Raw genomic sequence first — 57,671 nt, forward strand, 5'->3', positions numbered from 1 at the left:
TTGATCGGAGTCGAAGAACTCCATATTGAGTTGCTGAGCTAACTGACGGCCAATAGTGCTTTTGCCGGCACCCATAGGCCCAACCAGAAAGATATTGCGTTTCTCTGCCATGTTTTTGGTATTACTAAGACTATTCGTTAATGTTAACCCGCCCCGCCAATCAAATCAGCGGCGGGACCTAAACTGAAACCTCATGAGCGATAGTGCGAGATCAGACGGAAAATTATCTCAACACTCTTGGTAGTTTGGCAACCGAATAAATCGCAATCCACGCCGCAGGAGGGAAACCATACGTTTTTAACGGCGTCTTGGCGTTAACAAAAAACCTCGGTGCTCAATTCGGTAACCCTTGTAAGCTAAATCGGCCGCAGCGTCAAACGCAGATGCCCCCAAGGTGAGAAAAAAGTGCATCTGCTCATCAACTTTAGGCGATTTTCACCGAACCGGACAGCCTGCTGCTCATGCCTTAATCAATGTTGGAGTAATGAATATCACCAGCTCGCGTCGTTTATGCTGTTTGGTGCTCTGTTTGAACAAGGAACCCAGCAATGGAACATCACCGAGGCCCGGTACCTTGTCCGCTCCCTGGGCGCTCTGACGCTGAAATACGCCACCCAATACAATGGTTTCACCGTCTTTCACCGTCACCTGGGTTTTAATCTCCTGCTTATCGATCGCCAGTGCCTCGCCGGCCGCCCGGGTGATGGAGCGCCCGGGCATGTTCTGGCTGATTTGCAACGTCAGAGTAATGCGGCCATTCGGCAAAATTTTCGGCGTCACCTCCATGCCCAGCACCGCCTCCTTAAACTCCATCGATGTCGCCCCGCTGCTGCCGCTACTCACCTCATAGGGAATTTCCGTGCCCTGTTTAATGCTGGCGGTTTGCTGATGCGCGGTCAGCAAGCGCGGGCTGGCGATGATTTCTACCCGGTTCTCCTGCTCCAGCGCCATTAGCTCCAGATCCAGCAGCCGTCCGCCGATGCGCGCCAGATGGAAGCCGGCGCTGATCGCACTGCGCTCCAGCGGCAGCCCGACGTTAAAACCGCCCATCCGCCATGGCTTTACTGCACCTTCATCCGGGGCCAAGCCCCAGCGCACGCCGAGTTCGCGCAAACTTTCACTGTTAATGGTGACAATATGCGCCGCCAGCTGAACCTGCGCCAACGGTGCATCCATTTCCGCGATGCGCTTGGTCAATAATGCCACTATGGGAGCAGTATCGCGGATCAGCAGCGCGTTGGTGCGTTTATCCGCCACCACGCTGCCGCGTTCGCTCAGCAAAATACTGCCCTGGGCATTCAGATTTTCGGCAATCTCAACCGCATCGGCATGGTTTAACGTCAGCGTCACGCTTTCCAACGGTTGCTTTTGTGCCAAAGCCAACTGTTGCCGCTGTTTCTCCTGTTCATCCGGCTCGGGGAACACCATCATGACGTTGCCTTCCAGCGTCATCGACAGTTTCCCCATACGCAAGATCACCGCCAGCGCTTGCTGCCAAGGCACATTATCCAACCGCAATGTCAGATTGCCGCCCACACCTGCGGCGGTAACCACATTAAGCTGTTGATAATCCGCCAACGCCTGCAATACCAAAGTTACCGGGGCGTCCTGAAACGCCAGCGATATCGGTTCCTTGTCCGGTGCTGCAATACCGGTGGCGGCAATACCCCATAACACCGCGCCCAGCCAAGTGCATCCTTTCATGTTTTTTCTTCCTTATGGTTTCCCAATGTCAGCACCACCGCGTTGTCAGCCTCCGGGCAAGCCGGATCTTCCGGGCCCGCTTTCAATACCAACCGCCCCTCAAGCACCTGTTCCACCTGCCAGCGCCCGCCCAGCAGGCTTTGCCTGGGCTCTAAACGCAACCACTGCCCTGTGGGCGTGACCACCCAGGCATGGCGCGACGCTGCCTGCCCGACGGTCCCCTTCAAAAGCCAATTTGCCGGCGATTCCCTCTGCGACGGGCAATCAGCCACGGCTGGCGGCATAAAGGGATTGCGCGGTTGCGCCATCAATGCGCACGGCAGCAACAGCCACCAAGCCCCGTAACCTTTATTCATCCTCATTTACCCGCGTAGCGTCTGCCGACGCGTCGTGTAAAACGAAGTGCGCCATCAGATCTTCAGCCCGTGCTTCAAGGGTTATTTGATCGATGCGTAATGAGGAAGGCAACGCCTCCAGTAGCCGCAAGACACCGTCGTAATGGATATTCAGGCTGAGGGTTTGACGCTGCGGTTTCTCCTGCTGCTGCCAGCGTTGCAATGCGGCGCCCGTCCGTTGCAGCACTTGCGTAAGATCATCATGAACGGCGGGTCTGGACGCGTTCTGCTGCAGTCGAAGATTAATCTCGTCCAACGTTGGCATCTGAGCCAATTGCTGTTTTAACGGCTCAATCTGCTCAATCAGACGCTGTTGCTCCGCCAGCGTCCGCTCCCGCTGTTGCCCTTTACCGTGCAACAACAGCATGCCAAACAGCAAAGCCAGGCAGCCCAACACCGACCACTGCGCGGCCAGCGCCTTCCAACCCGGCAAATCCAACCAGCGCTTTGTCCAGAGTGGCAACGGCTTATCCATTCAGCCCCCATTGCGCCATCAGCGTGAATGAAAACAGACCATCTTTGCGCTGCACCACCTCAGCCAGCCGACAGTGCTGCAATAGCGGCAAAGCCGCCAACTCCCGCTCAAACCGGATGACCGCCCCATAACGGCGGCTGAGACCCCGCAGCGTGATTTTTTGTGCGTCGCTTTCCAGTACGGTAAGCCACAGCGGCGCGGGAAGAATGGTTGAGAACTGTTGTAACAGCTGCAGGTAACGCCGGTTATGTGCCCGGTTCTTCTCCTGCCTGTCCGCCAGTTCGGTCAAGCGCGCCAAACGCGCCATCGCCTGCCGGGTTTGCTGGTAGCGCTCTGCCAACCCTGCCTGTTGACGGGACAGCGTCAACAGAACTTCATGCCGTTGCGTCTGTTGGTGACTCATCAGGCCAAAAACAGCGGCCATCGCTGCCAGCATCAACGCCAGTTGCAACACGAAAAGGCGTAACCAGAAAGCACAGCGGCGACGCTGGGCCAGCCTACGCCAGGGCAGAAGGTTAACCTGATACATCAGTTGTCCCCACTGCGCAGCGCCAACCCACCGGCCAACACAAATGCCCCCGGCAAACGGGGTAACGGGGGCCGCAGTTGGTTGAATGCGCTGAACGGCGACCATGGCAGACACCCCGGCGGAGGCAGCTCATCCACCACGCTGCTGTAATAAACCTGATGTTCACCGAGTGAGGGGCAAGCTGCATGCATCGCCGCCAGCGCCTGGCTTGCCTCGCTCTCCGGTAAAATGCCATAGGAAAAGGCCGTACGGCGTGGAGCTGCCCACAGCCACTCCCGCTCGAGGCGGTGCAACAAACCCGCTTCGGCCGGTACGCCTGCGGCAAACGCCATTATGTGCAAGGCACAGGGAGTGATATCGACCACCTGCGGCCGTAAATTGGCCTGGCGTAAACAATGCAGCCACTGCTGCAACTCTTGCTGGCGTGCGGCGGTGAGCAACAGAGCGGCAGAGTCAGGCGGAGAGGGACGGTAGTCCAGCGCCAATGTCTGGCTGTCCAGCGGGAACTGCTTCAGGCCCTGGCTGGTGATATAATCGCCGCGCGCCGGCTCTTTCAGCCGGGCATCCGGCATCGGCATCTGATGCTGCAAAACCCGCTGGGCAGGCAAAGCAATGCGTAAGCAAATATGTCTTGGCAACTGGACCCGCCATTGTCGCAACGCGCGAACCAGCACCTCCGGCTGCTCGAGACACCCTTCGCGCAGTACCGCTTGCGGCAGCCTTTGCTGCCACCAATGACGCAGTTGCCAACCGTTGCGCCGGCGCTGTGCCGCCAGGGCGCAGATGCGGTTACTTTGTATATCCAGCCCCACCTGCCATGCTTGAGAGAACATATTTCGCCCGACCTCCATATCGTCAGATGATAAAAGAACATATCCATGTTGCAGGCTTGCCTTTATACTACCGCGCGGTTGTTTATAAACTGCCCAAATGACATGAAAATGGGAAATCTCAGGTGAAGTTCGTAAAGTATTTACTAATCCTTGCAGTGTGTTGCATCGTGTTGGGGGCAGCCTCGATTTTTGGCTTGTACAAATATGTCGAGCCACAGCTGCCTGACGTTGCAACGCTGAAAGACGTACGGCTGCAGATACCGATGCAGGTTTACAGCGCCGATGGCGAACTGATCGCCCAATACGGTGAAAAACGTCGTATTCCGCTGAAACTTAACCAAATTCCGCCGGTCATGGTGCATGCGTTTATCGCCACCGAAGACAGCCGTTTCTATGAACATCACGGCGTCGATCCGGTCGGCATCTTCCGTGCCGCCTCTATTGCACTGGTCTCCGGCCATGCATCCCAGGGGGCGAGTACCATTACCCAACAGCTGGCGAGAAACTTCTTTTTAAGCCCGGAACGCACCCTGATGCGCAAGATCAAGGAAGCCTTCCTGGCGGTACGCATCGAACAGATGCTGACCAAAGACGAAATCCTCGAGCTGTATCTGAACAAAATCTACCTGGGTTACCGCGCCTACGGCGTGGGTGCTGCAGCGCAGGTGTATTTCGGCAAAGACGTCAGCCAGCTGACCTTGAGTGAAATGGCGACCATCGCCGGCTTGCCTAAAGCGCCGTCAACCTTCAACCCGCTTTACTCGCACGATCGCGCCGTGGCTCGCCGTAATGTGGTGCTGTCGCGCATGCTGGACGAGCATTACATCACTCAGGCCCAGTACGATCAGGCCCGTGGCGAAGATCTGGTGGCTAACTACCATGCGCCGGAGATTAACTTCTCTGCACCCTATCTCTCCGAGATGGTGCGTCAGGAGATGATCAAGCGTTACGGTGAAAATGCCTATACGGACGGTTACAAGGTCTATACCACCGTCACCAAAAAATTGCAGTTGGCGGCTCAGGAGTCGGTACGCAACAACGTGCTGGCGTATGACATGCGTCACGGCTACCGTGGCCCGTCCAACGTGCTGTGGAAAGTGGGTGAGGCGGCCTGGGATCAAAAACAGATCGTCGACTCACTGAAAAACTTGCCGAATTATGGCCCGCTGGCGCCTGCGGTGATCACCCGGGCGACTGCCGAAGAAGCAACGGCCATGCTGTCCGATGGCAGCAATATTGCCTTGCCAATGGCCGCCATGCGCTGGGCACGTCCGTACAAATCCGACACGCAACAGGGCCCAACGCCAAAACGCGTGACCGACGTGGTGCAGGCCGGCCAGCAGGTGTGGGTGCGCAAGGTGAATGAAAGCTGGTGGCTGTCACAGGTGCCGGACGTCAACTCGGCCCTGGTGTCGATCAACCCGAACGATGGCGCCGTTAAAGCGCTGGTCGGCGGGTTCGACTTCAACCAGAGCAAGTTCAACCGCGTTACCCAGGCGCTGCGTCAGGTCGGCTCCAACATCAAGCCGTTCCTGTACACAGCGGCGATGGATAAAGGCCTGACTCTGGCCACTATCCTGAACGATCTGCCGGTCACACGTTGGGATGCCGGTGCCGGTACTGACTGGCGGCCGAAGAACTCGCCGCCAACCTACGACGGCCCTATTCGCCTGCGTCAGGGGCTGGGACAATCGAAGAACGTCGTGATGGTGCGCGCCATGCGTGCAATGGGCGTCGACTACGCGGCGGAATATCTGCAGCGTTTCGGCTTCCCGGCGCAAAACATCGTGCACACCGAATCTCTGGCGCTGGGTTCGGCTTCGTTCACGCCGATGCAACTGGTGCGCGGCTATGCGGTATTGGCAAACGGCGGTTATCTGGTCGACCCGTATTTCATCACCAAAATCGAAGATGAAACCGGCAATACTGTGTTTGAAACCAAACCCAAAGTCGTTTGCGACAGCTGTAATCTGCCGGTGATTTATGGCGATACCCACCGTTCTGCCGTGCTTTCCGACGACAACGTCGAAAACGTCGCGACGTCGCAGGAAGGCGGTAACGGTAACGTGCCGATGCCGCAGTTGGAACAGGTCACGCCGGCTCAGGTACTGCAGGATGGCGATCTGCAATATGCGCCGCATGTGATCAGTACCCAGTTGGCGTTCCTGATGCACGATGCATTGAACAGCAACATCTTTGGTGAACCGGGTTGGATGGGCACCGCATGGCGCGCCGGGCGCGATTTGAAACGGCGTGATATCGGCGGCAAAACCGGTACCACCAACAGTTCAAAAGACGCCTGGTTCTCCGGCTATGGCCCGGATACCGTCACTTCAGTCTGGATTGGCTTCGACGATCATCGCCGCGACCTCGGCCGCGCAACGGCTTCCGGTGCCATCGAAGATCAGATCTCCGGCGGCGAAGGCGGTGCGAAGAGCGCGCAACCGGCATGGGATGATTTTATGAAGGTCGCACTGGAAGGCATTCCTGAGCAGAAAGTCACCCCACCGCCGGGCATTATCAGCGTCACCATCGACAAAAGCAGCGGCAAGCTTTCCGGCGGCGGCGGCGGTAGTCGCTCTGAATACTTTATCGAAGGTACTCAGCCGACAAGCTACCCGACGCGGGATACCGGCACTACGTTGACGGACCCCGGCGGCGAAAGCCACGAGCTGTTCTGATAGAAAAGGGCCAGAGAAATCTGGCCCTTTTTTTATCTACGGAAGTAGGAGAAGCTCTGTCTAACGCGAGCCGCGCAGAAAGGCCTCGGTGAGAAACAGCGCGCTGACATTGCGCGCCTCGCGGAAATCCGGCTCCGCCAGCAATGTCATCATGTCGGCTATCGGCCAACGCACCTGCGGCAAGGGTTCAGGCTCGTCGCCCTCCAGACTCTGCGGATAGAGATCGTGCGCCAGCACAATATTCATTTTGCTGGAAAAATAGGATGGCGCCATGGTCAGCTTGCTGAGAAAATCGAAACGTTTGGCGCCAAAACCCACCTCTTCCATCAGTTCGCGGTTAGCCGCTTCCAGCACGCCTTCACCTGGATCGATCAAGCCTTTGGGGAAACCCAGCTCGTAAGATTCGGTGCCCACCGCATATTCGCGGATCAGCAGCAAGTCGTCGCCAATCACCGGGACAATCATCACCGCCTCCCTGTCTGAGGGCCGCATCCGCTCATACACCCGCCGTACACCATTACTGAACTCCAGATCGACCGACTCAACGTTAAATAAACGCGAACGAGCGACCGTTTCCACTTTCAGAATTTTAGGTTTTTGCAGGTGTTTATCCATGATTGCCTCAAATGAGTTATCCGGCGGTGCGCCACAGCATCAGAGGTGATGACGCGGATAACCAGAATAATGATTGGCGTGGCGTATATGCGCTCAAACGCTGACCAAATTCGATCTTGATCACATTGTGCGTTAATGAGAACCTTTGTCGCAACGAGCACAAGCAGTAATTTACTTTTTTTTAACAAGCGTAGCCAGCACCCGCCGATTTTCTGTACCCATTCAGTAAAAAGAGAGCATTAAAATAGGATAATGCCGATATCGACCCCCATGGTCGGTTGCTATCATCGCGTAGAGAATGTACGGCAACTGAGCAGATATATTTCATAGGTAATGAGGCCGCGACGGGAAATCTGTTCCCTCCCTCATTGTTCTGAGTGCCTGTTAGCCTTTTACTCCGTATAATATTCAACGTTTCATCAGGTTGGTGAGGTTCACGGGTGCAAGAGGGGGATAGCATGAGCATAATAGCGTTGATTTTGGCCTTAGTGCTCGCCTGCCTGATTGCCGCCGGTCTGTATCTTTGGTTTAAAGCCCGCAATCAGCCGATGCTGACGCGTGCCCTGCCCTTTATCAAACCTACGCATCGCAAACTGTCCGGCGAAGAACGCGCGGCCGTTGAGCACTACCTCAATCTGCAAAACAAGCTAAGCAACAAATTGCTGCCTGGCAGCAGCGCGTCGCTGCCTACCGCCAAGCTGGCGCTGACCCCGCACAGCGACAACGTTTATCCCGTCACCCACGCCATTACCCGCTACGGTCTGGCCAGCGATGAACCCAATAAATGGCGCTACTATCTTGATGCCGAAGAAGTGCATCTGCCGCCGTTTTGGGAACAATACATCAGCGCCGATAACCACGTCGAAGTGATAAAAACCCAGACGCTGCCGCTGGTCATTTCACTCAATGGGCATTCGCTGAAAGATCATATCCACGATCGGCCGCAACCGCCGGTCGTAACGGCTACACCAACCAAAAACGCCTCTATCCGCAAGGAAGAGAGCGAGCACGTCGAGTTGGTGAACATCCGCAAGGAAACCCTTGAAGAACATGCGCTGAACCGCCCGAACGGCATCAAGGACGCCGGTATCATTTCTGCCGCCCTGCTGTTGCTGTTTTTCAGCCTGATAAGCCCGGTACTGGTCATCCCCTGGATGATTTTCGTCGCCGTGCTGACCATCGCCTGGGGCTGCTGGAACCTGTTCCGCCGGCCGACCGAGCGTGAGCTGAAGGAAGTGCACTGCCTGCGGGGCACGCCAAAACGCTGGGGGCTGTTTGGCGAATCCAATCAGGGGCAGATAAGCAACATCTCGCTCGGCATCATCGATCTGATTTACCCTCCGCACTGGCAGCCTTACATTACCCAGGATCTGGGGAAAACCACCGACGTGGATATCTATCTTAATCGTCAGGTGGTGCGTCAGGGGCGGTTCCTTTCGTTGCACGATGAGGTGAAAAACTTCCCGCTGCAGCAATGGGGCAAAAACGCGGTGCTGATGGCCAGTTCGTTGCTGGTGTTGGTGCTATTGCTGACCTATATCCCGCTGAGCCTACCGCTGAAGCTAAGCATGGCCTGGCTGCAAGGTGCGCAAAAAATCGAGGTGACCAATGTGCAGGCGCTGGAAGGCGCGACCTTGCGCATTGGGGACCAGTTGAGAGCCCGAGGTAACGGTATGTGTTATGTTCCGCCGCAGACCAGCGGTACCAACGCCTCCAACTTTATGCCTTTCGACTGCTCGGGGATTTACTGGAACACCGCCGCGCCGCTGCCACAGCCGGAGTCGGAAGTCATCGACAAAGCCTCGGCGCTGTTGGCGACGGTAAATACCCAGTTGCACCCTGAAGGCACCGAACAAAAGCTCAACCCGCAACTGGCCAGCGCAATTGAAAAATCCGGCATGATACTGCTGGATGATTTTTCCGATATCGTCCTGAAAACGCGGGATTTGTGCCAGGCGGAAAATGACTGCGTCCGGCTCAAGAACGCGCTGGTGAATCTGGGTAACGTCAAAAACTGGAATACCCTGGTGAAACGCGCCAAATCAGGATCGCTGCAAGGGATAAACGTATTGCTGCGCCCGGTGAGCGCCGAATCGCTGGAAAGCCTGACCAAAGTTGCCGCCTCCTCGTTCGTGTACAACGAAACCCGGCAGGCCGCAGCGGCGCTTAACAGCCCGCCTCCGGGCGGCTTCCTGATCAGCAGCGATGAAGGCAAACAGCTGGTGAATCACCCGCAGCCGGCAGTGCCGTTAAACGAATACAATGCGCTTGAGCAATGGAATGAACTGCAGCGCCTTGCCGGCATGTTGCTGCATACGCCGTTCGAAGCACAGGGCGTCATCACCAGTATCAGCATCGATGCCAACGGCACCCGCCACATCGCGCTGCATAGCGAACCGGACATGATCACCTTGTGGCGTTATCTGGGCACCAGCCTGCTGTTGCTGGCGGTCACGGTCATTTTGGGTTACAACGCCTGGCGGTTGGTGCAGCGCCATCGCCTCAACCGGCGCCGCATCGCCGATATCCAACGCTACTACGAAAGCTGCTTTAACCCGCAGTTCACCCCGATGTCATTGCGGCCGATGGCCTGAGTTACTCGCCGATTTCGGCCCTGTCATCCGCTTATGCTACGCTAACGCTATTATCCTTATCCTGCGGACCGCCGACGGTTCGCCTATGGAGTTTTCATGGTTCCCGAGTTTGACTGGCATGAGATCGACACCGTGCTGCTGGATATGGACGGCACCCTGCTCGATCTGGAGTTCGACAGCCACTTTTGGCTGCGCCTGGTGCCGCAGGCAGTGAGCGAGCAACGCGCGATCCCGTTCGAAGAAGCGCGCCAGATTATTCATCAGGAATATTTGGCGGTGCAGCACACCATGAACTGGTACTGCTTCGATTACTGGAGCGAGCGGCTCGATCTGGACATTTATCGCATGACCAGCGACGTGGGCAACCGCGCCCGTCTGCGCGAGGATACCGAACCCTTTTTACAGGCCTTGCGCGCGGCCGGCCATCAGACTATTTTGCTGACCAACGCCCATCCGCACAGCCTGGCGGTGAAAATTGAGCATACCGGTTTGGATCGGCACCTTGATTTATTGCTTTCCACCCACACATTTGGTTATCCGAAAGAAGATCAGCGTTTGTGGCAGGCCGTTCAGCAGCACACCGGTTTTGATCCGCAGCGCACGCTGTTTGTCGATGACGGCGAACCTATTTTGGACGCCGCCCGCAGTTTTGGCATTCGCTACTGTCTGGGCGTGCAGAACCCGGACTCCAGCATGGCGGAGAAAACCTTCCGGCACCATCCGTCGATGCGCGACTACCGCCTGTTGATACCGGCGCTGGAAAAGGGCGAACGATGAAAGAAAAAACAACGCGGGACGACGCGGTCCGGCTGGATAAATGGCTGTGGGCAGCTCGTTTCTACAAGACCCGCGCGCTGGCGCGGGACATGATCGACGGCGGCAAGGTGCACTACAACGGACAGCGCGGCAAGCCGAGCAAAATTGTCGAGATCAATGCCGAGATCAAACTGCGTCAGGGCAATGAAGAACGCACGGTGATCGTGCGGGCCCTCACCGGCCAGCGGCGCGGTGCCGACGAGGCGCAGCAAATGTATCAGGAAACCGAGGCCAGTATCCTCAACCGAGAGAAAATGGCGATCGCGCGCAAGATGAATGCGCTGACCATGCCGCACCCGGACCGCCGTCCGGACAAGAAAGAGCGGCGCGACCTGATTAAATTTAAATTTGGTGAGCAGGAATAATCCCTCACCGCAATGAGAGAAAACTATGTCTAACCATGACCAATTGCACCGTTACCTGTTTGAAAACTACGCGGTGCGCGGTGAGCTGGTTACCGTCAGCGAAACCTATCAGCAGGTTCTGAACAATCACGACTATCCGGCACCGGTACAAAAGCTGCTGGGTGAACTGCTGGTTGCCACCAGCCTGCTGACGGCAACCCTGAAGTTCGACGGCGACATCACCGTGCAATTGCAGGGCGACGGTCCGCTGAAGCTGGCGGTGATTAACGGCAACAACCGCCAGGAAATGCGGGGCGTGGCGCGCGTACAGAGCGACATTGCCGACGACAGCACGCTGCATCAGATGATTGGCAACGGCGTCATGGTGATCACCATCGCGCCTACCGAAGGCGAACGCTATCAGGGCGTGGTCGCTCTGGAAGGCGAAACCCTGGCCGAGTGCCTTGAAGCCTACTTCCGTCAGTCCGAACAGTTGCCAACCCGCTTGTTCATTCGCACCGGCGAGTCGGAAGGCAAAGCGGCTGCGGGCGGCATGCTGTTGCAAGTACTGCCGGCGCAAGACGGCAATGCCGATGATTTCGATCATCTGGTGCAATTGACCAACACGGTGAAAAGTGAAGAGCTGTTCGGCCTGCCGGCCAATGAGGTGCTGTATCGCCTGTACCATCAGGAAGAAGTCACCCTCTACGAACCGCAGGACGTGATCTTCCGTTGCACCTGCTCGCGCCAGCGTTGCGCCGATGCCCTGATCACACTGCCGGCCGAAGAAGTGGCGCAGATGCTGGAGCAAGACGGCAATATCGATATGCACTGTGACTACTGCGGCAACCACTATGTCTTTGACGCCGTGGATGTGGCGGCGCTGTACACCGGTAACACCGGCGAAAGCGAACAGTTGCACTAAGTAACACCCCACATCGGCGGGTGCACCCTGCACCTGCCGGTTTTCCCCGTTTGCACGCTTGCTTTTTTCCGTGGGCTATCTCTCAGATCGTAACGAAAAACCGCTTAAAACGTTAAATATTTGATACCTATCGCGGTTACGCGCTGCTGGATCCCTACAATTGGCGCCAGAAATTCTGTGACCAAGGAGTAGTGACATGCGTGTTAAAGGTATAACCCCTCAGGAGCTGGCCGCTTATGGCATTCATAACGTCGGCGAAATCGTTCACAACCCAAGTTATGAGCTGCTGTTCAAGGAAGAAACCGACCCGTCTCTGGAGGGTTTTGAACGAGGGGTAGTGACCAAGCTGGGTGCCGTATCCGTCGACACCGGTATTTTTACCGGCCGTTCCCCGAAAGATAAATACATCGTCCGTGACGACATCACCCGCGACACCGTCTGGTGGGCCGATCAGGGTAAAGGCAAAAACGACAACAAACCCCTCAGCCCGGAAATCTGGGCAGACCTGAAACAGCTGGTCACCACGCAACTCTCCGGCAAACGCCTGTTTATAGTAGACACGTTCTGCGGCGCCAACGCCGACTCCCGCCTGAAAGTGCGCTTTATCACTGAAGTAGCCTGGCAGGCACACTTCGTGAAAAACATGTTCATTCGCCCGTCTGACGAAGAGTTGCAGGATTTCGAGCCGGACTTCGTGGTGATGAACGGCGCCAAATGCACCAACCCGAACTGGCAGCAACAGGGCCTGAACTCGGAAAACTTCGTCGCTTTCAACCTGACTGAACGTATGCAGCTGATTGGCGGCACCTGGTACGGCGGCGAAATGAAAAAGGGTATGTTCTCGATAATGAACTACCTGCTGCCGCTGAAAGGCATCGCCTCCATGCACTGCTCGGCCAACGTGGGCGAGAAAGGCGACGTGGCCGTGTTCTTCGGCCTGTCCGGTACCGGCAAAACCACCCTGTCTACCGATCCAAAACGCCAGTTGATTGGCGATGACGAACACGGCTGGGATGACGACGGCGTATTTAACTTCGAAGGGGGTTGTTACGCCAAAACCATCAAGCTGTCTGAAGAAGCCGAACCGGAAATCTATCACGCCATCAAGCGCGATGCGTTGCTGGAAAACGTTGCCGTGCTGGCGGATGGCACCATCGACTTCAACGACGGTTCAAAAACCGAGAATACCCGCGTTTCCTACCCGATCTACCACATCCAAAACATCGTCAAGCCGGTTTCCAAAGCGGGTCATGCCACCAAGGTAATCTTCCTGACCGCGGACGCCTTCGGCGTGTTGCCACCGGTATCCCGCCTGACCGCGAACCAGACTCAGTACCACTTCCTGTCCGGTTTTACCGCCAAGCTGGCCGGTACCGAACGCGGCGTGACCGAGCCAACCCCGACCTTCTCCTCCTGCTTCGGCGCGGCCTTCCTGACGCTGCACCCAACGCAGTACGCTGAAGTGCTGGTAAAACGCATGCTGGCCGCCGGCGCGCAAGCCTACCTGGTGAACACCGGCTGGAACGGCACCGGCAAACGCATCTCCATCAAGGATACCCGCGGCATTATTGACGCGATCCTCAACGGTGAAATCGATAAGGCGGAAACCATCACTCTGCCAATCTTCGATCTGGCGATGCCAACCTCACTGCCGGGCGTCAACCCGGCTATCCTGGATCCACGCGCTACCTACGCCAACCCTGAGCAGTGGCAGGAAAAAGCGCAGGATCTGGCCGAGCGGTTTATCACCAACTTCGACAAATATACCGATACGCCTGCGGGCGCAGCGCTGGTCAGCGCCGGCCCAAAACTGTAACCTTCTCTTTTTGCAGCTTCAGCTAAGGCGTGGATTCCACGCCTTTTTTCATTTTTAACGATTGTTTTTTAGCCAGGTAAGCGAGATGATAATGCAGTGCAATCATTGACAGCAAAGGAGATTCCAATGGCTACCATAACCGTCAGAAATCTGGACGATGACATAAAGGAATTGCTGCGTATTTCGGCAGCGAAAAACGGCCACTCCATGGAGGAGGAAGCACGCATGATTTTGAAGCAGGCTCTGGTGAAAAAACCGCCGCGCTATGGCTTGGGCACATGGATGCACCAACATTTCGCCGAATTCGGCGGCGTTGAGCTGGAGATCCCACCGCGCGATAAAACACCGGCGCGCATTGTCACCTTTGACGATGATGATGACCAACCATGATCATTCTCGACACTAACGTGATTTCGGAGACACTGCGTCCCGGCCCACATTACAACGTGATCAAATGGCTGAATGAAAAAGACAACGACGAGCTTTATCTGAGTGCAATTGTCGTTGCCGAGCTGTTCAGCGGCGTTGCCTGTATGCCGGAAGGGAGACAGCAGCTTGAGTTAATACATAAACTGACCGAAGCAATGCAGATAAGATTTGACGAGCAAATTCTGCCATTTGATGCGCTTTGCGCCATGCAATATGCAGACTTGATGGGAAAAAACCAACGGCTGGGAAGAGCAATGAGCACGCCTGATACGCAAATAGCCGCCACCTGCCTGCATTACGGCGCTACCCTTGCCACGCGTAATACCAAGGACTTCATCCATTGCGGAATTGAATTGATTGATCCTTGGCAGGCCAGCGCTGGCCGTCGCCTACACGAAGAAGCGGCGGAATACTACGTGATGAGCAGAAAACCCTGACGGGGCCACCGCGAGGCGGCCCTCTGTCAGCCGGTATCACAGGTTCTCTTTCACCGCCTGATGCCCATTGGTCGGCTCTTTTTTCTCCATCGGCAACGGAATATAAGCCCTGATCAACAGCCCGCCGCGTTCGCTGGTGCCGATATCCAACGCGCCGTGATGGCCGTCGATAATACGCTGCACTATCGCCAGCCCAAGCCCGGTTCCGCTGGTGCTGCGCGCGCTGTCGCCGCGGACGAACGGCTGCAGCAGATGTTTCAGTTCTTCAGGCTTGATGCCCGGACCATCGTCCTCCACCTGGAACCAGCCGCGTTGCAGTTCACGCCCGCTGCTGACCTTGATCCAGCCGTTACCGTAACGCGCCGCATTCACCACCATGTTCACCGCCGCACGCTTAATCGATAGCGGATGCACATTCATCATCAGCTCACCCGGCGCCATGGCAGTTTCGATCACGCGCTCATAGCCGCTCTCGGCCGCCACGACTTCGCCCAGAATCGAGTTCAGATCGCTGAGCTCGGTTTGCATCTCCTGGCCGGTGCGCAAATAGTCAATAAACTGCTCGATGATGGCGTTGCACTCTTCGATGTCTTTATTGATCGACTCCGCCAGATAACCATCGTCGGTGCTCATCATCTCGGTCGCCAGACGGATGCGCGTCAAGGGTGTGCGAAGATCGTGGCTAACCCCGGCCATCAACAGCGTGCGATCGTCCGCCAGTTGCTTGACGCCCGATGCCATCTGATTGAAGGCCCGCGTCACCGAACGCACTTCCGAAGCGCCGTACTCGCGCAGCGGCGGCGGGATAATGCCTTTGCCCACCTGCAAAGCCGCGTGCTCCAGCTCCACCAGCGGGCGGTTCTGGATGCGGATAAACAGCCAGGCACCGCCGATGGCCAGCAGCATAATCGCCAGGGTATAGCGGAACAGCGGCGAGAAATCGCCCTGGTGAATTTCAGTCAGCGGAACCCGTACCCAGATATCAGGTTGCAGCCAGGTTTTCAGCCACACCACCGGGGAGTTCTTGTTCACTTCCACCCGCACGTCGGTCGGCCCGCCGAGCTGCTGCGCCATCTGTTGGCTGAGGAATTGATAGTGCTGCGCCCAGCGCAGCCCGCTCTCCTCCGCCGCCGAGTTGGTGTACAGGGAAATCCCCAACTCACGGTAAATTTCACGGCGAAACGCCGGCGGCACTTCCAGCAACGTGCCATCTTCCAACTGCAACCGATCGGTCATCAGCATACGCACTTCGTAGGCCAATACCTTGTTGAACTGCTGCAAACTGGGCAGGATGGCGAAGTTCAGCACCACCAGATAGGTCGTCACCAGGCTGACGAACAGCAAGGTGACGATCAACAGCAGGGTTCGGGCAAACGAGCTACGCGGTGAGAAGCGCAATCGTCTCATGCCTTGCTGCCGTCCGGGACGAAGACGTAGCCAAGACCCCAAACGGTCTGGATATAGCGTGGATGTGCCGGATCTTCTTCAACCATGCGGCGAAGACGGGAAATTTGCACGTCGATGGAGCGTTCCATCGCGCTGTATTCACGGCCGCGCGCCAGGTTCATCAGCTTGTCGCGCGAAAGCGGTTCACGCGGATGGCTCACCAACGCCTTAAGTACCGCAAACTCACCGCTGGTCAATGGCATAGGCTCATCTTCGCGGAACATTTCACGGGTGCCCAGATTCAGTTTGAATTTGCCGAAGGCAATCACCGCCTCTTCCTGCGAAGGCGCGCCTGGCAGTTCGTTGGCCTGACGGCGCAATACCGCACGGATGCGGGCCAGCAGTTCACGCGGGTTGAAAGGTTTTGGGATGTAATCATCGGCACCGATCTCCAGCCCAACGATACGGTCGACTTCTTCGCCTTTGGCGGTCACCATGATGATCGGCATCGGGTTGCTCTGGCTGCGCAGACGGCGGCAGATGGACAGCCCATCTTCACCCGGCAACATCAGGTCCAGCACCATCAGGTGGAAAGATTCACGCGTCAGCAAGCGGTCCATTTGCTCAGCGTTGGCGACGCTGCGAACCTGAAAACCCTGTTCGGTTAAATAACGCTCTAAAAGCGCACGCAGGCGCATATCGTCATCGACGACCAGAATCTTATGATTCTCTTGCATTGTATTACTCCCAAAGGCTTTATTGCCTGACGTGAATATTGTTAAAAAACCCTGTCATTTCGGACAGCGTTTAATGGTATATATTCTAGACGAAATTGTTACAAAGCTTATTCTTTTGCCCATTTATCAACAATTTTCATCAAAATTCCGGCGACGGTTCGTCAAAACCCCGATATTTTTAGATTAAATTTGGGATAACCTCGTTATTCGACCCAGGGCGATCCCCCATGAATGTCGAGTTGCGGCCGGGCGGCCGGTTCGGCAGTGTAACTCAGGCGAGGCGATAAAAAACGTCAGCGATCGGCAATTTTGCGAGCCGATGCTTTATTGAGCGCTTATTGCCTTCGGTAACGCCAAGCCAAAGCACCGTCATGCAACCTTTGATATCCCCATAAAGGCAGAAAACAATGAGAACGCAGCTGATAACCCGCGAGGGTTACGACAAACTCAAACAGGAGCTGGACTTTCTCTGGCGTGAAGAACGACCGGAAGTCACCAAAAAAGTGACCTGGGCCGCCAGCCTCGGCGACAGAAGTGAAAATGCCGATTACCAGTACAACAAAAAACGGCTGCGGGAAATCGATCGCCGCGTCCGCTACCTGACCAAATGTCTCGAGCAGTTGAAGATTGTCGACTATTCGCCGCAACAGGAAGGCAAGGTGTTCTTCGGCGCCTGGGTGGAAGTGGAAAATGAGAATGGCGAGTGTAAGCGCTTCCGCATCGTGGGCTACGACGAAATTTTTGGCCGCCGGGACTACATCTCCATCGATTCGCCGATGGCCCGCGCCCTGCTTAAAAAAGAGGTGGGGGATGCCGCCACCGTCAACACCCCGGTGGGCGATGCGCTGTGGTATGTGAATGAGATCGAGTATGTGAAGTAAGATTCGGTTTTTTCCGAGCGGCCGCGCAGGTGGCCGCTGTCCCGCGGAGCTTGCGGCAACGGCCCCCCGCGTAACCTCGGCACATCGGGCAAAGACGGGCCGCGCCACTGGCATTTTTGCCGATCAATCCGTATAACTGTCCCCCTGTTTCCTAACCGTTTTCAACAGATACCCGACCTATGAATGACCCACTGAGCCGCATTATTGCAACAGAACTGCAGGCCCGGCCGGAGCAAGTTGACTCCGCCATCCGTCTGCTGGATGAAGGTAATACCGTGCCTTTTATCGCACGCTATCGTAAGGAAGTCACCGGGGGCCTGGACGACACCCAACTGCGCCAGCTGGAAACCCGCCTGGGTTATCTGCGTGAACTGGAAGACCGCCGTCAGACCATCCTCAAATCGATCGACGAACAGGGCAAACTGACCGAACAGCTGGCGGGGGCGATTAACGCCACGCAAAGCAAAACCGAACTCGAAGACCTCTACCTGCCGTACAAACCCAAACGTCGTACCCGTGGCCAAATCGCTATCGAAGCCGGTCTGGAGCCGCTGGCCGACACCCTGTGGCAGGATCCGCAGCAACAGCCGGAACAGCTGGCCGAAAGCTACGTTGATGCCGACAAGGGCGTGGCGGATGTCAAAGCCGCCCTCGACGGCGCGCGTTACATTCTGATGGAGCGCTTCGCCGAAGACGCCGCGCTGCTGGCCAAGGTGCGTAACTACCTGTGGAAGCATGCCCACCTGGTGTCCAAAGTGGTGGAAGGCAAAGAAGAAGACGGCGCCAAGTTCCGCGACTATTTTGATCACCATGAGCCTATTGCCCAGGTGCCTTCGCACCGTGCATTGGCAATGTTCCGTGGCCGCAACGAAGGCGTGCTGCAGTTGGCGCTGAACGCCGATCCGCAGTTTGAAGAAGCCCCGCGCGAAAGCCAGGCGGAGCAAATCATCATCAGCCACCTCGACCTGCGCCTGAATAACGCCCCGGCCGACGCCTGGCGCAAAGCGGTGGTCAACTGGACCTGGCGCATCAAGGTGCTGTTGCATCTGGAAACCGAATTAATGGGTACGGTGCGCGAACGCGCGGAAGACGAAGCCATCAACGTTTTCGCCCGTAACATGCAGGATCTGCTGATGGCCGCACCGGCCGGCATGCGCGCCACCATGGGCCTGGATCCCGGTCTGCGCACCGGGGTAAAAGTGGCGGTGGTGGATTCTACCGGCAAGCTGGTGGCCACCGATACCGTCTACCCGCACACCGGCCAGGCCGCGAAAGCCGCCGCTATCGTCGCCGCGCTGTGCATCAAACATAAAGTGGAACTGGTCGCTATCGGCAACGGCACCGCATCGCGCGAGACTGAGCGTTTTTACCTTGAATTACAGCAGCAGTTCAGCGAAGTCAAAGCGCAGAAGGTGATCGTCAGCGAAGCGGGCGCCTCGGTGTATTCCGCCTCCGAACTGGCGGCGCTTGAATTCCCGAACCTCGACGTTTCGCTGCGTGGCGCCGTCTCCATCGCCCGCCGTTTGCAGGATCCGTTGGCCGAGCTGGTAAAAATCGACCCGAAATCCATCGGCGTCGGTCAGTACCAGCACGACGTCAGCCAAAGCCAACTGGCGAAAAAGCTGGACTCGGTGGTGGAAGACTGCGTAAACGCCGTCGGTGTCGATCTGAATACCGCCTCAGTGCCGTTGCTGACCCGCGTGGCCGGCCTGACGCGCATGATGGCGCAGAACATCGTTACCTGGCGTGATGAGAACGGCCGTTTCAGCAACCGCGAACAACTGCTGAAAGTCAGCCGCCTGGGGCCAAAGGCCTTTGAACAGTGCGCCGGCTTCCTGCGCATCAACCACGGCGATAACCCGCTGGATGCCTCTACCGTGCACCCGGAAACCTATCCGGTGGTCGAACGTATTCTGGCCGCCACCCGGCAGGCGCTGCAAGATTTGATGGGCAACCCGGCGGCAGTGCGCAGCCTGAAGGCCAGCGACTTCACCGACGACAAATTCGGTGTGCCGACGGTCACCGACATCCTGAAAGAGCTGGAGAAACCGGGCCGCGATCCGCGTCCGGAATTCAAAACCGCCACCTTTGCCGAGGGCGTGGAAACCCTCAACGATCTGCAGCCGGGCATGATTTTGGAAGGGTCGGTCACCAACGTCACCAACTTCGGCGCCTTTGTGGATATCGGCGTACATCAGGACGGCCTGGTGCATATCTCCTCGCTGGCGGACAAGTTCGTCGAAGATCCGCACACCGTGGTGAAAGCCGGCGACATCGTCAAAGTGAAGGTGATGGAAGTGGACCTGCAGCGCAAACGCATCGCACTGAGCATGCGTCTGGACGAGCAACCGGGTGAAGGTTCGCCACGTCGCGGCGGCAACAGCACCCCGGCGAAGGGCAGCCCTTCCCGCGCACCGGCCAATAAGGCCAAACCACGCAGCAGTTCACCGGCAGGCAACAGCGCCATGGGTGACGCGCTGGCGGCGGCATTCGGTAAGAAATCGTAGGGCCAGTGCTGCCTGCCTGAAAGACCAAAGTTACACAGGGCGGAGCCGGCTCCGCCCTTTCTCAAAAAAAGCGTCGCTATTTTTTGACCCGCCTCAATAAACCCGCTTATTTTTCCCGAGCGATAAACACCCGGTTTTTCAGCCTGAAAATAACGCCGAATCCCTGTTCGTTAACACCGTTTTTAACAACCGGTTTTCATTTCGCCCTTTCACGGTGAAACACAAAGGGTTACCGCTCGTATTCCGCCGGCAAGATGTTATCGAATAAACGCCGGCTCGCTGCCCTACCCGCTAAACACCACTCAATCTGTCGCTAATTTTTGCAAATCGGAAAAAATCGCTGCAATTACGTAACTGATTTAACTCGCCATTCGCATTTGCTCCCCCCACAGGCCCGGTGATAAAAATAGGGGCATCAGGCAATCCGCTCGTTAAATGCCGATGCCATAACCTTTGGTTACCAATACCCCTACTTTTTGTATTGAATACGATAACTATTCTCACTATTATTGCGTTGCGCGTTCACTGCATTACCTGATGGATTGAAAACCTCGGCTGCCCGCGATCCTTATCGCAGCGCTTCGTCTGGAACGTTCTTTTATCGTCATCGGCCCAATAACAGGGGTTCTGAGAAGGTTATATGCATCTTCAACCTAAAAGCTCTTACAAGATTGCCGGTTTTTCCAATGACATCGGTCCGGCCTATCGCCAGAAACTGTTATCGCTCGGCATGCTGCCCGGCTCTTCGTTTGAAGTAGTGCGCGTCGCGCCGCTGGGCGATCCGATAGAAATAAAAACCCGCCGCGTCAGCCTGGTGCTGCGCAGGAAAGACCTGGCCCTGATCCTGCTCGACGGCCAATCCTGATTCTGCGCCGTCTCGCTCTGGCCGCGCCCCCGCCCGGCTCAATGTCCATTGACTGATACACGCGAAATGATGAAAAAACTCACTATTGGCTTAATAGGCAACCCCAATTCCGGTAAAACTACGCTGTTCAACCAGTTGACCGGGGCGCGCCAGCGGGTCGGCAACTGGGCAGGCGTGACGGTAGAGCGTAAAGAAGGCCAGTTCACCACGCCGCAATCCCAGGTCAACCTGGTCGATCTACCCGGCACCTATTCGCTGACCACCATCTCGGAACAAACCTCGCTCGACGAACAGATCGCCTGCCATTACATCCTGAGCGGCGATGCCGATCTGCTGATCAACGTCGTCGATGCCTCCAATCTTGAACGCAACCTGTACCTGACGCTGCAGCTGCTGGAACTGGGCATCCCCTGCATCGTTGCGCTGAACATGCTGGATATCGCCAGAAGCCAGCAAATCGAGATTGATATCGCTGCGCTGTCGGCGCGTCTCGGCTGTCCGGTGGTGCCTTTGGTCTCCACCAGGGCCGACGGCATCGGCATGTTGAAGCAGATCATCGACAACCACCGGTTTAACGAACTGAAAGCGCTGGTGAACTATCCGCCGGTGCTGCTGAAGGAAATGGCTACCCTGAGCGACGCCATGCCGGAGACTCTGCCAACGGAGCAACGCCGCTGGCTGGCGCTGCAAATGCTGGAAGGCGACATCTACAGCCATCAATTGGCCGGCAACGCCACCGCCCTGCTGCCTGCCGCCAGGCTGGCGCTGCAACAGCAGCAACAAGAAGATCCGGCGCTGGTGATTGCCGATGCGCGCTATCAGTCGATAGCCACCCTGTGTGATGCGGTCAGCAACTCGCAGCAGGCAATGCCGAATCGCCTGACCGAAGCGCTGGACAAGGTGATCCTCAACCGCTGGCTGGGGGTGCCCATCTTTTTGCTGGTGATGTACCTGATGTTCTTGCTGGCGATCAACCTCGGCGGCGCGCTGCAACCGATCTTTGATATCGGTTCAGCGGCAATCTTTATCCAGGGCATTCAATGGCTGGGCTATAGTCTGCACTTTCCTGAATGGCTGACGATTTTCCTGGCGCAGGGCGTCGGTGGCGGCATCAACACCGTGCTGCCGCTGGTGCCGCAAATCGGCATGATGTACCTGTTTCTGTCCTTTCTCGAAGACTCCGGTTACATGGCGCGTGCAGCCTTTGTCATGGACCGCCTGATGCAAGCGCTTGGGCTACCCGGTAAATCCTTCGTGCCGCTGATTGTCGGCTTCGGTTGCAATGTGCCGTCCATCATGGGCGCACGCACGCTGGATGCCCCGCGCGAACGCTTGATTACCATCATGATGGCACCGTTCATGTCCTGCGGTGCCCGGCTGGCGATTTTTGCGGTGTTTGCCGCCGCCTTCTTCGGCCAGGACGGCGCGGGCGTGGTGTTCTCGCTGTATATGCTCGGCATCGTGGTGGCGATCCTCACCGGGCTGGTACTGAAGTACACCATCATGCGCGGCGAAGCTTCGCCGTTCGTCATGGAACTGCCGGTTTATCATGTGCCGCACCTGAAAAGCCTGCTGCTGCAAACCTGGCAGCGGCTGAAAGGCTTTGTGCTGCGCGCCGGGAAAGTGATCGTGATCGCCAGCATCTTCATCGGCGGCCTGAACAGCTTTACGTTCAGCGGCAAGCCGGTAGACAACATCAATGATTCCGCGTTGGCGTCGGTGTCCAAGGTCCTGACGCCGCTGCTGCAGCCGATGGGCATTCACAGCGACAACTGGCAAGCCACCGTCGGGCTGGTGACCGGAGCCATGGCGAAGGAAGTGGTCGTCGGCACGCTGAACACCCTGTACACCGCCGAGCACATCAATAACAGCGAGTTCGATGCCGCCAACTTTAACCTGTTGGACGAACTGAGCGGCGCGGTGGAGACTACCTGGCAGGGACTGAAAGACACCTTCAGCCTGAGCGTACTGTCCAACCCCATCGAGGCCAGCAAGGGCGACGGGGAGATGGGCGTCAGCTCAATGGGCATGATGAGCAGCAAATTCGGCTCCGGCATCTCTGCCTACAGCTACCTGATCTTTGTGCTGTTGTACGTGCCCTGCGTGTCGGTGATGGGCGCTATCGCCCGTGAATCCAGCCGCGGCTGGATGACCTTTTCCATTCTCTGGGGCCTGAATCTCGCCTACTCGTTGGCTACGCTGTTTTATCAGGTTGCTACCTTCGGCCGGCATCCGGGGTACAGCCTGACGGCCATCGCCATCGTGGTGCTGGTCAATCTGCTGATCCTGTTAGGCCTGCGCCGGGCGCGCAGCCGGGTAACGGTACGTCTGGGCAAAGCTACGCCTGCCGCCTGTTGCCAGGGTGCTCAGGGTAACTGCCACTGATGGCCGGCCTGCTGCAGATCCGCGATGCGTTGGCGCTGCATGGCAGCGTTCAGGCGCAACAACTCAGCCGCCAGTTGACGACCCCACTGCCGCTGGTGCTGGCGATGCTGGAACGTTTAACGGCGATGGGAAAAGTGGAGCGGATTGAACAGGATAACAGCGCCTGCCTGAGCGGCAGTTGCAAAAGCTGCCCGGAGGGCAAGGGATGCGGTACGGTGGTGTATCGGTTAAAACGCTAAGAATCGGGGCGCAGTACAAAATGCGCCCCTTGTTAATCAAGAATGATTACTTGTCTTTATACACTTCGGCTGTCGCGCTGAACTTACCGTGTTCGCGGCCGGAGATAATCACATAATACTGACCACCTTTTTCATCGGCCTTCTTCGACAGTTCTTCTTTCGCATCCATCGGCGAAGTGGTTTCTGCGGTGGTGGTGACCGTACCGATCTTCTCGTATTTACCCGGATTTTTGTCCAGATCTTCTTTGGTCAGCAAGGTTGCCGCCAGGGAGCTGAAAGACACGGAACCGACGACCAACGCTGCAATAATCATTTTCAAAGATTTCATTACCATACCTCTCAAGGGAACATTTATTCGTTATGAAAGCCGTCCAAGGGTACATGCGCAATAACACCGGCTGCCGTGACATCTTCAGACCTCGTTGCTTTCCCTGACGAGAGTCCTTTTCCCAGAGACGAAACGTCAAAGTGAAAAAATCCGCGAGCGGTTTTTCAGTTTTCAGCCAACGCATCTACCCCACTAAGTATCGAACAGGTTTCTTTTTTATCCACCGAGCGGCCATTTCTTTAGCGCTTTATTGTGCGTTTTCACTCGAAATGCCACCTTCGGTCACAAAGGTGCGAATAATCTCGGCAAATTCATCAGGGTGAGAAATGAAGGGCGCATGCGCCGCTTTCGCCATGACGACCGACGATGAATGCGGCCAACTGACATCGAGCAACCCGGCGACCTTGCGCGGCACCACCCCGTCCAGATAACCGTATATACGCAGCAGCGGCAGAGTCAGTTCAACCATCGGCAGGCGTAAATCCGCGGTGCGCAGCATCTCCAGACCGCCGTTCAACACCTCGACGCTCGGCATCGGCTGATTCAACACCACGGATTTCAGCAGGCGCGCGTCTTGCCGTGCGCTTGCCGTACCCAGGGTTTGTAATGCCAGAAAACGTTCTACCGTGCGCTGGAAATCCTGGCTCAACTGTTGCTGAAAACCGCTCAGCACCTCTGGACGGATCCCCGGCCAATCGTCCTGTGCGGCAAAGCACGGCGAGGAAGCCACGGTAATCAGCCCGCGTACTCGCTGAGGCTGCGTCAGCGCAATCTGGCCGGCCACCAGCCCGCCGAGCGACCAGCCCAGCCACCAGGCCTGCGGCGGTGCGGCGGCCAGCACGATCTCCGCCATCTGCGCGAGCGACATGCCGCCAAACCCCTGACTGCGGCCATAGCCCGGCAGATCGACCAGATGCAGGCGAAAATGCGGCGTCAGCCGCTCAAGCGTGCAACCCCACACCTCCGCATTCAGTCCCCATCCGTGCAGCAGCACAAGATCGCGTTCGCCTTCACCTATTGTTTGCCAGTACAGCGCAGTCATCAGTTATCGTCCTTTCATTCTCATCCGTCAGGGAGGACGGCTATGCTATCAATCCACAGCCGCTGTTGGCTATGCCGGCAGCCATTATGCCTTAGCCGCCACGGCATCTGTAGTTACTGCCTGCGCCATCTGCCGGCCAAACCGTTGTGTTGCCCTTGCTGCGGTCTGCCCGCCGGCGACGCCGCGCACCCCTGCGGCCGCTGCCTGCAACGGCCACCACCCTGGCAGGCGCTGGTGTTCGTCGGCGACTACGTCGCGCCGCTTCGCCAACTGATCAAAAAATTCAAGTTCCAGCACGCACCGGAACTGGCGCCGCTGCTGGCGCGGCTGATATTGCTAAACTGGCTACGAGCGCATAGAGAGCAGTATCTGAACAGACCCGATGTGATTTTAGCGGTACCCTTGCAGGCTAAACGCTGCTGGCGACGTGGCTATAACCAGAGCGATCTGCTGGCACGGCAACTGGCGCACTGGCTGGGTTGCGATTACCGTCCCGCCACCCTGAGACGGGTACGAAAAACAGCCCCGCAGCAACGGTTGCCTGCCCGTATGCGCAGGCGCAACCTGCGTGGTGCCTTTCGCTGCAATGAACCACTGGCCGGACGACACGTTGCCCTGGTGGATGATGTAGTGACGACCGGCAGTACGGTGGCGGAAATCGCCAGGCTCTTGCTGCGGCAGGGTGCCGCATCGATACAAATCTGGTGCGTTTGCCGCACATTGTAGTGCCACGGCAATGGGCGTATTATAACCGACAATAGAAGTCAACTACTGAGCTAATGCTATGATTCGTATAACAGATACCGCACAGGAACACTTTGCCAAACTGCTGGCAAATCAAGAGGAAGGCACCCAAATCCGCGTATTCGTGATCAACCCGGGTACGCCTACGGCCGAATGCGGTGTCTCTTATTGCCCGCCGGATGCCGTGGAAGCGACAGACACCGAGCTGAAATTCGAAAAGCTGTCCGCCTATATCGACGAAATAAGCAAACCCTATCTGGAAGACGCCGAAATCGACTTCGTCACCGACCAGTTGGGTTCGCAGCTGACGCTGAAAGCGCCAAACGCCAAAATGCGCAAGGTGGACGACAACGCCCCGCTGATGGAACGCGTTGAATACGTGCTGCAATCACAGATCAACCCACAGCTGGCAGGCCACGGCGGCCGCGTAACCTTGATGGAAATCACCGAAGACAGCTTGGCGATCCTGCAGTTCGGCGGCGGCTGTAACGGCTGTTCGATGGTCGACGTAACGCTGAAAGAAGGGATCGAGAAAGAACTGCTGCAGAAGTTCCCTGAACTGAAAGGCGTGCGCGATTTGACCGAGCATCAGCGCGGCGAGCACTCCTACTACTGATACCCGCTCTCCAGGCGATAGCCTGAAAACGGAAAGAAAAATGCCGGATTGGCTTCGCCAAATCCGGCATTTTTATGACAATTACCCCACCGATACCTTTCGCCGACGCTTGTCCAAATCCTTCAGCAGCCGGTTAACCTGCTGATCGGCAAACATCTCCTCCAGCGTTTTGTTCAGTTTACGCCGCCAGTTTGGGTACTGATCGCTGGTGCCGGGAATATTGACCGGTTCGGCCATGTCCAGCCAGTCTTCCGGCTGCAGGCCCAGCAGCGCGCTGGCGCTGTCGGCGACATAGCGCTGTAAGCCACGGTTCAGCAACGGGCTCATGTTCAGCAACGCCGCCTTCTTGCCCACCTTCTGCGGCACGCAGCCATAATGATGCAATCCGTCCAGCAATCCCTGCTTGGCGCGCTCACGATCGGCAAACAATTCTTTCAGGATCTCCGCATCCGGATACAGCCCCAGCTGGTTGCCAAGTTGCAAATCGCCGCTCTGCCAATAACCGCGCAACGTCGGCAGGTCGTGCGTGGTAATGGTCGCCATCGCCTGAACCGGGTAGGCCTGCGGCGCGCGGAAGTGGTTCTCGCCGTCACGTTCGAAATACAGCACCTTATAAGAATAGACGCCGCTGTCGCGCAGCTTGGCGACAATCTCGACCGGCACGGTGCCCAGGTCTTCGCCGATTACCATACAGCGATGGCGCTGACTCTCCAGCGCCAACACCGCCAGCAAGTCATCCACCGGGTATTTCACGTAAGCACCATGATCGGCGGTTTCTCCGTAGGGGATCCACCACAGGCGCAGCAACGCCATTACGTGGTCAATGCGCAGCGCACCGCAACTGGTCATATTGGCGCGCAACAGGTCGATAAACGGCTGGTAGCCCCGCGCCGCCATCACGTGCGGATCCATCGGCGGCAGCCCCCAGTTTTGCCCCAGCGGGCCCAGAATGTCCGGCGGCGCGCCAACCGACGCTTTCAGGCAATAAAGCTCGCGATCGCACCAGGTTTCCGCACCGCCCTCCGCCACGCCCACCGCCAAATCGCGGTACAGGCCAATCGGCATTTGCTGTTGCTGGCTCTGGCGGAAACACTCGGCGAACTGGCTGGTGGCCAACCACTGCAACCACAGATAGAAAGTCACCGAATCCTGCTGCTGCCGGCAAAACTGCTGCACTGCGGCGCTGTCGCCCTGCTGATATTGCTCCGGCCAGGCCGGCCAACCCCACAGGCTGCCGTCAACGGCGGCAAGATGAGCATGCAATGCGTCAAACGCCGCCTGTTGATACAGGCTGTCGCCACCGTCGGCAACAAACTGCTCGAACGCCTGACGCTGCTCGTCACCGGCTTTACGCCCCTGGAACAACGGGAATGCCAGCTTCAGCGCCGCCAGCTTGAGCTGCGTCACCGTGCTGTAATCGACCTGCTCGCTGCTGCGCGCTTTGGTCAGCTGTTTTTGCGTTGCCGGCTTCAGCCACCATTTCTGCGCCGCGTCGCTACGCTGGAACTCTTCCACCGCATTCACATCGATATACACCACATTCAGCCAGCGACGCGACGACGGGCTGTACGGGCTGGCGCTTTCCGGGTTAGCCGGATACAGCGCGTGGATCGGGTTCAGCCCGACAAAAGCGCCGCCGCGTTCACCGACCTGCTCGACCATCTGCCGCAGATCGCCAAAATCGCCGATACCCCAGTTACGATCGGACCGCAGCGTGTAAAGCTGGACACAAGCGCCCCACAGCTTTTGCCCGGTCAGCAGCGCATCCGGCTCGAAGCAGCGTTTCGGCGCAACAATCAACCGGCACTGCCACTGCTGTTCGCCCTGGGTCAGCGTCAATTGGTGATAACCCGGCGGCAACTCGCCCGGCAGGGTAAAGGTTTTGCGCGCGCTGGCGCGCCCCTGTTGCCGGCCACCGTCTTCACGCAGCAGCGTCCAGAGATACTCGCCGCTGCCCGCAAGCGGCAACGCCACCGGCGCGCCCTGATAAAACACCTTGACCGCCGGCAGCGGCGTCACCGCAACCTCCAGCGGTGCGGCAGTCCGCCCCATGGCATCCAGCAGCTTGCGCTTGGTGTCCTGCGCGATCGCCTGCTGTTTCCCATGAGCGTTAATATAATCAGCGGCAATACCCGCCTGAGCGGCCGCCTGGTCGATGCGCTTGCGATCCATTCGCTCTCCTTAACGCTTGGCTTGCCAGATACGCTGTTGGTAGTCGCGGATCGAACGATCCGAACTGAACATACCGACCCGCGCGGTGTTAAGAATAGTGCGGCGCGTCCACTCGTCCCGGTCACGATACAGCTGGTCTACCTGCCGTTGAGCCTGGCAGTACGAAGCGAAGTCGGCCAGTACCAGATAAGGGTCACCGCCTTCCAGCAGGCTGTGCAGCATCATGTCGAAGGCATGCTTGTCGCCATCGCTGAATGCACCGCTCGCCAACTCGTCGAGGATCGCCTTCAGGTGTTTGTCCTTCTTGCGGTAGCTGAGCGGGTCGTAGCCTTTCGCCAGCAGCGCCTTCACCTGATCGACGGTATTGCCGAAGATAAAGATATTGTCCTCGCCCACCTGCTCGGCGATCTCCACATTGGCGCCGTCCAGCGTACCGACGGTCAGCGCGCCGTTCAGCGCCAGCTTCATATTGCCGGTGCCGGACGCCTCTTTGCCGGCGGTGGAGATCTGCTCGGAGATATCCGCCGCCGGGATCATCAGTTCAGCGACGGAAACGCGGTAGTCGGGAATAAACGCCACTTTCAACCGATCCTTCACCAGCGGATCGTTATTGATCATCGACGCCGCCTGGTTGATCGCATAAATGATGTTCTTCGCCAGATAGTAGCCCGGTGCCGCTTTGGCCCCGAACAGGAACACCCGAGGCACGATATCCAGATTCGGGTTGTCGCGCAGTTGGCGATACAGCGACAGAATGTGCAACAGGTTCAAATGTTGGCGTTTGTATTCGTGCAGGCGCTTGATCTGCACATCGAAAATGGCGTCAGGGTTCAATGTCAGCCCCATCACGCCGTGCACGTAGTTTGCCAATGCGACTTTGTTATCGCGCTTGATTTGCTGATAACGCTGGCGGAATGCCGCGTCATCGGCATATTTTTCCAGCCCTTTCAGCGCATCGAGATCGTTGGCCCACTCGACTTTCAGTGTCTCGTCAATCAGCCCCGACAACGCCGGGTTACACTGTTTCAACCAGCGACGCGGCGTGATGCCGTTGGTGACATTGTGGAATTTGTTCGGCCACAGTTGGTGGTATTCCGGGAACAGGTCCTTCACCACCAGATCGGAGTGCAGCTGAGCCACGCCGTTGACCGCAAAGCCGCTGACCACGCACAGATTAGCCATGCGCACCTGTTTGTCATGGTGCACCGCCAGCTTGGCCCATACTGCGTCGTCACCCGGCCAGTGTTTATCCACCAGCTTTTTGAAATTGGCGTTGATCTGCTTGATGATGGAGAAATGACGTGGCAGCAGGCTGCGCACCAGTTTCTCATCCCAGCACTCCAGCGCTTCCGGCATCAGGGTATGGTTGGTGTAGGCGAAAGTTTTACTGGTAATCGCCCAGGCGGCATCCCAGTCCAACTGATGTTCATCCAGCAGAATGCGCAGCATTTCCGGGATAGCGATGGTGGGGTGTGTGTCGTTGAGTTGGATCACTTCGTACTTCGGCAGGTCTTCAATCTTGCGGCCGGCCTGGTGGTGTTTGCGCAGGATATCCGCCACCGAACAGGCGCACTGGAAATATTGCTGCATCAGGCGCAGGCGCTTGCCCGCCTGATGGTTGTCGTTCGGGTACAGTACCTTGGTCAGCTTGGCGGCTTGTACGCCCTGCTTCTCCGCCTGCAGGAATTTGCCGTCGTTGAAATCTCCCAGATCGAACGGGTGCTGATGGGTCGCCTGCCACAGGCGCAGCGGTTGGGTGACGCCATTACGGAAGCCCAGCACCGGCAAGTCCCAGGCTTCGCCGCGCAGGGTAAATTCCGGGTGCCACAATTCGCGGCCATCGGCCAGTTTCTCCAGTTTCCCGCCGATACCGACATCCACCGACAGTGCGGCATTGTGCTGGAACCAGGGGTAGCTTTCGCGCTGCCAGTTATCCGGCGCCTCTTGCTGCTGGCCGCCGCTGAACGACTGGCGGAACAGCCCGTATTGGTAATTGAGCCCATAGCCGGTAGCCGGTTGCTCCACCGTCGCCATCGAATCCAGGAAACAGGCCGCCAAACGCCCCAGCCCGCCGTTGCCCAGCGCCGGATCGGTTTCCTGCTCCAGCAAATCCGCCAGCTTGATATCCTGCTCCGCCAGCGCCTGTTCGACGGTGTCGTACCAGCCCAGGTTAATCAGGTTGTTCGCCGTCAGACGGCCAATCAGAAACTCCATCGAAATGTAGTTCACGTGGCGCAGCGGTTTGGTGCTTTTACGCGGTGCCGGTTGCGCGGCCAGTTGCTCTGCCAGCGCTCGGCTTACCGCCTCCCACCATTGGTGTTGGGTCATCTGTTGTGCAGAACTGAGGCCAAACTGTTGCCACTGACGGGTCAGTGCCGCCAGAAAAGCATCCTTTTTAAGCATAGGCTGTGACATAAGGGAAACTCTCTATCCAGTAAGTGGGTCAAATTACCGTTATCGTGCCGGGGAGAAAGAGTGAAGGCATCATCCCGCCTGGGGATTAGCTGGGGAGGAGGATTGGGGCGTAGCTAAAATTGTGATCTCAGGCACTTTTTGACTCCCTTGCATAATGCAAAAAAGCCCGCCGACCCGTGCGGCGAGCACTGAGAATAAGCAGAAAATCCCCGCCATGAAATTAGCATAGTTAATGCGGCTGATGAAGTTTTGTACATGCATCGACATGTTTTCCTCCCACCGCGTTACCCAACCGCCCCACAACGCCGCAAATGCGCAATGATTTGCCTGCAAACGTAAAAAAGTGTGATCAATAGCAATTTAACTCCAAGCCAAAGATGAACCTTGTTGCAATACGTTTAACGTTGTCAGAAGTTAGGAGGGTGATTAATTACGAGCCATAAAATAATTAGTTTTACTCCGATCCCGGCAGGCGTCGCGATGAAATGAACTCCTTCGGGCAGGCCAACGGCTACGGGAGCCGCAATTTTCACTCTGGAATACTATGCTGATCCCATCAAAACTGAGCCGCCCGGTACGGCTGCAAAATACCGTGATCCGCGATCGCCTGCTGGCCAAATTAGCCGGCACGGCAAACTATCGCCTGACATTGGTTAATTGCCCTGCGGGATACGGAAAAACGACGCTGGTCGCACAATGGGCAGCCGGCAAATCAGATTTGGGCTGGTACTCGCTGGATGAAAGCGACAATCAACCCGAGCGCTTTGCCAGCTACCTGATCGCCGCCTTGCAACATGCCAGCGGCGGTCACTGCGTGAAGAGCGAAGCCTTGAGCCAAAAACATCAGTACGCCAGCCTGTCGGCGCTGTTCGCCCAACTGTTCATTGAACTTTCCGACTGGCATCAGCCGCTGTACCTGGTGATTGACGACTACCACCTGATCACCAATGACGTCATCCACGAGGCCATGCGCTTTTTCTTGCGCCACCAACCGGAAAACCTGACGCTGATCCTGCTGTCCCGCACCCTGCCGCCACTGGGCATCGCCAACCTGCGCGTGCGCGATCAACTGTTGGAGATGGGCACGCAGCAGCTGGCGTTTACCCATCAGGAAGCCAAACAATTCTTCGACTGCCGCCTGGCCGCACCGATGGAGCAGCATGACAGCAGTCGCCTGTGCGACGAAGTCGAAGGGTGGGCCACCGCGTTGCAGCTGATTGCGCTGTCTGCCCGGCAATCCACCTCTTCTGCACAGCAATCCGCCAAACGCCTGGCGGGTCTGAACGCCAGTCACCTGTCCGATTATCTGGTGGACGAAGTGCTGGATCACGTCGATGCCGGGGCACGCGCCTTCCTGCTGCGCTGTTCGGTGCTGCGCTCAATGAACGATGCGCTGATCGTACGCCTGACCGGCGAAGATAACGGCCAACAGCGGCTGGAAGAGCTGGAGCGCCAGGGGCTGTTTATCCACCGCATGGACGACACCGGCGAATGGTTCTGCTTCCATCCGCTGTTCGCCACCTTCCTGCGCCAACGCTGCCAATGGGAGCTGGCGCTGGAGCTGCCGGGGCTGCACCGCGCCGCCGCCGAAGGCTGGCTGGCATTGGGTTACCCGGCGGAGGCGATTCACCATGCGCTGGCGGCCAGCGACGTCAGCATGCTGCGCGATATCCTGCTGCAACACGCCTGGTCGCTGTTCCATCACAGCGAGCTGGCCCTGCTGGAAGAGTGCCTGAACGCGTTGCCGTATGAACGATTGATCCAAAGTCCCAAGCTGGCGCTGTTGCAGGCCTGGCTGGCGCAGAGCCAACACCGCTACATCGAAGTGAACACCCTGCTGGAACGCGCCGAACAGGCGATGCGCGATCAAAAAATCGACGTCGATCAGACCCTGCATGCCGAATTCGACGCCCTGCGCGCCCAGGTGGCGATCAATGCCGGCAAGCCGGAAGAGGCCGAACGCCTGGCCACCGAAGCGTTGAAGTTTCTGCCGCTTTCCAGTTATTACAGCCGTATCGTCGCCACCTCGGTGACCGGCGAAGTCCATCACTGCAAGGGCGAGCTGGCCCGCGCGTTGCCGATGATGCAGCAAACCGAGCAGATGGCGCGACGCCATCAGGCTTATCACTACGCGCTGTGGGCGCTGTTGCAGCAGAGCGAAATCCTGATTGCCCAAGGTTTCCTGCAGGCCGCCTATGAGACGCAGGACAAGGCTTTTGAACTGGTGCGCGAACAGCATCTGGAACAGTTGCCGATGCATGAGTTCCTGCTGCGTATCCGTTCGCAGATCCTGTGGTCCTGGTCGCGGCTGGACGAAGCGGAAGACGCGGCACGCCAGGGCCTGAAAATTCTGGCCAACTACCAGCCTCAGCAACAGCTGCAGTGCATCGCCATGCTGGCCAAATGCTCGTTGGCGCGCGGCGATCTGGATAACGCCCATGCGCACCTGCAGCGTTGCGAAGCGCTGCTGCACGGCAGTCAGTACCATCGCGACTGGCTGACCAACGCCGACAAACCGCGGGTGATCCACTGGCAGATGACCGGCGACACCGCCGCAGCGGCCCAATGGCTGCGCCAGACCGAAAAACCCGGCATGGCGGATAACCACTTTATGCAGGGCCAATGGCGCAATATCGCCCGGGTGCAAATCATGCTCGGCCAGTACGAAGAAGCCGAAGTGGTGCTGGATGAACTGAACGAAAACGCCCGCCGCCTGCGGCTGGTGAGCGATCTGAACCGCAACCTGCTGCTTAGCAACCAGCTTTACTGGCAGATGGAGCGTAAAAGTGATGCGCAAAGGGTCCTGATGGAGGCGCTGTCACTGGCCAGCCGCACCGGATTTATCAGCCACTTTGTCATCGAAGGCGAAGTGATGGCGCAGCAGCTGCGTCAACTGATACAGCTCAATACGCTGCCGGAGCTGGAGCACCATCGCGCTCAGCGCATTCTGCGCGACATCAACCAGCATCATCGGCATAAATTCGCGCATTTTGACGAAAACTTCGTCGATAAGCTGCTAACCCACCCGCAGGTGCCGGAACTGATCCGCACCAGCCCGCTGACGCAGCGCGAATGGCAGGTGCTGGGGCTGATTTATTCCGGTTACAGCAACGACCAGATCGCCGGCGAACTGGACGTGGCGGCCACCACCATCAAAACCCATATCCGCAACCTGTATCAGAAGCTGGGCGTGGCCCACCGCCAGGAAGCGGTGCAGCAGGCGCAGCAACTGCTGAAGATGATGGGCTACGGTGCTTAAAAACCACAGCGTTGCTCTGGTCTTAATTGCCGCAGAGTTGGTTACAATGGCGGCATATTCTCATTACAAGGCAGTCGGAAGTCATGGAACAGTTTGAAGCGATCAACGTTGAGCAGGCCTATGCGCGCTGGAAAGAAGACAGCGCCGCCCTGGTCGATATCCGCGATCCGCAGAGTTTTGAAGCCGGGCACACGCCGGGCGCATTTCACCTCACCAACGCCAGCCTGCAAGCGTTTATGCAGCACAACGATTTTGACCGGCCGGTGATGGTGATGTGCTACCACGGCAACAGCAGCCGCAGCGCGGCGCAATACCTGCTGAATCAGGGGTTTGATGCGGTGTACAGCATTGATGGCGGCTTTGAAGCCTGGGCACGTCAGTACCCGCAGGACGTTGAAACTTCAGCGTAAAAAATCAGGGCGCGTCATGCGCCCTCTTCCTTTGCTACTCCGCCGCCACCATCGGCCGTTTGACAAACAGGCCGTAGCTCAACGCCCCCAGCATCAGCAAACCCGCCCCCAGCAAGAACACATTGGTGAACTGCCCGGTCAGATCGAGGATCACCCCGGTGATAATCGGCGCCATCGCCGCGCCGAGGAAACCGCCAAAGTTCTGGATCGCCCCCAGCGAAGCCACCTGCTGTTTCGGTGCGATATCCGTCGCCAGCGTCCAAATCACGCCGGAAGGCAACTGCGAAAAGAAATACCCCAGCGACAGCAATAAAATGCACAGCGGCGTACTGTCGACGAAGGCGATCGGCGCTACGCAGCAAGCCGCCAGCGCGGCGCCGCAGACGATCGGGATCTTGCGTGCGGTGATCGCTTTCACTCCACGACGGATCAAACGATCGGAAATCGCCCCGCCGCACAATACCCCCAAAATGCCGGCAAAAAACGGGATCGACGCGATCCAACCGGTCTGCTTCAGGCTAAAGCCCAGCGAATTCTCCAGGTAGCTCGGCAACCAGGTGAGGTAGACCCAGATGGTGAACATGATGGAAAAGTTGCCTAAAATCATGAACCAGGTGGTTTTATGACGGAACAGCGATCCCCAACTCCCGCTCCGCTCCTGGCTGACGGCAATCGCCGCCGCGCGTGTTTCGGCGTGGATCAACGCCTCTTCCCGCGCCGTCGGATCACGGTAAAACTTCAGCCAGGCCAGCATCAGCGGAATGCCCGCCAGACCAATGGCGATAAACATGCCGCGCCAGCCGAGCGTCAGCAGCAGCACGGTGAGGATCGGCGGAGCGATAGCGTTGGCAATCTGCGAACCGGTGTTGATGATCGACGTAGGCAAGCCACGCTCTTTCTCCGAGAACCAACGATGAGTGATCTTGATCCCCGACGTGAAAAACGGGGATTCCGATACGCCCAGCAGCATCCGCAGGCCATAGAACATCGAGTAGCTGTTGACGAACGCCGCCATCACGGTAAATGCCGACCACAGCCCCAGCGCCCAGGAAAACATTTTCTTCGGCCCCAGCTTGTCCACCAGCCAGCCGGCAGGCAGGTTGGCAAGCGCGTAAGGCCACAAAAACGCCGACAGCAGCAGGCCCATTTCGGTCGAGGAAAAGCCAAACTCCCGGGCGATAGTGGTATTGGCGATGCTCAGGTTGGCGCGATCGAGATAGTTCACCACCGCCGCAATCAACAGGATCAGGATAATGCCCCAGCGCAAACGGGAGATCGGCGCCGCCGGTGCGGCAGCCGATGCATGCAACACAGAAGTCGCTTCTTTCATGATTGCGGCTCCGTAAACAGGCTGAGGTGAATTTTAATCACGGCTTTGCGAATAAAGGACTCACCGTGGGTTTGGCAGCAAGGGCGATGCAGATCGTGCGGGAAAAATACCGCAAAGGTGCCGGGCAGCAGCGGAACCGCGATTTCATTTTGCACCTGTTGATAAAACACGATGTCGTGATGGCGCCGCTCTTCCGCCACGGGTTCATGGCCCCGGCGGCGCGCCACGCCGATGGTTTCTTCCCCCTGCAGCAGGTATTGCACGTCAACGTGGTCAAAGTGCGATTCAGGGCGCATTTGCGGTGCCGGTACGGTGCTCATTTCCTGCAGCAGGCAAAACATCTTGCCGGGAATAATGTCGATTTTACCGGGTTGCAGCGCGGCAAAATCAGTGCGTTCGATAAACGCGATGGCCTGGTGAATAATCGGATGAAACGCGTGTTTTTCCCGCGTCCAGTCCTGCAGATCGCAAAGCATCATGATGGTGTTCCCCCTGTAGTGATAGTTTTAGCGGGTGTAGTAGGTACAGCGGTGTTGTTGAACCGCGGGAGGATGTCGCCATCTTCCCGCGCGGCCTTAACCGGCAATTTTTTGCCGGTAGAACCCGGTGCCGCTGCGGATTTGATCCAGCAGCACACCCAGCCCCCAGAATTTCTCCAGCACGTCGTCCTGATTTACCCGGCACAGCTCGCTGTCGAAAGTGCCCAAACGCTGGTGATAGATTTTGGCGTTTTTCGGGTAACCCAACGTCTCCGTGACCGCCGCCAGCGACAGGAAGGTCGCCAGTTCCTGCGCCAGCTCAGGCCGCTGCGCGCCGTGGTGATACAACCAGTGGTACAGCTCCGGGTGGAAATTGGTGAACACTCCGCTGAACCCTTTGGATCCGGCCTGCATCGCCGGCCAGGCGATAGCGGCGTTGGCATTGATGATGTTCAGCGGCGTCCCTGCGGTTAATGCCACCCGACGCGTCACGGTCGGCAGATCGCAACTGACGTCCTTCAGCACGACAAAACGGCCGCTGTTGGCGCAATAGCTCAGCTCTTCATCGCTCAGCAAACGGCGGTAAGGTGCCGGGCATTCGTACAGGCCCAGCGGCATGCTAACCGGCAACGCCGCCAGCAGGCTGTCCAGCGTGGCGAAAAATGCCGCGCTGCCCTGGCGTTGCGGGTCAAGATGGTTGGTCACCAGCACCAGCGCGTCGATGCCGGTTTGCGCCATCGCCTGCAGCTCTTCAATTTGCTGTTCCAGCGCGTCGCTGATATGGCCGGAAGCGATAACCGGCACCCGGCCGTCTACCCGCTGCACCACAAAACGCGCCAGCTCGACCCGTTCCGCCAGGCTGAGGAACTGCATCTCGCTGGACTGACAAACGGCGAACAACGCATCGACGCCACGCTGCAAATACCAGTCGATCAGGCGCGCCAGGCCAGGGTAGTCAATCTCGTTCTGGGCGGTAAACGGCGTTAGCATTACCGGCACAATGCCCTCGATGTTCTTCATTTTTGCTCCTCACACCGCGCTGACGCGGCAGACAATGGTGTTGTTTGATTAGGGATCAGCGCTGGCTCAGACGAGCCACCACCTGTTGATGTTGCGGCATGTTGGACGCCCCTTCTCTTTCCACCGCCAGTGACGCAAAGGCGGCGGCATAGGTTGCCGCCTGGGCAATCGTTTGCCCGGTGGCGATAGCCGCGGCGAAGGCACCGTTGAATGCATCCCCCGCGCCAGTGGTATCGACGCTCAACGCCGGGAAAGCGGGAATATGCTGGAACTGCGAACCTTCGAGGATCATCGCTCCGCGCGCGCCCATGGTGATGATGACCCGGCGGGCACCCAGCCCGGCGATACGCTGCGCCGCCTCTTTGGCGCTGTTCAAATCCGTGACCTCCACACCGGACAGCAGCGAGGCCTCGGTTTCATTCGGGGTAATCACATCGACATATTCCAGGCATTGCAGCGCATCGGCAGAGTAAGGCGCAGGATTGAGGATCACCCGGATCCCCAACGCATTGGCCAACTTCATGGCGTTCAGGGTGGCGTTAAAGTTATTTTCCAGCTGCACCAGCAGCACATCTGCACCGGCCAGTTCCGGGGCGATTGCCGCCACTTCTTCGTCGGTGATGGTTTTATTGGCGCCGGAATAAATGGCGATCATGTTCTCGCCGTCCTGCTGCGAAACATAAATGATGGCGTTGCCGGTCGGCTCGGTTTCCGACTGGTATAAGGTGAACGAATGGATTTCCGACGCAGAGAGATGGTCGAAAGCGAACTGACTAAACTGATCCTTACCCACTTTGGACACGAAATGCACCTGAGCCCCGGCCCGGCTGGCGGCCATCGCCTGATTGGCCCCCTTGCCGCCGGGGCCAAGCGTACTGCCGAGCGCCAGCAGCGATTCCCCGCCTTTGGGAAAGCGCGCCACCCTGGCGACGATATCGACATTGAATGACCCCAGAATACAAACCTTGCCTCGCATGTTTTTTCCTCTCTCCGGCGCCTTTCTTTTCTGGCTTTCCAGGCGCCTTAACAGCACTTCGAACGTGCCATCGGTTTCGGTAATTAATTTGGCCTGCAGGCTGCGGCGGATGACGATCGCGCCGCCATGGCAGCGCTGCACTAACCCCAGTTGCGCCAGCACGTTTAAATCGCTGCGGATGGTTTCTTTGGTCACCGCAAAAGACGTGGCCAGGTACGCCACGCTAACGCGTTCATATTTATCCAGATAATCCAGGATGTTATTGCGTCGTTCTTCGAGAAACATAGTCACCTCAGCACCTGTTTTTGAGAGTAAGGGACCCCCGGTGGTTAAAAAGTGACTGTGATCATATGTTGCGGGGCTAAACGGAAGTAAACAAAAATCGCTGCAATATTCGCCGGTTCATGGCGGGAAAACCACAGGGTTTATTGGCCGCCACGGGGCCGTTAGTGGGTGTTTTTACTGGTTTTTCGCAGATCCCTTGCCTGCGTTCAAGATTTCAACGGTATAATCAGCCGTCAACGCCGTTGGCGACAAACCTACGGTCCAACTTATCTTTACCCTCTGAATTTCAAGCTGCGGCCAGCGGCAAGGGTGTACATCCCCTGGAGCTGACTCAGGGTTGGGCACATGCAGCCAACAACGCTGTGGCTTGAAAGGCGACGGGTATATGAAACGGAATATCTATGGTTCGAGTAATCGCCGTATCCAACCCCCGACTGGCCCAGGCCTTTGTCGACTACATGGCGACACAGAGCATCGAGCTTAGCGTGCACAATACCGGCGAGGCGGCGGAAATCTGGCTGGCTGACGACGGCCATCTGGAGCAGGTGCAGCACGAATTGCAGCAGTTCCTGGCCGATCCGCTCAATCGCCGCTATCAGGCCGCCAGTTGGGAAGCCGGCAACACCGGCGCCGATCTGCACTACCCTGGCTACTCCTATCTGCACACCCTGCGCAGCCAGGCCGGGCCGCTGACGCTGGGCGTGATGGTGCTGTGCATTGCTGTGTATATCCTGATGCAGGTCATGGGCGATGATACCCTGATGTACTGGCTCTCCTGGCCGCAGGACAGCAGCCAATACCCGCAGCTGTGGCGCTGGGTCAGCCACGCGTTTTTGCATTTTTCGCTGCTGCACATCGCCTTTAACCTGCTGTGGTGGTGGTATCTCGGTGGCCCGCTGGAAAAACGCCTCGGCACCGGCAAGCTGTTCGTGCTGGCGGTGGTATCGGCCTTCTTCAGCGGTTGGGCGCAGTCGCTGTTCAGCGGCGCGTTGTTCGGCGGCCTGTCCGGCGTGGTCTATGCGCTGATGGGCTACAGCTGGCTCAGCGGCGAACGGGCGCCGGAACGCGGCCTGATGCTGCCGCGCGGCCTGATGGTATTTTCAGTGCTCTGGCTGGTGGCCGGGTACTTCGATATTTTAGGAATGTCGATCGCTAACGCGGCACACGTGGCCGGTTTAGTGTTAGGGTTATTGATGGCATTTTGGGACACGCGTCATCGCGCGCACAACGAACAATAACAGCCAGGTACAAGCCGGGCGTTTTAGGGGATTATCGTGAAGCAAACACAGCGTCATGACGCAATTATCGAGCTGGTGCGCCTGCAGGGTTATGTCAGTACGGAAGAACTGGTCGAACATTTCGACGTCAGCCCGCAAACGATTCGCCGTGATTTGAACGACCTTGCCGATCAGAACAAAATTCAGCGCCACCACGGCGGTGCTGCGTTGCCTTCCAGCTCGGTCAACGCCGCCTATAACGATCGCAAAGTGATGTGGTCGGAAGAGAAAGCGCGTATCGCCCAGCGCGTCGCCAGCCAGATCCCCGACGGCGCCACGCTGTTTATCGACATCGGCACCACGCCGGAAGCGGTCGCTCACGCGCTGATGAACCACAAAAACCTGCGCGTGGTGACCAACAACCTGAACGTCGCCACCCTGCTGACCGCCAAGGAAGATTTCCGCCTGATCCTGGCCGGCGGCGAAGTGCGTACCCGCGATGGCGGCATCATGGGCGAGGCCACGCTGGACTTTATCTCCCAGTTCCGGCTCGATTACGGCATTCTCGGCATCAGCGGTATCGACATGGACGGTTCGCTGCTCGAATTCGACTACCATGAAGTGCGCACCAAACGAGCAATTATCGAAAACTCGCGCTGCGTGATGCTGGTGACCGACCATTCCAAATTCGGCCGCAATGCAATGGTCAACCTCGGCAATATGAACCTGATCGACTACCTGTTTACCGACCAGTTACCGCCGCCGAGCGTGATGAAAATCATCGAACAGTACGACGTGCAGCTGGAGCTGTGCTGATCTCCCCCCCTCTCGTCTAACCCCGGCGCGCAGCCTGCCGCGCCGTCATCCCTGCCGTTTTTACCCGGGTTCAGCCTGCTGAGCCCGGCATTGCCTGCCGGAAATATCCCTTCTCTTTGTATAACTACTATCACCAAACTGTTACCTCTATCACGCCTAAATGTTTTTGTTTGGTTAAGTCTTGGCTTGTTTGTTGGTTTTTGATTACAATCATGAGCGAAAACGAACATGAAAGAGCTATTTCGAACATCTGGAGGAAGTTGACGTGGAAACCAAAGACTTGATCGTTATCGGTGGCGGCATCAACGGTGCCGGCATAGCGGCGGATGCTGCCGGGCGCGGGCTGTCCGTACTGCTGCTGGAAGCGCAAGACTTGGCCTGCGCTACGTCTTCCGCCAGTTCCAAATTGATCCACGGCGGCCTGCGCTACCTGGAACACTACGAATTCCGCCTGGTGAGCGAAGCGCTGGCCGAGCGTGAAGTGTTGCTGAAGCTGGCGCCGCACATCGCGTTCCCTATGCGTTTCCGCCTGCCGCATCAACCGCATCTGCGCCCGGCCTGGATGATCCGCATCGGCCTGTTCCTGTACGATCACCTGGGTAAACGCACCAGCCTGCCGGGCAGCAAGAGTTTGCGCTTTGGACCAGAATCGGTACTGAAGCCTGAACTGAAGCGCGGTTTCGAATATTCCGACTGCTGGGTGGACGATGCCCGCCTGGTGGTGTTGAACGCGCAGGAAGTGGAAAAACGCGGCGGCGAAGTGCGCACCCGCACCAAAGTGACCCGTGCATGGCGTGAAAACGGCCTGTGGATGGTGGAAGCGGTTGAGATCGACAGCGGTAAAACCTTTACCTGGCGCGCCAAAGGCCTGGTCAACGCCACCGGTCCTTGGGTGAAACACTTCTTTGACGACGGCCTGAAGCTGAAATCGCCGTACGGCATCCGCCTGATCAAGGGCAGCCACATCGTGGTGCCGCGCGCTCACAACCAGCCGCAGTCCTATATTCTGCAAAACGAAGACCACCGCATCGTGTTCGTGATCCCGTGGAATGACGAGTTCTCGATCATCGGCACCACCGACGTGGAATACCACGGCGATCCGAAAGACGTGAAAATCGACGACAACGAGATCGACTACCTGCTGAAAGTGTACAACGACCACTTCAAGAAACAGTTGGGCCGTGACGACATCGTCTGGACTTACTCCGGCGTGCGTCCGTTGTGCGATGACGAATCCGATTCGCCACAGGCGGTGACCCGCGACTACACGCTGGACGTGCATGACGATCAGGGCAAAGCGCCGCTGTTGTCGGTGTTCGGCGGCAAGTTGACCACCTACCGCAAGCTGGCGGAGCATGCGATGGAAAAACTGTCGCACTACTACCCAGGCTGCGGCCCGGCGTGGACCAAAAACGGCACGCTGCCCGGTGGCGACATCGGTGGCGACCGCGACAGCTACGCCGCCAAGCTGCGCCGCGAGCATGGCTGGTTGCCGGAATCCCTGGCGCGCCGCTATGCCCGTACCTACGGCAGCCACAGCGAACTGATCCTGGCCGGCGCCAACGCCCTCAGCGATTTGGGTGAAGAGTTTGGCCACGGCCTGTATGAAGCCGAACTGCGCTACCTGATCGACAAAGAGTGGGTGGTGGAGCTGGACGACGCTATCTGGCGCCGCACCAAGCTGGGCATGTGGCTGGATGACGCGCAGCAGGCGCGGGTGAAAGCCTGGCTGGCGGAACACGCGAAAGCGAAAACGCTGTCGCTGGCTTCCTGAGCCAACGCGTAAGAAAAAGGCCGCTTAAGCGGCCTTTTTTATTACAGTTTGATCGGCTTGATGTGCCAAATTTCGTCCGCATACTCCTGAATGGTGCGGTCGGAAGAAAAATAGCCCATGTTGGCGATATTCAATATCGCCCGCCGCGTCCAGTCATCCTGATTGCGGTACACCTCATCCACCTTGTCCTGCGTATCCACATAGCTGCGGTAATCGGCCAGCAGCTGGTAGTGATCGCCCAAATTCACCAGCGAATCAAACAGGTTGCTGTAGCGCTTTGGTTCCTCCGGGCTGAATACGCCGGTGGCGATCTGGGTCAGCGCCTGATGCAGTTCGGGATCCTGCTCATAGTACAGATGCGGGTTGTAGCCGTTGCGGCGCAGCTCCTCCACCTGCTCGGCGGTATTGCCGAAGATAAAGATGTTCTCTTCACCCACATGCTCCAGCATCTCTACGTTGGCGCCGTCCAGCGTGCCGATGGTCAGCGCGCCGTTAAGCGCAAATTTCATGTTGCTGGTGCCCGATGCCTCGGTGCCCGCCAGCGAGATCTGCTCGGAAAGATCCGCCGCCGGAATGATCATCTGCGCCAGACTGACGCCGTAGTTCGGGATAAACACCACTTTCAACTGGGTGTGCACGCGCGGATCGTTGTTGATCACCTTCGCCACATCGTTAATCAGGCGGATGATCTGCTTCGCCGCGTAGTAGGCCGAGGCCGCCTTGCCGGCGAAGATCACCACCCTCGGCACGCGTTCGGTTTCCGGATCCTGCAACAGACGGTTATAAAGCGTGATCACGTGCAGGACGTTGAGCAGTTGCCGTTTGTATTCATGAATGCGTTTGATCTGCACATCGAACAACGCATCCGGATTGACCACCACATTCAGGGTTTTGGCGATGTACTTCGCCAACCGCTCCTTGTTTTGCCGTTTGGCGGCCTGAACCGCCTGCAGGAAGCTGGGGAAATCGATGTTGGCCTTGATCTCGCTCAGTTGGCTGAGATCGGTACGCCAGGTCTGGCCGATGCTGTCGTCCAGCACGGCGGAAAGCGGCCGGTTGGCCAGCCCCAGCCAGCGGCGCGGCGTGACCCCGTTGGTTTTGTTGCAGAAACGATCGGGGAAAATGCGCGCGAAGTCGGCAAACAGCGACTGCACCATCAGCTCGGAATGCAGTGCGGAAACCCCGTTTACCTTGTGGCTGGCGACCACCGCCAGCCACGCCATGCGCACCCGGCGACCGTTGGTCTCGTCAATGATCGACACCCGCGCCAGCAGCGCGTTGTCGCCCGGCACCACGTCCTGCACGTGCTTGAGGAAGTGATCGTTGATCTCGAAGATCAACTGCAAGTGACGCGGCAGGATCCGGCCGATCATATCCAGCGGCCAGGTTTCCAGCGCTTCGCTCATCAGCGTGTGGTTGGTGTAGGAGAATACCTGCTCCACCACGGCCCAGGCATCGAGCCAACTGAACTTGTGATCGTCGATCAACCTATGCATCAGTTCGGGGATAGACAATACCGGGTGGGTGTCATTCAGGTGAATGGCAATTTTGTCCGCCAGATTGTCGAAGGTTTTATGCATCGTCCAGTGGCGGTTGAGGATATCCTGCACCGTGGCCGACACCAGGAAATACTCCTGCCGCAGCCGAAGTTCTCGCCCGGAATAGGTGGAGTCGTCCGGGTACAGCACGCGCGATACGTTCTCCGAGTGGTTTTTATCCTCAACCGCCGCGAAATAATCGCCCTGATTGAATTTACCGAGGTTGATTTCGTTACTGGCCTGGGCGCTCCACAGCCGCAGCGTGTTGGTGGCGTCGGTATCAAAACCGGGGATCACCTGATCGTAAGCGATGGCGAGCACCTCTTCGGTTTCCAGCCAGCGCGTCTTGGCACCTTCCTGCTGAATTCGCCCGCCAAAACGTACCTTATACCGCGTGTTGTGGCGCGGGAACTCCCACGGGTTGCCGTATTCCAGCCAGTAGTCCGGGGACTCCATTTGCTGGCCGTTAACGATGTTCTGCTTGAACATGCCGTATTCGTAGCGGATGCCGTAGCCGCGACCCGGCAGCGCCAGCGTCGCCAGCGAATCGAGGAAACAGGCCGCCAACCGCCCCAGCCCCCCGTTGCCCAGCCCCGGATCGTTCTCTTCCTCCAGCAATTCACCGAGGCTCAGCCCCATTTCATTCAACGCGTCGTCGATATCCTGGTAAATCCCCATCGACAACAGCGCGTTGGAGAGCGTACGCCCGAGCAGGAACTCCATCGACAGGTAATAGACTTGCCGCACGTCCTGAGAAAGCTGGGCGCGGTTGGAGCGCAGCCAGCGTTCCACCATGCGGTCACGCACCGCAAACAGCACGGCATTCAGCCAATCATGCTGGTTGGCGATAGCCGGATCCTTGCCGACAATAAACATCAGCTTATAGGCGATGGAATGTTTCAGCGCTTCAACACTGACCGTGGGTGAGGTGTAACTAATCGGTGAAGTCATAGTGATCCCAAGTGAGTTGTTACAACAAGCGTTGATATACCCAAAATAATTGGCGTTGCATCAAGGCGGCAAGGGAACTTACTCCGATGAGCTTACTTCAGTAAGTGATTCGGGTAAGTGAATGCAGCCAACACAGAGACAGCGTCAAGTATGACGGGAATAAAGTGACAGATAAGCCTTTGCCGCTATCTGCCAGCCAAAATCCACGCTCATGGCGTGGCGCTGTACGTGACGCCAATGCTTTGGCCTGCTCCACAGCACCATGGCGCGCCGGATGGCGTTGCCCAGTGCGGCGGCATCACAATCGTCAAAGACAAATCCGCTGGCGGTGCCGTCGGCCAGATTCTCCAGCGCGCAATCCACCACCGTGTCCGCCAGCCCGCCGGTGCGGCGCACCAACGGCAACGTGCCGTATTTCAGGCCGTAGAGCTGGGTCAGCCCGCAAGGTTCGAAACGGCTCGGCACCATGATCACATCGGCCCCACCGATAATCCGGTGCGAGAATGCCTCGTGGTAGCCAATCTGCACGCCAACCTGTTCCGGGTAATCAGCGGCAGCGGCCAGAAACGCCTGCTGCAATACCGCATCGCCGGCCCCCAACAGCGCCAGTTGGCCCCCCTGCTCGAGCAATGCCGGCAGCGCTTCCAATACCAAATCCAGACCCTTCTGGCTGGTCAGGCGGCTCACCACCGCAAACACCGGCAGCGACTCGTCCACCTTCAGGCCCATCGCTTTTTGCAGATGCAGCTTGTTCTTGGTCTTGTTCTTCAGATCCTCGGCATCGTAGCGGGCGGTCAATCGCGGATCGTGGGACGGATCCCAAATCTTCTCATCCACGCCGTTGAGAATGCCGCTCAGACGCCCCTGCCGCTGACGTTCCTGCAGCAACCCTTCCATGCCGTAGCCAAACTCCGGCCAGGTGATTTCCCGCGCGTAGGTCGGGCTGACGGCGGTGATATGGTCGGCGTAATACAGCCCGGCTTTCAGGAACGACATCTGGCCGTAAAACTCCAGGCCATACACGTTGTAAAACGAGGGCGGCAGCCACAGTTCAGCCACGTGATGGGCGGAGAACAGCCCCTGATAGGCCAGGTTGTGCACGGTGAAAATCGAACGCGCCGGGTGGCCGTTGGCCGCCAGATAGGCACAGGCCAGGCCGGCGTGCCAGTCATGGGCGTGCACCACCTGCGGCCGCCAGTAGCGGTCCAACCCCTTGGCCAACTCACAGGCAATCCAGCCCAACAGGGCAAAACGCCGGTGGTTGTCGGAATAGGCATTCATCGACTGGTCGTGATAGGGGCTGCCCGGCCGGTCATACAGCCAGGGAGCGTCAATCAGGTAGATGCCCACGCCATGATAGGTACCGTAGCGCAGGCCGACCCGGCCGGCGAACGAATCGATTTCCGCCACCAGCACGGAGTCCGGTATACCATTACGCACGTCAGGAAAAGCGGGCAATAGCACCCGAACGTCGCCGCCCTCGGCAATTTGAGCCGCCGGTAATGCGCCAACCACGTCTGCGAGCCCCCCGGTTTTCAGCAGGGGGAACATTTCAGAACATACGTGTAAAACCTGCATTATCACTCCTGTAAATCGGCAAAGATGCAGGCCTGCCGCTGTTGTTAATCCGCGTTTTGCAAGCCCTCTGTCCATTCGCAAGGCGGCGGTATCATCGTTCCGCCGACTACCTTAACTCACAACTTTGACAGCATTTCGCGCGTCACCAGCACAATGCCGCCTTCCGAGCGATAAAAGCGTTTGCTGTCCTCATCGGCGTTTTCGCCAATCACCATGCCCTCGGGAATATGGCAGGCGCGGTCAATGATGCAGCGCCGCAGGCGGCAGGAGCGGCCGACGTTTACGTCCGGCAGCAATACGGTAGAGTCGATGGTGCAAAACGAGTTCACCCGCACCCGCGGGAACAGCACCGAATGCACCACCACCGAACCTGAGACGATGCAGCCGCCGGACACCAGCGAATTCATGGTCATGCCGTGGCTACCGGAGCGGTCCTGCACGAACTTGGCCGGCGGCAACGGCTCCATATGGGTGCGAATCGGCCAGGCACGGTCATACATGTCCAGCTCCGGCGTCACGGAGGCCAAATCGAGGTTGGCGCGCCAGTAGGCCTCCAGCGTACCCACGTCGCGCCAGTACGGCGGCAGATCGGTATTGGAGGTGACGCAGGACAACGTGAACGGGTGTGCCCACGCCGCTTTCTGAGCGGTGATTTTCGGGATCAGATCCTTGCCGAAATCATGGGTGGAGCCGGGGGTCGACATATCCTCTTCCAACAGTTGGAACAGATAGTCGGCGTTAAAGATATAGATCCCCATGCTCGCCAGCGACATTTCCGGGTTACCCGGCATGGGCGGCGGATTGCTCGGTTTTTCCAGGAACTCGAGGATCAAATCGTTCTCATCGACTTCCATCACGCCGAACTCGCTGGCCTCATCGCGCGGCACCGGCAAGCAGGCCACCGTGCATTGCGCGCCCTTTTCGACGTGGTCGATCAGCATGCGCGAGTAATCCATCTTGTAGATGTGATCGCCCGCCAGGATCACCACGTACTCTGCATCGTAGCGGCGGATAATATCCAGGTTCTGGTATACCGCGTCCGCCGTGCCCTTGTACCAGTGCTCGGTACTGAGGCGTTGCTGGGCCGGCAGCAGATCGACAAATTCGTTCATCTCTTCATTGAGAAACGACCAGCCGCGCTGAATATGCTGCACCAGGGTATGGGATTGATACTGGGTGATCACGCCGATGCGGCGGATGCCCGAGTTCAGGCAGTTCGACAGGGCAAAATCAATGATGCGGAACTTACCGCCAAAATGGACGGCAGGCTTGGCGCGGGTTGAGGTTAAATCTTTCAAGCGCGAACCGCGGCCGCCGGCCAGAATCAGAGCAACGGACTTAATCGGCAGTTGGCGCGCCAACATCAGGGGGTCTTTATTTTCAAACCTAACCATAGCTGACTCCTTTTATTATTTCTGTACCAGCACGCAAATCGAGTGCGCAGCCTGGTTCCAGGCGGGTAAAACCGCCTGCGGTCCTTCCTGAGTAAAGGGGGCGACAACCTGCCACTCGCCCGCAGGCAACCTCATCTCCACCGCCTGCGGCGTGGCGTTAACCACCACCAGCCAGCGCTGCGACAGGCGGATCTGCAATTGCAAGTCTCCCTGCTCCCATTCCTGCGCCGCGGGCGGCTGCCCTTGGGCGTTCAGCCACTGCACGCTGCCGTCGCCCTCCTGCCACCAGCGGTCTTGCTGCAGGGCGGGGATCTGCCGACGCAGATGAATCAGCGCTGCGGTATAAGCGGTGAGCGAGTCATCCGCCTTGGCCCAGTCGAGCCAGGTGATGGCGTTGTCCTGACAATAGGCATTGTTGTTCCCCTGCTGACTGTGTCCATGCTCATCGCCGGCCAGCAGCATCGGCGTCCCCTGGGACAGCAACAACGTGGCAAGCAGCGCCTGCCGGCTGGCCCTGCGGCGTTGCACAATGGCGTCGTCGGCAATCGGGCCTTCAACACCGTGGTTGTTGCTGAAATTATGATCGCTGCCGTCACGGTTGCCTTCGCCGTTAAGCTGGTTGTGCTTACGGTTAAAACTGACCAGATCCTGCAGGGTAAACCCGTCATGAGCGGTCAGCATGTTGATGCTGGCGTACGGCGCACGCCCGCGTTGGTTGAACAAATCGCTGGAGCCGGCAAAGCGTTGGGCAAACTGACCCAGCGGTAAATCGCCCTGCAGCCAAAAGCGGCGCATATCGTCCCGGTAATGATCATTCCACTCGGCGAAGCGCCCCGGAAAAGCGCCCACCTGATAACCGCCGGGGCCAATGTCCCACGGCTCGGCGATCAGCTTGCAGCGCGACAACAGATCGTCCGCCAGCATCGCCTGGAACAGCGGCGCATCGCGATCGAACGCCGGGGTACGGCCTAGCACGCTGCCCAGATCGAAGCGAAAGCCGTCGACATGGCATTCGCCCACCCAGAAGCGCAGGCAGTCCATCACCCAGGCCACGCCCTGCGGTTGATCCAACCGCAGCGTATTGCCGCAGCCGGTGTCGTTAACGTATCCCCCGTCGGGGGTCAGCCAGTAATACCCCGGGTTATCGATGCCGCGCAGCGACAGCGTCGGCCCGTCCATGTCCAGCTCGGCGCTGTGGTTGAACACCACGTCGAGGATCACCTCGATACCGGCCTTATGCAGCGCCTTCACCGCATCGCGGAATTCGCGCAGCGGCGTCATGTCGGTGCGCAGGCTGCAATAACGGTTATCCGGCGCATACGGCGCCAGCACGTTATATCCCCAGTAGTTAATCAGCCCGAGGCGCTGCAAACGCGGCTCGGAGCTATGTTGTTGTACCGGCAGCAACTCCAGCGCCGTGATGCCGAGGCGCTTGAAGTGGGCGATCATCACCGGATGGCCGAGCGCGGCGAAACTGCCGCGCAGCACCGGCGGGATATCCGGGTGCAGCAGAGTCAGGCCGCGCACGTGCGCTTCGTAGATCACCGTTTTGCCCCACGGCGTGGCCGGCGGGCAATCCCCCTGCCAATCGTAGGCTTCGTCGATAACCACGCACTTCGGCATCACCTCTGCGCTGTCCTGCGGGTCCGGTCGGTCATAGCCGCCATGCAACTCCAAATCGTCCGCCACCGGCCCCTCGACCGCGCGGGCGGCCGGATCCAGCAGCAGCTTGTTAGGGTTAAACCGCAGCCCCCGCGCGGGATCAAACGGGCCGTGCACCCGGTAACCGTAGCGTTGACCCGGTTTGCCGCCCGGCAGATAGCCGTGCCAGATATCACCGCTGCGCGCCGGCAGCGGCAGACGCACCTCGCGCTGTTGCCCGTCAAACAGGCACAGCTCCACGCCGGTGGCGTGGGCTGAAAACAGGGTAAAGTTGATGCCACTACCGTCATAATGCGCCCCGAGAGGCGCGGCGATGCCGGGCGTCAGCTCAGTCATTGCGCCTCCCGCAGCAGGTAGATCGTCGCCAGCGGCGGTACGGTCACGCTAATCGAATGCTCGCGGCCGTGGTTGCCGACCGGTTCCGACACCACGCGGCCCTGGTTGCCGGTATTGCTGCCGTGATAGTGGTGCGAGTCGGTATTAAGGATTTCCCGATACTCGCCGGGGCGGGAGATACCGATGCGGTAATGGTGGCGCGGCACCGGGGTAAAGTTGCTGACGGCGATCAGCTCGTTGCCCTGCGAATCGTAACGGGCAAAAGCAAACACCGAGTTGTCGTGGTCATCCACCACCAGCCATTCGAAGCCGTCCGGGCGGTAGTCGCGCTCATACAACGGCGCCTGCTGCTGATAGCAGTGGTTGAGATCGCGCACCAGCCGCTGCACGCCGTGATGCCAACCATCCAGGCCTTCCAGCAGATGCCAGTCGAGGCTGGTATCGAAATTCCATTCGCGCCCCTGGGCAAACTCACACCCCATAAACAGCAGTTTTTTGCCGGGGTGCGCCCACATAAAACCGTAATAGGCGCGCAGGTTGGCGAACTTCTGCCAGGCGTCGCCGGGCATGCGATCGAGAATCGATTTTTTGCCGTGCACCACTTCGTCATGAGAAATCGGCAGCACGAAGTTCTCGGTGTAGGCGTACAGCATGCCGAAGGTCATCTGATTGTGATGATATTTGCGGTGTACCGGATCGCACTGCATGTAGTTGAGCGTGTCATGCATCCAGCCCAGGTTCCATTTGTAGTGGAACCCCAACCCATTGGCGTCCGGCGGCAGCGTGACCCCCGGATAATCGGTGGACTCCTCCGCCAGCGTCACCGCGCCGGGCCGCTCCCTGCCGACGGTCTGGTTGGTGTAGCGCAGGAAGGCGATGGCCTCCAGGTTTTCGTTGCCGCCGTAGTAATTCGGCACCCACTCGCCGTCGGCGCGGCTGTAATCACGGTAGATCATCGAGGCCACGGCATCGACGCGCAGAGCGTCGATGCCGTAACGTTCCATCCAGTAAAGGGCATTGCCCGCCAGATAGTTGCGCACCTCATTGCGGCCATAGTTGTAAATCAGGGTGTTCCAGTCCTGGTGGAAGCCCTCGCGCGGGTCGGCGTATTCATACAGCGCAGTACCGTCGAAATTCGCCAAACCATAGGCGTCGCTGGGGAAATGCCCGGGTACCCAATCCAGGATCACATTGATGCCGGCCCGGTGCGCCGCCGCCACAAAGGCTTTGAAATCGGCCGGGGTGCCGAAACGCCGGGTCGGGGCATAAAGCCCCAACGGCTGATAACCCCAACTGCCGTCGAAGGGGTGCTCATTAATCGGCAACAGCTCGATATGGGTGAATCCCATGTCCTTGACGTAATCGATCAACTGCACCGCCAGCTCGCCATAGCTGAGCCAGAAATTATCGTCGGTGTGGCGCCGCCACGAACCCAGATGCACTTCGTAGATGGAGATCGGCCGATCAAAATCGTTGGCGCGTTGGCGTTCCGGGGTATTTGCCACCACCTCCGGCAGCGGCGTCACCAGAGATGCCGTATCCGGCCGCATCTGCGCTTCAAAAGCGTAAGGGTCGGCCTTCAGCTGGGTATTGCCATAGCAGTCGATGATTTCGTATTTGTACAGTTGCCCGGCTTTCACCTCTGGCAGGAACAGCTCCCAGATACCGTTTTCACGGCGCAGGCGCATGGGATGGCGACGACCGTCCCAGAAGTTGAACTCGCCCACCACCGAAACGCGCTGGGCATTGGGTGCCCAGACGGCAAAGCTGACGCCTGCTACCTCGTCGAGCGTAGCGAGATGCGCCCCCAGCCGCTCATACGGCCGCAGGTGGGTGCCCTCCGCCAGCAGCCAGCCGTCGATATCCTGCAACAAGGTGCCAAAACGGTAGGGATCGTCGACGATCTGCTGGTGATTTTGCCAGCGGACCTCCAGTTGATATCGGAAGGGGGTTTTCCGGCGCGGAACGGTAGCGCTGAAAAAACCACGGGCATCGTCGCAGGCCAGCTGCACCACCCGCTTGCCGGTTTGCTGCTCCAGCAACCAGACTTCGCTGGCGTCAGGCAACAGCGCACGCACCTGCAGGCCATTATCGACCGCATGCATACCCAGCAGGGAGAAAGGATCGGCAAAATTGCCGGAGAAAAGCTGATCAATCACGTCACGATCGGGAAGTACAGGCATAGACTTCTTCCTTAGATTAAGAGCATGATTTATAAGAGGCTGCGTCTACCCTTCACCGTCCAGACCGCTGCCTTGCAGGCCGCGAGTTGACATCCATTGGGTAAATGATTAATCCATAGCCATTTTGGTTATCATGCAATTCATTCGGTATCTAAAGCGTGATTGCGGTCGGTTATTGATCAATTTTCAGCTTGCCGACCTGAATTTCCGCTCTTTATGCTTATTTTTAGTCGTCTTTTCAGCGTTGGCGAAAATTCAGTCGCCAATGCTTTAAGCATAGCCAATGTCTGTCAAAGCAGTGCCGTATTAGCATGGAAAATCATTCATTAAGAAAACTGCCAGCCCGCAGCGCCGTTGCGCTACTGCTTGCCGGAAGGAAGGCCGGTTATCGATGCGCGCCTTTCCCCTGGCAGCGACTTCGTCCATAGCGCGCCAAAACGGGGTAAAAGCGGAAAATAAGGCTTTGGGGGGCTGAAAGAGGCCAGCCCCCGGGAAATTCGTCAGCGTCAGTACCGAAAGCAGCCCGGCCAGACGCATCATTTCCATGTTTTGTTTCCGTCCACATCGTAGACCGTCCGCTGCGTCACGGTGTGGATTACCCATAGGGATGCTAACTCCCCTGTATCTGAGTTAATTCCAGTTACCGTAGGGGTACTTTTTCCCTTTGATAAAATCCTTTATGTCTTTGTCATATTCATAACCGTTAGAAAACCGGGTTACCCCTTTACAAAGCTCTAATTTATCCCCGGAGAGCGTCGTTATGACTGACGGTGTCACACGATAACTAAGTTCCCCCCTTGCAACACCACTTAACCAGACAGCCACTTTCCCTTCGGGAGCCAGACCAACTTGCACGTTTTTGTATATGCTGGGACTACGCATCTTTTCCACGACGGCGTTAGGGAGGGTCAGGCGGGTCTCATACACCTTTTTATCTATCACCGAGTCCCAGCAAAAAATAATATGCTTGGGAGGACGCTCAATGTGGTTCCAGTAGCCATTGAGTGCCCGAGCACTGTCGCTCCACCCACCGACAACGTCATAAAGCGCCTTTGTGCTGTCGAGAGTATTAAACTCATAAACCTTACCGTCGACATCCTGAACAATAGCAAACGTCACCAATGCGGGGAGCGCCTGAGGTGTGAAAAAATTAAAATTCCACTCTGTTGGAACATCGTTTTTGACTGCGGCAACGTTAGGCTGGCCTGCTCCTTGGCAGGCCGTCAACGTCAGAACCGAAAGCAGCCCGGCCAGACGCATTATTTCCATGTTTTATTTCCGTCCATATCGTAGACCGTCCGTTGCGTCACGGTGTGGATTACTCCTAGGGACACTAGCTCCCCGTATCTGAGTTAATTCCAGTTACCGTAGGGGTATTTTTTCCCCTTGATGAAGTCTGGAGTTTCCCCATAGTATTTATATCCATTGGGGTGCTTAGTTACTCCTTTGCAAAGTTCTAATTTATCTCCGGAGACCGTTTTTATGACCGACGGTGTCACACGATAATTAGGTTCAAAGCCTATGCCAAGTAACCAAACAGCTACTTTCCCCTCTGGGGCCAAACCAATTTGCACCGTGTTGTAGGTATTATTGTATGGATCATTGTGCCCGCTGGGCCGCTGCATTTTCTCCACAACAGCGTCAGGCAAAGTTAGGTAGGTTTCATACACCTTTTTATCAATCACCGAGTCCCAGCAGAAAAAAATCCGTTTGGGGGGGCGCGTTATGTGATTCCAGTGCCCGCCGGGCGCACGATCACGATTGTTCCACTCACCGATGACCTTATCCAAGTCCGGAGTGCTGTCCAGCGTAACAAACCGGTAAACCCAATCATCGGTACCGATGACAATGGCGAACGTCACCATCGCGGGTAGCGCCTTAGGCGTGAAAAAATTAAATTTCCACTCTGTTGGCACATCGCTTTTGACTGCGACAACGTCAGGCTGGCCTGCTCCTTGGCAGGCCGTCAATGTCAGTACCGAAAGCAGCCCGGCCAGACGCATTATTTCCATGTTTTATTCCCGTCCATATCGTAGACCGTCCGCTGCCAGCGTTCGTCTGGGCGATTGGTGAAGGTGACTAGTTTTGCCGGTTTAACCCCGCCAGTGACCATGCCCTGTCCGTCGCTTATCACGCTGTTCCAGTTGGCTGAGCAGTGGAGATATTTTTCCGCGAGCGCATGTATTTCCGGGGTGGTAAACCCAATGGCCGATTGACCACTACGGGCGGCACGGCCCATCACAATGGCCTTTTCACATAGGCTATTTAGCTCTGCTGGTATTGCAAAATCTGGAACACTGTCATCAATGGGATCGAATACTCCCGCATCAAGCATCACCCGTAGCACCACCTTTGACCAGTCATTACGCGTGGGTCTGTCGATAATCAGTGCCGCGCCGCTGCGCTTTTGCGGTGTGCCATAACGATCGGCAGACATTCTGTCGTCATGCCAAGCATTGATTTCAATCTCTACGGCCTGCAACACCGGGGTAATTGCCGGATAGGTGTCCATCACCGTGAGCTGCTCACAGGTCTGCTGATAAATCCACGTATGGCTGTCGGCGGTAGACAGGGGCACGGTTTCGAACTGGGGACGGGTAAGAAAATAGGCTTCGTGCTCGTCGGGATTGTAGCCGCCGCCAATGTCAGAGTGCACACCGGGTAAGGCCAATTCCGGCCACGCCGGTTTGACGCTGTTCAACGCGAAGTTAAAGCGGCATTCATGCTGTGCGGTGATGTGGAAAACCTTCTCCGCCACACCCGGACGCAGCACAATATTCACATCGCCGGTATCGGCGCTGTGCGGGTTGAGACCATTGGCCGGGGTGCCGATGGCCGCCACGGTATCAAATATCCCCAAAAAGCGGGTTTTACCGCCGGGGGTACCTGAGAACTCAACCTCACCCAGCCCGGCCTTAATAGCCGCAATAATGGCGCGGTCCTGACTGAACACCCGGTTGGCAAAATGCCGCGCCGTCGCTGCACCGCGACTGAACCCAAAAATATCAAACTGCAATTCTTTGATAATGCAAGAACGGGCAGTGGAATGTTTGGCTAAATAGTCTTGTATACCGACAACCAGAGCAGCGACCGCCTTATCGGTTTTGCTTACCACACCGGTTTCGCCTCTCCCGGACATCATCCCATAGGCGCTATCGCCTTTCCCGCTCTCCGTGCCGATCCCCTCGATATAAATGGCACCTTGTCCGTACCCTGTGTCTACGGTCAGTTTTTGGTTATACAACGTCCGGAGCCAGTGTATGTTGGTGTAGTAGCCGAGATGACTCCCGGCAGCAGTGCCGCTATAGCCAGATTTTAACTGTAAGCACTGAGCCTGAGCAGACAGTGCATCAACATTATCCATCCCAAAATGCTCACCAGTGCAGGCTTTTTGACGCTCACCGCTATTGATGGCATTGTTGCCGGTGCCGTCGAAGAACATCCCGATGGTCAACGTAATTTCGCGTTTCTTTTTCTTTGCCGCCTGCGCGTGCTGCTCAGGCTCACCGGGCTGCTGCGCTTTTTTCTCCGTGGCACGGGCGCGTTCAGCTGCCCGTCCGGCGTTACAATCTCGTTCATAGGTGTGCGTATCAACGGAGGGGATGAACCGCGCACGGCACGGACATGAGCTGTAACTGTCTAGAGAACCCGCCCACTCTTTCGCGGCTCCGCCCACCTCATAGGTATCACCCATACCGCCACAAACCCGGAACCGCCCCTCATGCTTCCCGCAGGTCACGGGGTCGTCCTCCCTGACCTGCTGTCGCTCGATACCACCGATTTCGTAGGTGTCGTCAGGTGCGCCGGAAAGAATCCGGCCCCCGCAGGTGGTTTTATCTAGGTGATACAGAAAAAATCCCGTCGCCATATGCCGTCCTTAGCAAGCCTGCGGTAAGCACAAAAAACCGTTCCCCATAGGGGTTCCTTCATTAGCCATTTCACCGAATTGCTCAGCGCTGAAAGGCGATTTATATTGGCAGGCCAGAACATCCGGGGTCAGTTCATTGGTGTAAAAGGGGTGTTTTGCATGTTGATTATCCTTAATCTAAACGCGAAATTAATCGCCAGCATAAAAACATGAGCGCTGATTATCCACATAAAAATTATGATTTTGCGGTGTTGGACCACATACGCATTTGCTCAACGCTAATGCCGCTTGAATGATGTCTATTGCAACCTTGCAAAAACAAAAAAGCCCGCAACCATGCGAGCTTTAAGGATTTTTACGTTTTAGTGACGCCTCTTGCGTTGCAACTAAATATCCACAGCAGAATACTGATCTATGCTTCAATCCCTTACTCAACAAGGCCTAAACAATCACCCATACAAATTGGGTACAACTTGGGGTACAGGTAAAAACAGAGCATACCCTTTTACTGATAACGCTCGGAGTTACCGACCACAACCCCACACGCTGTTATTTGATAACCGCTGTGATAGCTCACTGAGCCTATCACTGTCTTCGCTGATGGATATCAGCTCCAACTCAATTAATTACATCGAGTACAGGCAACAGCAGCACGTCACACCACTAGCCAGAATAGGGTCTTTACCCGGCTAATGATGGTTGGTGTGAGCTCGAATGTTAATAGCCGCCTGTAGACTGATCTGCGCTACTCAGCTTCTGCTCGAGTGCATAACACCGAGCCAATCTATTTAATCCCAGTTGCCATAGGGGTATTTTTTCCCTTTGATGAAATCTGGAGTTTCCCCATAGTATTTATATCCATTAGGGTGCCTTGTAACACCATCGCAAAGCTCTAATTTATCCCCGGATAGCGTTTTTATGACCGACGGTGTCACACGATAACTAAGCTCCCCCCTGGCAACTCCACTTAACCAGACAGCCACTTTCCCTTCGGGAGCCAGACCAACCTGCACGGTTTTGTACACGCTGGGACTACGCATCTTTTCCACGACGGCGTTAGGGAGGGTCAGTCGGGTCTCATACACCTTTTTATCTATCACCGAATCCCAGCAAAAAATAATATGCTTGGGGGGACGCTCGATGTGATTCCAGTAGCCGTTGAGTGCACGTGCACTGTCGCTCCACTCACCGACAACGTCATACAGCGCCTTCGTGCTGTCGAGAGTATTAAACTCATAAACCTTACCGTCGGCATCCTGAACAAGAGCAAACGTCACCAGTGCGGGTAACGCTTTTGGGGTGAAAAAATTAAACCGCCACTCTGTTGAAACATCGTTTTTGACTGCGGCAACGTTAGGTTGGCCTGCCCCATGGCAGGCCGTTAACGTCAGCACCGAAAGCAGTCCGGCCAGACGCATTATTTCCATGTTTTATTTCCGTCCATATCGTGGACCGTCCGCTGCGTCACGGTGTGGATTACCCATAGGGACGCTAACTCCCCTGTATCTGAGTTAATTCCAGTTACCGTAGGGGTACTTTTTCCCCTTGATGAAATCCTTTATGTCTTTGTCATATCCATAAGAAAAATCGCTTTTGGTTACCCCTTTGCAAAGATCTAATTTATCTCCTGAGACCGTCGTTATGACTGACGGTGTCACACGATAATTAGGCTCAGCCCCTATGCC

49 protein-coding genes (2 of these 49 only partly in view) are annotated in these 57,671 nt (G+C 57.3%); 20 read left to right on the top strand and 29 right to left on the bottom strand.

Annotated features, from left to right (window positions below; genetic code table 11):
- From aroK to pilM, 6 genes are all read right to left on the bottom strand, one after another.
- Positions 1–111: the start of a shikimate kinase AroK gene (gene aroK, locus V2S86_RS22910; protein ID WP_004391482.1), read on the bottom strand. It extends 411 nt beyond the left edge of the window; the window shows 111 of its 522 coding nt (coding positions 1–111); it begins with the start codon at positions 109–111; its stop codon lies beyond the left edge, outside the window.
- A 348-nt stretch (positions 112–459) separates the two neighbouring features.
- Positions 460–1,704 (bottom strand): DNA uptake porin HofQ, encoded by a 1,245-nt coding sequence (gene hofQ, locus V2S86_RS22915; protein WP_330764274.1) that lies wholly within the window; start codon positions 1,702–1,704, stop codon positions 460–462.
- Entirely contained in the window at positions 1,701–2,060 is a 360-nt protein-coding gene (locus V2S86_RS22920; protein ID WP_330764275.1) for a hypothetical protein, read from the bottom strand. Before V2S86_RS22920 ends, hofQ begins: the two co-directional genes overlap by 4 nt.
- Positions 2,053–2,574 (bottom strand): hypothetical protein, encoded by a 522-nt coding sequence (locus V2S86_RS22925; protein ID WP_330764276.1) that lies wholly within the window; start codon positions 2,572–2,574, stop codon positions 2,053–2,055. The genes V2S86_RS22920 and V2S86_RS22925 overlap by 8 nt, the downstream gene beginning before the upstream one ends.
- Positions 2,567–3,103 carry a PilN domain-containing protein gene (locus tag V2S86_RS22930; RefSeq protein WP_330764278.1) on the bottom strand — a complete coding sequence of 179 codons (537 nt, stop codon included), beginning with the start codon at positions 3,101–3,103 and terminating at the stop codon, positions 2,567–2,569. Before V2S86_RS22930 ends, V2S86_RS22925 begins: the two co-directional genes overlap by 8 nt.
- Entirely contained in the window at positions 3,103–3,936 is an 834-nt protein-coding gene (pilM, locus tag V2S86_RS22935; protein WP_330764279.1) for a type IV pilus biogenesis protein PilM, read from the bottom strand. The genes V2S86_RS22930 and pilM overlap by 1 nt, the downstream gene beginning before the upstream one ends.
- Positions 3,937–4,058: 122 nt before the next feature.
- On the opposite strand from pilM, the gene mrcA reads away from it, so the two are divergent.
- Complete coding sequence (gene mrcA / locus V2S86_RS22940; protein WP_330764281.1) at positions 4,059–6,617, top strand: peptidoglycan glycosyltransferase/peptidoglycan DD-transpeptidase MrcA; 2,559 nt, start codon at positions 4,059–4,061, stop codon at positions 6,615–6,617.
- Positions 6,618–6,677: 60 nt separating this feature from the next.
- Here the strand turns inward: mrcA and nudE are convergent, their stop codons facing one another.
- Positions 6,678–7,232 carry an ADP compounds hydrolase NudE gene (nudE, locus tag V2S86_RS22945; protein WP_330764282.1) on the bottom strand — a complete coding sequence of 185 codons (555 nt, stop codon included), beginning with the start codon at positions 7,230–7,232 and terminating at the stop codon, positions 6,678–6,680.
- Between the two features lie 458 nt (positions 7,233–7,690).
- On the opposite strand from nudE, the gene V2S86_RS22950 reads away from it, so the two are divergent.
- From V2S86_RS22950 to V2S86_RS22980, 7 genes are all read left to right on the top strand, one after another.
- Positions 7,691–9,826 (top strand): intracellular growth attenuator family protein, encoded by a 2,136-nt coding sequence (locus tag V2S86_RS22950; protein WP_330764283.1) that lies wholly within the window; start codon positions 7,691–7,693, stop codon positions 9,824–9,826.
- Positions 9,827–9,922: 96 nt separating this feature from the next.
- Positions 9,923–10,603 carry a GMP/IMP nucleotidase gene (gene yrfG, locus V2S86_RS22955; RefSeq protein ID WP_330764284.1) on the top strand — a complete coding sequence of 227 codons (681 nt, stop codon included), beginning with the start codon at positions 9,923–9,925 and terminating at the stop codon, positions 10,601–10,603.
- Positions 10,600–11,007 carry a ribosome-associated heat shock protein Hsp15 gene (gene hslR / locus V2S86_RS22960; RefSeq protein ID WP_330764285.1) on the top strand — a complete coding sequence of 136 codons (408 nt, stop codon included), beginning with the start codon at positions 10,600–10,602 and terminating at the stop codon, positions 11,005–11,007. Before yrfG ends, hslR begins: the two co-directional genes overlap by 4 nt.
- A gap of 25 nt (positions 11,008–11,032) precedes the next feature.
- Positions 11,033–11,911: an Hsp33 family molecular chaperone HslO gene (hslO, locus tag V2S86_RS22965; protein WP_330764286.1), complete on the top strand. Its 879-nt coding sequence runs from the start codon at positions 11,033–11,035 to the stop codon at positions 11,909–11,911.
- A 196-nt stretch (positions 11,912–12,107) separates the two neighbouring features.
- Complete coding sequence (gene pckA, locus V2S86_RS22970) at positions 12,108–13,727, top strand: phosphoenolpyruvate carboxykinase (ATP) (protein WP_330764287.1); 1,620 nt, start codon at positions 12,108–12,110, stop codon at positions 13,725–13,727.
- A 126-nt stretch (positions 13,728–13,853) separates the two neighbouring features.
- Positions 13,854–14,117 (top strand): FitA-like ribbon-helix-helix domain-containing protein, encoded by a 264-nt coding sequence (locus tag V2S86_RS22975; protein WP_126485774.1) that lies wholly within the window; start codon positions 13,854–13,856, stop codon positions 14,115–14,117.
- Positions 14,114–14,593 carry a type II toxin-antitoxin system VapC family toxin gene (locus V2S86_RS22980; RefSeq protein ID WP_330764288.1) on the top strand — a complete coding sequence of 160 codons (480 nt, stop codon included), beginning with the start codon at positions 14,114–14,116 and terminating at the stop codon, positions 14,591–14,593. Before V2S86_RS22975 ends, V2S86_RS22980 begins: the two co-directional genes overlap by 4 nt.
- A gap of 36 nt (positions 14,594–14,629) precedes the next feature.
- On the opposite strand, the gene envZ is transcribed toward V2S86_RS22980, so the two are convergent.
- Positions 14,630–16,000 (bottom strand): two-component system sensor histidine kinase EnvZ, encoded by a 1,371-nt coding sequence (gene envZ, locus V2S86_RS22985; RefSeq protein ID WP_330764289.1) that lies wholly within the window; start codon positions 15,998–16,000, stop codon positions 14,630–14,632.
- Complete coding sequence (ompR, locus tag V2S86_RS22990; protein ID WP_004709363.1) at positions 15,997–16,716, bottom strand: osmolarity response regulator transcription factor OmpR; 720 nt, start codon at positions 16,714–16,716, stop codon at positions 15,997–15,999. The genes envZ and ompR overlap by 4 nt, the downstream gene beginning before the upstream one ends.
- A 407-nt stretch (positions 16,717–17,123) precedes the next feature.
- Here ompR and greB point away from each other — a divergent pair, with 407 nt between their 5' ends.
- The 5 genes from greB (at position 17,124) to V2S86_RS23015 (ending at position 23,593) form a co-directional block, all read left to right on the top strand.
- Positions 17,124–17,597 (top strand): transcription elongation factor GreB, encoded by a 474-nt coding sequence (gene greB, locus V2S86_RS22995; RefSeq protein ID WP_330764290.1) that lies wholly within the window; start codon positions 17,124–17,126, stop codon positions 17,595–17,597.
- Between the two features lie 179 nt (positions 17,598–17,776).
- Positions 17,777–20,104, top strand: a complete 2,328-nt coding sequence (locus V2S86_RS23000; RefSeq protein WP_330764291.1) for a Tex family protein — start codon at positions 17,777–17,779, stop codon at positions 20,102–20,104.
- Positions 20,105–20,744: 640 nt separating this feature from the next.
- Positions 20,745–20,969 (top strand): ferrous iron transporter A, encoded by a 225-nt coding sequence (gene feoA / locus V2S86_RS23005; protein ID WP_330764292.1) that lies wholly within the window; start codon positions 20,745–20,747, stop codon positions 20,967–20,969.
- A 69-nt stretch (positions 20,970–21,038) separates the two neighbouring features.
- On the top strand, positions 21,039–23,354 hold the full coding sequence (gene feoB / locus V2S86_RS23010; RefSeq protein ID WP_330764421.1) for a Fe(2+) transporter permease subunit FeoB: 2,316 nt from the start codon (positions 21,039–21,041) through the stop codon (positions 23,352–23,354).
- Positions 23,354–23,593 (top strand): FeoC-like transcriptional regulator, encoded by a 240-nt coding sequence (locus V2S86_RS23015; RefSeq protein WP_330764293.1) that lies wholly within the window; start codon positions 23,354–23,356, stop codon positions 23,591–23,593. The genes feoB and V2S86_RS23015 overlap by 1 nt, the downstream gene beginning before the upstream one ends.
- Before the next feature lie 46 nt (positions 23,594–23,639).
- Here V2S86_RS23015 and V2S86_RS23020 read toward each other — a convergent pair whose 3' ends face one another.
- Together V2S86_RS23020 and bioH are read right to left on the bottom strand one after the other, a co-directional pair.
- The gene (locus V2S86_RS23020) at positions 23,640–23,921 is read right to left on the bottom strand and encodes a YdgH/BhsA/McbA-like domain containing protein (protein WP_199638569.1); all 282 of its coding nucleotides are present in this window, start codon (positions 23,919–23,921) and stop codon (positions 23,640–23,642) included.
- A gap of 247 nt (positions 23,922–24,168) precedes the next feature.
- Positions 24,169–24,963 carry a pimeloyl-ACP methyl ester esterase BioH gene (bioH, locus tag V2S86_RS23025; RefSeq protein ID WP_330764294.1) on the bottom strand — a complete coding sequence of 265 codons (795 nt, stop codon included), beginning with the start codon at positions 24,961–24,963 and terminating at the stop codon, positions 24,169–24,171.
- A gap of 42 nt (positions 24,964–25,005) precedes the next feature.
- On the opposite strand from bioH, the gene gntX reads away from it, so the two are divergent.
- Both gntX and nfuA read left to right on the top strand, forming a co-directional pair.
- Positions 25,006–25,689 carry a DNA utilization protein GntX gene (gene gntX / locus V2S86_RS23030; RefSeq protein ID WP_330764295.1) on the top strand — a complete coding sequence of 228 codons (684 nt, stop codon included), beginning with the start codon at positions 25,006–25,008 and terminating at the stop codon, positions 25,687–25,689.
- A gap of 58 nt (positions 25,690–25,747) precedes the next feature.
- Entirely contained in the window at positions 25,748–26,323 is a 576-nt protein-coding gene (gene nfuA / locus V2S86_RS23035; RefSeq protein ID WP_212557036.1) for a Fe-S biogenesis protein NfuA, read from the top strand.
- 81 nt (positions 26,324–26,404) lie between these two features.
- Here the strand turns inward: nfuA and malQ are convergent, their stop codons facing one another.
- The 3 genes from malQ to V2S86_RS23050 form a co-directional block, all read right to left on the bottom strand.
- On the bottom strand, positions 26,405–28,495 hold the full coding sequence (gene malQ, locus V2S86_RS23040; RefSeq protein WP_330764296.1) for a 4-alpha-glucanotransferase: 2,091 nt from the start codon (positions 28,493–28,495) through the stop codon (positions 26,405–26,407).
- Between the two features lie 9 nt (positions 28,496–28,504).
- Positions 28,505–30,910, bottom strand: a complete 2,406-nt coding sequence (malP, locus tag V2S86_RS23045; RefSeq protein WP_330764298.1) for a maltodextrin phosphorylase — start codon at positions 30,908–30,910, stop codon at positions 28,505–28,507.
- A gap of 69 nt (positions 30,911–30,979) precedes the next feature.
- Positions 30,980–31,177, bottom strand: coding sequence for a hypothetical protein (locus tag V2S86_RS23050; protein ID WP_071919962.1), 198 nt, complete (start codon positions 31,175–31,177; stop codon positions 30,980–30,982).
- A gap of 277 nt (positions 31,178–31,454) precedes the next feature.
- Here V2S86_RS23050 and malT point away from each other — a divergent pair, with 277 nt between their 5' ends.
- On the top strand, positions 31,455–34,169 hold the full coding sequence (malT, locus tag V2S86_RS23055) for an HTH-type transcriptional regulator MalT (RefSeq protein ID WP_330764299.1): 2,715 nt from the start codon (positions 31,455–31,457) through the stop codon (positions 34,167–34,169).
- 83 nt (positions 34,170–34,252) lie between these two features.
- The gene (glpE, locus tag V2S86_RS23060; protein WP_062789891.1) at positions 34,253–34,579 is read left to right on the top strand and encodes a thiosulfate sulfurtransferase GlpE; all 327 of its coding nucleotides are present in this window, start codon (positions 34,253–34,255) and stop codon (positions 34,577–34,579) included.
- Positions 34,580–34,613: 34 nt separating this feature from the next.
- On the opposite strand, the gene V2S86_RS23065 is transcribed toward glpE, so the two are convergent.
- From V2S86_RS23065 to rbsK, 4 genes are all read right to left on the bottom strand, one after another.
- Complete coding sequence (locus V2S86_RS23065) at positions 34,614–35,909, bottom strand: MFS transporter (RefSeq protein ID WP_330764300.1); 1,296 nt, start codon at positions 35,907–35,909, stop codon at positions 34,614–34,616.
- Positions 35,906–36,388 carry a YhcH/YjgK/YiaL family protein gene (locus tag V2S86_RS23070; protein WP_330764301.1) on the bottom strand — a complete coding sequence of 161 codons (483 nt, stop codon included), beginning with the start codon at positions 36,386–36,388 and terminating at the stop codon, positions 35,906–35,908. Before V2S86_RS23070 ends, V2S86_RS23065 begins: the two co-directional genes overlap by 4 nt.
- A 96-nt stretch (positions 36,389–36,484) precedes the next feature.
- Complete coding sequence (locus tag V2S86_RS23075; protein WP_330764302.1) at positions 36,485–37,408, bottom strand: dihydrodipicolinate synthase family protein; 924 nt, start codon at positions 37,406–37,408, stop codon at positions 36,485–36,487.
- Positions 37,409–37,463: 55 nt separating this feature from the next.
- Positions 37,464–38,669 carry a ribokinase gene (rbsK, locus tag V2S86_RS23080; RefSeq protein WP_330764422.1) on the bottom strand — a complete coding sequence of 402 codons (1,206 nt, stop codon included), beginning with the start codon at positions 38,667–38,669 and terminating at the stop codon, positions 37,464–37,466.
- 401 nt (positions 38,670–39,070) lie between these two features.
- On the opposite strand from rbsK, the gene glpG reads away from it, so the two are divergent.
- From glpG to glpD, 3 genes are all read left to right on the top strand, one after another.
- On the top strand, positions 39,071–39,907 hold the full coding sequence (gene glpG, locus V2S86_RS23085) for a rhomboid family intramembrane serine protease GlpG (protein WP_330764303.1): 837 nt from the start codon (positions 39,071–39,073) through the stop codon (positions 39,905–39,907).
- Between the two features lie 36 nt (positions 39,908–39,943).
- Positions 39,944–40,702: a DeoR/GlpR family transcriptional regulator gene (locus tag V2S86_RS23090; protein ID WP_004930797.1), complete on the top strand. Its 759-nt coding sequence runs from the start codon at positions 39,944–39,946 to the stop codon at positions 40,700–40,702.
- A 265-nt stretch (positions 40,703–40,967) separates the two neighbouring features.
- Complete coding sequence (gene glpD / locus V2S86_RS23095; protein WP_330764304.1) at positions 40,968–42,476, top strand: glycerol-3-phosphate dehydrogenase; 1,509 nt, start codon at positions 40,968–40,970, stop codon at positions 42,474–42,476.
- Positions 42,477–42,517: 41 nt separating this feature from the next.
- On the opposite strand, the gene glgP is transcribed toward glpD, so the two are convergent.
- The 11 genes from glgP to V2S86_RS23150 all read right to left on the bottom strand — a co-directional run.
- Positions 42,518–44,965, bottom strand: a complete 2,448-nt coding sequence (glgP, locus tag V2S86_RS23100; RefSeq protein ID WP_330764305.1) for a glycogen phosphorylase — start codon at positions 44,963–44,965, stop codon at positions 42,518–42,520.
- A 144-nt stretch (positions 44,966–45,109) separates the two neighbouring features.
- Positions 45,110–46,543, bottom strand: a complete 1,434-nt coding sequence (gene glgA / locus V2S86_RS23105; protein WP_330764306.1) for a glycogen synthase GlgA — start codon at positions 46,541–46,543, stop codon at positions 45,110–45,112.
- A 116-nt stretch (positions 46,544–46,659) separates the two neighbouring features.
- Positions 46,660–47,937 (bottom strand): glucose-1-phosphate adenylyltransferase, encoded by a 1,278-nt coding sequence (gene glgC / locus V2S86_RS23110; protein WP_013814867.1) that lies wholly within the window; start codon positions 47,935–47,937, stop codon positions 46,660–46,662.
- A gap of 15 nt (positions 47,938–47,952) precedes the next feature.
- On the bottom strand, positions 47,953–49,935 hold the full coding sequence (gene glgX, locus V2S86_RS23115; protein WP_330764307.1) for a glycogen debranching protein GlgX: 1,983 nt from the start codon (positions 49,933–49,935) through the stop codon (positions 47,953–47,955).
- The gene (glgB, locus tag V2S86_RS23120; protein WP_330764308.1) at positions 49,932–52,118 is read right to left on the bottom strand and encodes a 1,4-alpha-glucan branching enzyme; all 2,187 of its coding nucleotides are present in this window, start codon (positions 52,116–52,118) and stop codon (positions 49,932–49,934) included. Before glgB ends, glgX begins: the two co-directional genes overlap by 4 nt.
- A 306-nt stretch (positions 52,119–52,424) precedes the next feature.
- Complete coding sequence (locus tag V2S86_RS23125; protein ID WP_330764309.1) at positions 52,425–52,664, bottom strand: hypothetical protein; 240 nt, start codon at positions 52,662–52,664, stop codon at positions 52,425–52,427.
- Between the two features lie 84 nt (positions 52,665–52,748).
- Positions 52,749–53,387, bottom strand: a complete 639-nt coding sequence (locus tag V2S86_RS23130; protein ID WP_330764310.1) for a DUF2931 family protein — start codon at positions 53,385–53,387, stop codon at positions 52,749–52,751.
- A gap of 83 nt (positions 53,388–53,470) precedes the next feature.
- A complete protein-coding gene (locus tag V2S86_RS23135) occupies positions 53,471–54,130 on the bottom strand; it encodes a DUF2931 family protein (RefSeq protein WP_126485829.1) in 660 nt (219 codons plus the stop codon).
- Complete coding sequence (locus V2S86_RS23140) at positions 54,121–55,986, bottom strand: phospholipase effector Tle1 domain-containing protein (RefSeq protein WP_330764311.1); 1,866 nt, start codon at positions 55,984–55,986, stop codon at positions 54,121–54,123. Before V2S86_RS23140 ends, V2S86_RS23135 begins: the two co-directional genes overlap by 10 nt.
- Positions 55,987–56,774: 788 nt before the next feature.
- Entirely contained in the window at positions 56,775–57,413 is a 639-nt protein-coding gene (locus tag V2S86_RS23145; protein WP_330764312.1) for a DUF2931 family protein, read from the bottom strand.
- Between the two features lie 84 nt (positions 57,414–57,497).
- Positions 57,498–57,671: the 3' end of a DUF2931 family protein gene (locus tag V2S86_RS23150; RefSeq protein ID WP_330764313.1), read on the bottom strand. 492 nt of this gene lie beyond the right edge of the window; the window shows 174 of its 666 coding nt (coding positions 493–666); its start codon lies off the right edge, out of view; its stop codon occupies positions 57,498–57,500.

It is taken from the genome of Serratia sp. C2(1) (assembly GCF_036352655.1).
In the GTDB taxonomy this organism is placed as follows: domain Bacteria; phylum Pseudomonadota; class Gammaproteobacteria; order Enterobacterales; family Enterobacteriaceae; genus Serratia; species Serratia inhibens.

Bases quoted from the DNA above. Each gene is read 5' to 3' on its own strand.
- hofQ (WP_330764274.1), bottom strand. From the start codon at position 1,704: ATGAAAGGATGCACTTGGCTGGGCGCGGTGTTATGGGGTATTGCCGCC.
- V2S86_RS22920 (WP_330764275.1), bottom strand. From the start codon at position 2,060: ATGAATAAAGGTTACGGGGCTTGGTGGCTGTTGCTGCCGTGCGCATTG.
- V2S86_RS22925 (WP_330764276.1), bottom strand. From the start codon at position 2,574: ATGGATAAGCCGTTGCCACTCTGGACAAAGCGCTGGTTGGATTTGCCG.
- V2S86_RS22930 (WP_330764278.1), bottom strand. From the start codon at position 3,103: ATGTATCAGGTTAACCTTCTGCCCTGGCGTAGGCTGGCCCAGCGTCGC.
- pilM (WP_330764279.1), bottom strand. From the start codon at position 3,936: ATGTTCTCTCAAGCATGGCAGGTGGGGCTGGATATACAAAGTAACCGC.
- nudE (WP_330764282.1), bottom strand. From the start codon at position 7,232: ATGGATAAACACCTGCAAAAACCTAAAATTCTGAAAGTGGAAACGGTC.
- V2S86_RS22950 (WP_330764283.1), top strand. From the start codon at position 7,691: ATGAGCATAATAGCGTTGATTTTGGCCTTAGTGCTCGCCTGCCTGATT.
- yrfG (WP_330764284.1), top strand. From the start codon at position 9,923: ATGGTTCCCGAGTTTGACTGGCATGAGATCGACACCGTGCTGCTGGAT.
- hslR (WP_330764285.1), top strand. From the start codon at position 10,600: ATGAAAGAAAAAACAACGCGGGACGACGCGGTCCGGCTGGATAAATGG.
- hslO (WP_330764286.1), top strand. From the start codon at position 11,033: ATGTCTAACCATGACCAATTGCACCGTTACCTGTTTGAAAACTACGCG.
- pckA (WP_330764287.1), top strand. From the start codon at position 12,108: ATGCGTGTTAAAGGTATAACCCCTCAGGAGCTGGCCGCTTATGGCATT.
- V2S86_RS22975 (WP_126485774.1), top strand. From the start codon at position 13,854: ATGGCTACCATAACCGTCAGAAATCTGGACGATGACATAAAGGAATTG.
- V2S86_RS22980 (WP_330764288.1), top strand. From the start codon at position 14,114: ATGATCATTCTCGACACTAACGTGATTTCGGAGACACTGCGTCCCGGC.
- envZ (WP_330764289.1), bottom strand. From the start codon at position 16,000: ATGAGACGATTGCGCTTCTCACCGCGTAGCTCGTTTGCCCGAACCCTG.
- ompR (WP_004709363.1), bottom strand. From the start codon at position 16,716: ATGCAAGAGAATCATAAGATTCTGGTCGTCGATGACGATATGCGCCTG.
- greB (WP_330764290.1), top strand. From the start codon at position 17,124: ATGAGAACGCAGCTGATAACCCGCGAGGGTTACGACAAACTCAAACAG.
- V2S86_RS23000 (WP_330764291.1), top strand. From the start codon at position 17,777: ATGAATGACCCACTGAGCCGCATTATTGCAACAGAACTGCAGGCCCGG.
- feoA (WP_330764292.1), top strand. From the start codon at position 20,745: ATGCATCTTCAACCTAAAAGCTCTTACAAGATTGCCGGTTTTTCCAAT.
- feoB (WP_330764421.1), top strand. From the start codon at position 21,039: ATGAAAAAACTCACTATTGGCTTAATAGGCAACCCCAATTCCGGTAAA.
- V2S86_RS23015 (WP_330764293.1), top strand. From the start codon at position 23,354: ATGGCCGGCCTGCTGCAGATCCGCGATGCGTTGGCGCTGCATGGCAGC.
- V2S86_RS23020 (WP_199638569.1), bottom strand. From the start codon at position 23,921: ATGAAATCTTTGAAAATGATTATTGCAGCGTTGGTCGTCGGTTCCGTG.
- bioH (WP_330764294.1), bottom strand. From the start codon at position 24,963: ATGACTGCGCTGTACTGGCAAACAATAGGTGAAGGCGAACGCGATCTT.
- gntX (WP_330764295.1), top strand. From the start codon at position 25,006: ATGCTATCAATCCACAGCCGCTGTTGGCTATGCCGGCAGCCATTATGC.
- nfuA (WP_212557036.1), top strand. From the start codon at position 25,748: ATGATTCGTATAACAGATACCGCACAGGAACACTTTGCCAAACTGCTG.
- malQ (WP_330764296.1), bottom strand. From the start codon at position 28,495: ATGGATCGCAAGCGCATCGACCAGGCGGCCGCTCAGGCGGGTATTGCC.
- malP (WP_330764298.1), bottom strand. From the start codon at position 30,910: ATGTCACAGCCTATGCTTAAAAAGGATGCTTTTCTGGCGGCACTGACC.
- V2S86_RS23050 (WP_071919962.1), bottom strand. From the start codon at position 31,177: ATGTCGATGCATGTACAAAACTTCATCAGCCGCATTAACTATGCTAAT.
- malT (WP_330764299.1), top strand. From the start codon at position 31,455: ATGCTGATCCCATCAAAACTGAGCCGCCCGGTACGGCTGCAAAATACC.
- glpE (WP_062789891.1), top strand. From the start codon at position 34,253: ATGGAACAGTTTGAAGCGATCAACGTTGAGCAGGCCTATGCGCGCTGG.
- V2S86_RS23065 (WP_330764300.1), bottom strand. From the start codon at position 35,909: ATGAAAGAAGCGACTTCTGTGTTGCATGCATCGGCTGCCGCACCGGCG.
- V2S86_RS23070 (WP_330764301.1), bottom strand. From the start codon at position 36,388: ATGATGCTTTGCGATCTGCAGGACTGGACGCGGGAAAAACACGCGTTT.
- V2S86_RS23075 (WP_330764302.1), bottom strand. From the start codon at position 37,408: ATGAAGAACATCGAGGGCATTGTGCCGGTAATGCTAACGCCGTTTACC.
- rbsK (WP_330764422.1), bottom strand. From the start codon at position 38,669: ATGTTTCTCGAAGAACGACGCAATAACATCCTGGATTATCTGGATAAA.
- glpG (WP_330764303.1), top strand. From the start codon at position 39,071: ATGGTTCGAGTAATCGCCGTATCCAACCCCCGACTGGCCCAGGCCTTT.
- glgP (WP_330764305.1), bottom strand. From the start codon at position 44,965: ATGACTTCACCGATTAGTTACACCTCACCCACGGTCAGTGTTGAAGCG.
- glgA (WP_330764306.1), bottom strand. From the start codon at position 46,543: ATGCAGGTTTTACACGTATGTTCTGAAATGTTCCCCCTGCTGAAAACC.
- glgC (WP_013814867.1), bottom strand. From the start codon at position 47,937: ATGGTTAGGTTTGAAAATAAAGACCCCCTGATGTTGGCGCGCCAACTG.
- glgX (WP_330764307.1), bottom strand. From the start codon at position 49,935: ATGACTGAGCTGACGCCCGGCATCGCCGCGCCTCTCGGGGCGCATTAT.
- glgB (WP_330764308.1), bottom strand. From the start codon at position 52,118: ATGCCTGTACTTCCCGATCGTGACGTGATTGATCAGCTTTTCTCCGGC.
- V2S86_RS23125 (WP_330764309.1), bottom strand. From the start codon at position 52,664: ATGGAAATGATGCGTCTGGCCGGGCTGCTTTCGGTACTGACGCTGACG.
- V2S86_RS23130 (WP_330764310.1), bottom strand. From the start codon at position 53,387: ATGGAAATAATGCGTCTGGCCGGGCTGCTTTCGGTTCTGACGTTGACG.
- V2S86_RS23135 (WP_126485829.1), bottom strand. From the start codon at position 54,130: ATGGAAATAATGCGTCTGGCCGGGCTGCTTTCGGTACTGACATTGACG.
- V2S86_RS23140 (WP_330764311.1), bottom strand. From the start codon at position 55,986: ATGGCGACGGGATTTTTTCTGTATCACCTAGATAAAACCACCTGCGGG.
- V2S86_RS23145 (WP_330764312.1), bottom strand. From the start codon at position 57,413: ATGGAAATAATGCGTCTGGCCGGACTGCTTTCGGTGCTGACGTTAACG.